Genomic DNA, 45,385 nt, shown 5'->3' on the forward strand with positions numbered 1-45,385 from the left:
TCCGCGTTCCCTCCGGGCCCCGCTTCGGCGTCGACGGTGCCTTCGAGGGGTACGTCCGGCTGCCGTTCACCGTCGGCGGACCGGTCGCCGAGGAGGCCGCCGTCCGGCTGGCCGCCGCGGCCCGGCTGGTCGAGTCCGGACTCGGCGGGGGAGCGGAGCCGCTCAGGACCTTCGTGGCCTGAGCGCGGCCGGAGCACGGGTCCGTCTCCACGCGCGCGTGGAGACGGACCCGGGCACGCGTGCGTGGAGACCGTCTTCGGGCACGCGCGCGTGGAGACGGCGAAGGCCGGTGCGGACCTGGGGTCCGTACCGGCCTTCGCCGTCTCCCGCTTCCGGCGGGGTCAGCCCTCCGCGGGGACCGGGGTGTGGCGGGGGAAGGGGCCGGGGTTCGGTTCGGCCGCCGCCTCCGGGACCTTCTCCAGGGCCACCGTGGCCGCCGCCCGCCGCTCCGGCAGCAGGTCGAGGACGGCCTGCCGGTCGGTGTCGCCGACGGCGTCGTCGTACGGGTCGGGCGTGGCCGGCACCTGGAGGCGGAGGACCGGGCCGGTGCCGAGGCGGGCGTAGCCGCGGCCCGGCGGGACCTGCGGGGTCGGCGTGGTGTGCGGCGCGGCGCCGAGCACCGAGGCGATCTGCTCGGGGGAGGCGGGGCCGAGGACCACGCGGGCGCGGGTGTGCGCGCGTACCCCCTCGTGGAGCGCGTCGGCGGTGTCGAACTGCTCCGCCACCACCACCGTCACCTGGGCCGCCCGCCCGTGCCGCAGCGGCACCTGGAGCAGTTCCTGGGGGTCGGGCCGGCCCTCGGTGGCGGCCAGATGGCCGAGGACGCCGGGGCGGTCGAGGAGGATCCACAGCGGGCGGCGGGTGTCCGCCGGGGCGGGGTGACCGGCCTGCCGGGCGCGGTTGGCCGAGATCAGCCGCCGCTCGGTCTCGTGGGAGGCCCATTCCAGGCTCTCCAGGGCGCCGGACAGCTCGCTCTCGACGCCGAGGACGCCGTCGCGGCCGACCAGGCAGGCGTACTCGCCGGCACCGGCCCCGTCCACGATCAGCACGTCACCGTGAGGGAGGGCCTGGAGCGCCAGGGAGCGCAGCAGGGAGGTGGTGCCGCTGCCGGGCTGGCCGACGGCGAGCAGGTGCGGTTCGGTGGAGCGCGGGCCGGTGCGCCAGACGACGGCCGGCGCGTCCTCGGAGCCGTCCGCCGAGACGACCGGCACGGTCCGCTGCACGGCGTCGGCGTCGGTGAAGCCGAGGACGGTCTCGCCGGGGGCGGTGACGAACCGCTGGGCGGCGATGGTGGTCGGGAGGGCGGACAGCACGTGCATGACGAGCCGGTTGCCCTCCTCGTCCCAGTCGAAGAGGTACTCGCGGCCGCGCCCCGACTTGGCGTGCAGGAGCTGCTCGATGCGGGCGCGCGAGGCGGCCTCGCCGTCGGTGAAGTACGGCGGGTAGGAGATCCGCAGCCGCGTCAGGCGGCCGCTGTCGTCGAAGGCGTGGTCGCCGAAGGCCCGGGCCCAGTCGCCGCCGTGGACGAAGAGCGGGTCGGGGTCCTCGGGGACGGAGAAGTACGGCACCAGGGCCTCGTAGAGCCCCTTCAGCCGGGCCGCCTCCGCCTCGTCGGGGCCGGTCTTCACGACCGGTTTCTCACGCCCCTTCCACGCGGCGGCGCCCATGAGCGCGACGAGCGCGAGCAGCGGCCCGTACGGCACGAGGGCGACGACCAGGACGCAGGCCGCGACCAGGAACAGCGTGGGACCGCGCCGTTCCTTGGGGGTCGCGGCCCACTTGGCGCGCGCGGTCGCGGCCAGTTTCCGCAGACCTCGGGAGACCGTGATCAGCGGGTGGAGCACGTCGGTGGCGCTGTCGGCGGCCGACCGCGCGATCTCTCGGCCGCGCGCGAGCTGCGCGCCGCCGTTGCTCAGAATGCGGGGGAGTGGTCGCCGGGACACGTCGTACTCCTGGAGTGGTGGAAGGGGGTGAGTGGCGTCAGAACTTGATTCCGCCCAGCAGGCCGGCCAGGCTCTGGCCGCCCGCGGTGATGCTCGGTGCGATGGCGGTGCCCGCCAGATAGAAGCCGAAGAGCGCGCAGACGAGGGCGTGCGAGGCCTTGAGGCCGTCCTTCTTGAAGAACAGGAAGCAGATGATGCCGAGCAGGACCACGCCTGAGATGGACAGGATCATTGGGTGTTCTCCTGGTTGAGGGGACAGTCACGATGAGTCCTTCCAGGTTCACGGCAAGTATCTATGTGACTAAAGGTGCATTCAGGTGAATGGCGGGCGTTTTCACTTGACCGGCGGACGGTGATCGCCGTCCCGGGTGGCGAAACCGTCGAAGTGGGGTAAGGGAGCGACGAGAGGCGGAGGTCACGGGGGGTGGACGCCGTGATCCTTGCCTCGGCCGGACGCGGTCATGTCACCGCGCGGGCAGTACCCTGTCGATTCACTCGTACGGCCGCGCTTGCCGTGCGCAGGTCAAGGGCAGGCGATACCGGGCGGCACGCGCGCGGTACGCGGTCGGAGCACGGAAGGCGGTTGTGAACATGAGCGAGACCCCGGACCCCGAGGTCGTCGAGCTGGCGTCGAAGGTCTTCGACCTGGCGCGCACCGGCGACGCGGCGGCCCTCGCCGCCTGCCTCGACGCGGGCGTCCCCGCGAACCTCACCAACGACCGGGGCGACACCCTCGTCATGCTCGCCGCCTACCACGGCCACGCCGACGCCGTCACGGCCCTCCTGGAGCGCGGAGCCGACGCCGACCGCGCCAACGACCGCGGCCAGACCCCGCTCGCCGGAGCCGTCTTCAAGGGCGCCGACGCCGTCATCCGCGCCCTCCTCGCCGGCGGCGCGAATCCGGAGTCCGGGACTCCGTCCGCCCTGGACACCGCACGCATGTTCGGCAAGACCGAACTCCTGGAGCTCTTCACCACCAGGTGAACGCGGCCTGAACCCCAGGTGGGAACGGGTCCGTAAATGTGGTCGCGACCGTGCGGACGGTCGGTCATCATGACGACAAGCCCGGCCGTCCGACCGGGCCACGGACGAGAGGCAGAGGAAGATGAGCAGCGCGCACAAGCGACGTACGACGGACGGCCCGACATGTTGTCCCACGGCCTACTAGGCCGGGCTCCGCGCGGACGGGCCCTGTGCCCGATCCCGGCCACCCCGGTCCACCCGTCGTGACGACAGCTTGATGTGAGGCGTCTTCCCATGTTCGAACCAGCCATAGCGCCGAGCGGCACCCTGCTCGGCCTGCTGCAGAGGGGCCGCGGCGACGGCACCCTGCACGCCCTCGCCGCACCACGCGCCGAGGCCCTCGCCGCCCTCGACCACTGCGTGCTCGCCGACCCGCGCCACGACTGGCGGGTCGAGAACCGCTCCCTCTACTACGCCCGGCTCTACCTCGACCTCCACGGAGGCCTGGAGGCCATCGAGGCGCACCTCTTCGCGCCCGAGGACCACCTCGACCCCGAGGAGCAGCGCACCGGCCTCGCCCTCGCCGTCCTCGGCCACCTGGCCTCCTACGGACGCCACGACGCCCTGCTGCTCCTCCGGCGCTACGCGGCCACCGGCGCCAACTGGGCCTGGGCCCTCGACGAGCTCGCCCTGCGCGACGACGACGCCGGACTGCGCTCGCTCGCCGAGCCCGTCCTCGCCCGCTTCCCGCAGGACGAGGCCGGCGACACCGCGCTCGCCGGCACCGTCCGCGACGCCTTCGAGCCCCGCCCCTGGCGCCTGTGGGCCGAGGACCAGCGCGACGCCGTCGGCGCCCGCGTCCGCGCCGCCCAGGAACACGGCTCCTTCGACCGCTGGCAGCGGCAGCTGCGCCCCACCGGGCCCCGCCCCGGCTGGAGCGTCCGCGCCGTCCTCGACTGGGCCCAGGAGGGGTACGAGCGCGGCGCCGACCTCGCCGGCCCCGCCGCCCGCTGCCTGTCCGCCGTGGCAGGCCCCGAGGACCGCCCCGAGCTGCTGGCCGCCGCCCGCTCGGGCGCCCCCGGCGCGCGCGCCGCCGCCCTGCACCACCTGGCCGCCACCCGGGACCCCGCCGTCCTCGACCTCGTCGAGGCCGCCGCCGACGCCGTACACCCCCTCGATACGGCCGCCGGCACCGCACCCGGACAGACCGGTCCCTACGCCGACGTGCCCGGAGCCGTCGACCGCGAGGCGCTGGCCGTCGCCCGGGCCGCCGTCACCGCCTACCTCCGCATGTGCGGCGAGGACGCGGTCGCCCGCGCCCGCGCCTGGATCCACCGCACCGACCCCCTCGGCGCCGCCGCCGGCGAGACCCTCGCCGCGCGCGGCGAGCCACGGGACGCCGGGCTCGTCCTCGGCGCCCTGCGCACCGCCATCCGCACCGGCGGGCCCGACGCGGCCGCCCTCGGCGTCCTCGTCGACGGCGCCGGCCGCCTCGGCATCGCCTGCGCGGCACCCGTGCTGCGCCACGTCTACCGGGAGACGGCCTCCTCCCAACTGCGCGGCCGCACGGCCCGCGCCCTCGCGGCCACCGACCCCTGCTTCGCCAGCGGCTTCGCCGTCGAGTGCCTCTGGGACTGCGAGGAGACCACCCGCGAGATCGCGGCCCAGCACGCGGAGACGGCCGACGCGCGCGTGGCCGAGCGATTGCGCCGCCTCGCCGCCGACCCGGCCGAAGAGGTCGAGGTCCAGACGGCGGTCCGCAACCGCATCGGCCCCGACCTCCAGGTCTAGGGCCTGTCCGGCGGATCACGGACGGGGCCGCGACGCCTGGCACGGCACCTCGCCGCGTTGCCGAGACGCCCCCATAGCTCTGCTATCGAGGTGCTCCGGTGCCTTGCGATGCACCGCCCCGGGGCGGCGCGGCCCCCGGCGAGACCCGCCGAGCGTGGCCCCGCCCCGGGGACGGAAGCCGTCGGGTACCCGTCCCGAGTGGCGTACGGCACCGGCATGCGGCAGTGCGTACGGCCCCGGGGCCCGCGGTCGCGCGGGCCGGGCGGGCCGGGCGGGAAAAGCTCACGGGACGTTCCCCCGGTGTCCAGATCCACGTCGGCGGGGACACGTCGGGCGCGACGAGAACACCCGTATGCGTGTCGTCATCGTCACCGAATCCTTCCCCCCTGACATCAACGGTGTGGCGCACTGCGCCCTGCAGACCGCGCGCCACCTCGTCCGCCGGGGCCACCAGCCCCTGGTGATCGCCCCCGCCGTCCCCGACCCCGCCGCCGACGCAGACGCGCCGTGCCCCGTGGTGCGCGTCCCCTCCCTGCCCCTGCCCGGCTACGCCCAGGTCCGCGTCGCCCTCCCCAGCCGCCGTGTCGCCGCCGCCCTCGCGGCCCACCGCGCCGACCTCGTCCACCTCGCCGGCCCCTTCGTCCTCGGCGTCCGCGCCATGGCCGCCGCCACCCGCCTCCGGGTGCCGTCCACGTCCACCTCGCCGACCCGACCTGGACCGAGGACCGGCGGCTGTGGAGCGCCGACCGGCTCCATCCGGGCGAGCGCGGCCACCGCGCGGTCGCCGGGGCCTTCCACCGGGTCCTGGCGGAGCGCGGGCTCGCCCGGGGGCCCGCGCCCTCGCCGGAGGCGTCCGAGCCGCCGCCCACCCGCGCCGCGACCGCCCGGTGGCTCGCCACGGCCGGGACGGGCTGGGTGCTGCGCCGCAGCCGCGACCTGCTGCCGCAGCTGCTGCTGCTCGCGGGCGAGGAACTGCCCCACCGGACGGACGGCGCCGGCGGCGGAGCCCTCGACGCGCGTGCCGCGACCGCCCTCGCCGAGGCACTCGCGGCCACAATGGGGGAATGAGCGGGCGCTGGGAGTTCTGGATCGACCGGGGCGGCACCTTCACCGACGTCGTGGGGCGGCGCCCCGACGGGCGCCTCGTCACCCGCAAGGTCCTCTCCCACGACCCGGCCCGCCGCCAGGACGCGGCCGTGGCCGGGATCCGGCTCCTCATGGGCCTCGCCCCCGGCGAACCCGTCCCCGCCGACCGCGTCGCCGTCGTCAAGATGGGCACCACCGTCGCCACCAACGCCCTCCTGGAGCGGCGCGGGGAGCCGACCCTGCTGCTCATCACGGAGGGCTTCCGCGACGCCCTGCGGATCGCCTACCAGAACCGGCCGCGGCTCTTCGACCGGCACATCGTGCTGCCCGAGGCGGTGTACGCGCGCGTGGCCGAGGTCCCCGAGCGGGTCGACGCCCACGGCACGGTCGTCCGCCCCCTCGACGAGGACGCCGTCGCCACCGCGCTCGACGCCGCCCACCGGGAGGGGATCCGCTCCGCCGCCGTCGTCCTGATGCACGGCTACCGCCACCCGGAGCACGAGCAGCGCGTGGCGGCCGCCGCCGAGGCCGCCGGGTTCACCCAGGTCAGCTGTTCGCACGAGGTCAGCCCGCTCATCAAGCTGATCCCGCGCGGCGACACCACCGTCGTCGACGCCTACCTCTCCCCGGTGCTGCGCCGCTACGTCGACGAGGTCGCCGCCGAACTCGCCGGGATCCGCCTGATGTTCATGCAGTCCAACGGCGGACTGCGGGAGGCCGCCCACTTCCGGGGCAAGGACGCCGTCCTGTCCGGACCGGCGGGCGGCGTCGTCGGCATGGCCCGTACCTCCGCCCAGGCCGGACACGAGCGGGTCATCGGCTTCGACATGGGCGGCACGTCCACGGACGTGTCGCACTACGCCGGGACCTTCGAGCGTGAACTCGGTTCACAGGTCGCCGGGGTGCGGATGCGCGCACCCATGATGAGCATCCACACCGTCGCCGCCGGCGGCGGCTCCGTCCTCCACTACGACGGGCGCCGCTACCGCGTCGGACCCGACTCGGCCGGCGCCGTCCCCGGACCCGTCTGCTACCGGCGCGGCGGCCCCCTCACCGTCACCGACGCCCAGGTGATGCTCGGCCGGATCCAGCCCGAGCACTTCCCGGCCGTCTTCGGCCCGGACGGCGACCGAACCCTCGACGCCGACGTCGTCCGCGAACGGTTCACCGCCCTCGCCGAGGAGGTCGGCGGAGACCGCACCCCCGAGGAGGTCGCGGCCGGCTTCCTGCGGATCGCCGTCCTCGACATGGCCAACGCCGTCAAGAAGATCTCCGTCCAGCGCGGCCACGACATCACCCGCTACGCCCTCACCTGCTTCGGCGGCGCCGGCGGCCAGCACGCCTGCGCCGTCGCCGACGCCCTCGGCGTCGACACCGTCCTCGTCCCCCCGCTCGCCGGCGTCCTCTCCGCGTACGGCATCGGCCTCGCCGACGCCACCGCCCTGCGCGAACGCTCCGTCGAGGCCCCGCTCGACGACCCCGGCACCCACGCGCGCGTGACGGACGTCGCCGCCGAACTCGCCGACCGCACCCGGGCCGAACTCCGCGCCGACGGCCTCCCCGACACCGCCATCACCACCCACGCGCGCGTACTCCTCCGCTACGCCGGCACCGACGCGTCCCTCCCCGTCGACCTCGGCCCCGCCGAGGAGATGGCCGCGGCCTTCGCCGCCGACCACCGCGCCCGCTACGCCTTCACCATGGACAAGCCGCTCGTCGCGGAGGCCGTCACCGTCGAGGCCGTCGGCACCGCCGGCCCGCACGGCCCCGTCCACGTCCCCGCCGGAGCCCGCACCGGCCCCCTCGCCCCCCGCGCCACCGTCCGCACCCACGACGGCGGCACCGCCTCCGACACCCCGCTCCACCGCCGTGAGGACCTGCGCCCCGGCGACACCGTCGACGGGCCCGCGATCCTCGCCGAGGACGACGCCACCACCGTCGTCGACCCCGGCTGGCGCGCCACCGTCGCCGACACCGGCCACCTGCTGCTCACCCGCGCCGTCCCGCGCCCCGCCCGCACCGCCGCCGGCACCGACGTCGACCCGGTCCTCCTGGAGGTCTTCCACAACCTCTTCATGGCCATCGCCGAGCAGATGGGCGTCCGACTGGAGAACACCGCCCACTCCGTCAACATCAAGGAACGGCTCGACTTCTCCTGCGCCCTCTTCGACGCCGAGGGCAACCTCGTCGCCAACGCCCCCCACATCCCCGTCCACCTCGGCTCCATGGGCGAGACCGTCAAGGAGGTCCTGCGCCGCCGCGCCGGCGACCTGCGCCCCGGCGACGTCTACGCCGTCAACGACCCGTACCACGGCGGCACCCACCTGCCCGACGTCACCGTCGTCACCCCCGTCTTCGACGACGCGGGAGAGGAGCTGCTCTTCCTCGTCGCCTCCCGCGGCCACCACGCCGAGATCGGCGGCATCACCCCCGGCTCCATGCCCGCCTTCAGCCGCACGATCGACGAGGAGGGCGTCCGCTTCGACGACTGGCTCCTCGTCCGCGACGGCAGGCTCCGCGAGACCGCGACCCGCGCCCTGCTCACCGGCGCCCCGTACCCCTCCCGCGACCCCGACACCAACCTCGCCGACCTGCGCGCCCAGATCGCCGCCAACGAGAAGGGCATCGAGGAACTCCGCAGGACCGTCGCCGAGTTCGGACTCGACGCCGTCCAGGCCTACATGGGCCACGTCCGCGCCAACGCCGAGGAGTCCGTCCGCCGCCTCGTCGCCCGCCTCCAGGACGGCACCCACCGGTACGAGACCGACTCCGGCGCCGTCATCCAGGTCGCCGTCCGCGTCGACCGCGAACGGCGCTCCGCCGTCCTCGACTTCACCGGCACCTCGCCGCAGCTCCCCGGCAACGCCAACGCCCCCACCGCCGTCGTCATGGCCGCCGTCCTCTACGTCTTCCGCACCCTCGTCGACGAGGCCATCCCCCTCAACAGCGGCTGCCTGGAACCCCTGGAGATCCGCGTCCCGCCCGGCTCCATGCTCGCCCCCGAACCGCCCGCCGCCACCGTCGCCGGGAACGTCGAGACCTCCCAGGCCGTCACCGGCGCCCTCTACGCGGCCCTCGGCGTCCAGGCCGAGGGCTCCGGCACCATGAACAACCTCACCTTCGGCGACGACCGCGTCCAGTACTACGAGACCCTCGCCAGCGGCTCCGGCGCGGGCGACGGCTTCGACGGCGCCGACGCCGTCCAGACCCACATGACCAACTCCCGCCTCACCGACCCCGAGATCCTGGAGTGGCGCCACCCCGTCCGCCTCGACGCCTTCGCCGTGCGCGAGGGCAGCGGCGGCCGGGGCCGGTGGCACGGTGGCGCCGGCGTGGAGCGGCGGCTGTGCTTCCTGGAGCCGATGACGGTCGCCCTCCTCACCGGACACCGGCGGGTGCCCCCGTACGGCATGGCGGGTGGCGAGCCCGGCGCGCTCGGCGAGAACCTCGTCGAGCGCGCCGACGGCACCGTCGAGCACCTCGACGGCGCCGCGACCACCGAGGTCGCCCCCGGCGACGTCCTGGTCGTCCGCACACCGGGCGGCGGGGGCTACGGCACCCCTCCGCCGGAGGACGCTCCTACCGGCTCGTGACGAACCGGACCCGGGTGCCCGGCACGGCCTGCGCGGCCGCTCCCAGGTCGGCCTCCCGCACCACCGCCACCACCGGATAGCCGCCGGTCGTCGGATGGTCGGCCAGGAACACCACCGGCCGTCCGTCCGGCGGCACCTGCACCGCCCCCAGGACCATGCCCTCGCTGGGCAGCTCCCCGGGACGGGCCCGTTCCAGGGCCGGCCCGTCGAGGCGGAGCCCGATCCGGTTGCTCGCCGAGGACACCAGGTACGCGCGCGTGGTGAGGGCTTCGCGCGCCGCACTGGTGAACCAGTCGTCGCGCGGCCCGAGCCGGACCCGCAGGACGAGTTCGTCCGGCGGGCCCGGCCAGGGGGGAGCGTCGACCGACCCCCGTACGGCCGCGGCCGCCCCCAGCGGCAGCACCGCCCCCTCGGCCAGCGGCGCCGGGCCGAGCCCGGACAGCAGGTCGGTGGAGCGGCTGCCGAGCACCGGTTCGACGGCGATCCCGCCGCCGAACGCCACGTACGAGCGCAGCCCGCGCACCGCGGGCCCGACCTCCAGGAGCGCCCCGGCCGGGACCCGTACCGCCGTGCCCCAGGGCAGCGGCCGGCCGTCCGCCCGGACCGGGCAGGGCGCCCCGCCCACCGCCACCGTCACCGCGCTCCGGGGCCGCAGCGCGCAGCCGGTGACGGTGGTCTCCAGGACGGCGGCGTCCTCGGCGTTGCCGACCAGCCGGTTCACCAGCCGGGCGGCGGCCGGGTCCAGGGCCCCCGACCGGGGCACGCCCAGGTGCGCGAAGCCCGGCCGCCCCAGGTCCTGCACGGTGGTCAGGGCGCCGGCCCCGACGACGGCGACGGCACGGTCGTTCACCGGCCGGCCCCCGTCCGGGGCGCCGGGACGAACCGTACGCGCGTGCCCGGCGAAAGCAGCGCCGCGGGCTCCCGCCCGGTGTCCCACAGGACCGCGTCCGTCGTCCCGATCAGCTGCCAGCCGCCCGGCGAGGAACGCGGGTACACGCCCGTGTACGGCCCCGCCAGCGCCACGGAACCGGCCGGCACCGCCGTCCGGGGCGTCGCCCGGCGCGGCACCTCGTACCGCGCCCCGAGCCCCGTCAGATAGCCGAAGCCCGGCGCGAAACCGCAGAAGGCGACCCGGAACTCGGCCGAGGAGTGGATCCGAACCGCCTCCCGCGGCGACACACCCCACCGGGCGGCCACCTCGGCCAGGTCCGGCCCGTCGTACCGGACCGGAACCTCCACGACCTCGCCCACGCGCGCGTGCCCCGGCCGCGGCTCCCAGCCGGGCAGCTCGGCCGCGAGCCGCGCGGGCTCGGCCACCCCGTCGAGCAGCACCGTCCGCGCCGCCGGCACGATCTCCCGTACGCCGGGCAGCGCGCCGGCCGCCCGGCGCCGCAGCAGCTCCGCGTGGAGGGCCTCGGCGGCGCCCGCGTCGGCCAGTTCGACCAGGAGGGCGTGCTCGCCCACCCGCAGCACCCTCACGCGAACGCCCCCACGGTGACCCCGGCCGACTCCAGGCCCACCCGGACGCGCCGGGCGAGATCCACCGCGCCCGGGGTGTCCCCGTGCAGGCAGAGCGAGTGCGCCCGCACGGCCACGGCCGTCCCGCAGTGCGCGGTGACCGTGCCCGCGCGGACCAGCGTCACCGACCGCTCGACCACCGCGTCCGGATCGTGCACCACGGCCCCCTCCTGCCCCCGTGGCAGCAGGGAACCGTCGGCCCGGTAGGCGCGGTCGCCGAAGGCCTCGGCGACGACCGGGAGGCCCGCCCGCTCCGCCGCCTCGTGCAGCCGCGAACCCGGCAGCCCGAGCACCGGCAGCGCGCCGCCCGCGAGCAGCACCCCGTCGACGACCGCGGCCGCCTGCTCCGCGTCCCGCACCACCCGGTTGTAGAGCGCCCCGTGCGGCTTCACGTACGCCACCCGGGAGCCGGCCGCGCGGGCGAAGACCTCCAGGGCGCCGATCTGGTACGCCACCTCGGCGGCCAGCTCGACCGCCGGCACCTCCATCGCCCGCCGCCCGAAACCGGCGAGATCCCGGTAGGACACCTGGGCCCCGATCCTCACCCCCCGCTCGGCGGCGAGCTCGCACACCCGCCGCATGGTGACCGCGTCCCCCGCGTGGAAGCCGCAGGCCACGTTGGCGCTGGTGACGACGGAGAGCAGCCGCTCGTCGTCGGTCAGCGTCCAGCGGCCGAAGCCCTCCCCGAGATCGGCGTTCAGGTCGATGGAGACCCCGCTCATGATGGTGCTGTTCCTTTCACCGGTGCTGTCGTGCTGTCGTACTGGGGTGGTGCTGTGATGCTGGGGTGGTGCTGTGATGCTGCTCCGGGGCTTCAGAAGCCCCGGAGGCCGATGCCGTTCACCCGAGCTCCTTCCCGCGCGTCTCCGGCAGGCCGAGCAGCGCGACGACCGCGATCCCGTACCCCACCGCGCCGAAGACCAGCGCCCCGCCGACGCCCCAGCTCTCCGAGAGGAATCCGACCAGGGTCGGGAAGACGGCGCCGATCGCGCGGCCGGTGTTGTACGTGAGTCCCTGGCCGGTGCCGCGCACCGGCGTCGGGTACAGCTCGGCGAGGAAGGAGCCGAAGCCGCTGAAGATGGCCGACATGCAGAAGCCGAGCGGGAAACCCAGCACCAGGAGGAGGGTGTTCGCGCCCGCCGGGATCTGGGTGTACGCGAGCACCGACGCCGCCGACAGGAGGGCGAAGAGCGCGATGTTCCGCTTGCGGCCGATCCGGTCCGTCAGATGGCCCCCCGTCAGGTAGCCGATGAACGCGCCGGAGATCAGCAGCGTCAGATAGCCGCCGGTGCCGACGACGGTCAGTCCGCGTTCGGTCTTGAGGAAGGTCGGCACCCAGGTGGCGAGCGTGTAGTAGCCGCCCTGCACGCCCGTGGAGAGCAGGATCGCGAAGAGCGTGGTGCGCAGCAGACCGGGCCGGAACACCGCCCGCAGGGAGCCCCGTTCAGGGCTCGCCACGCGCGCGGCGGCCGCCTGCGGGGCGTCCTCCACGTGCCGCCGCACCCAGAGCACGAGCAACGCGGGCAGGGCGCCGGTCCAGAACAGGATCCGCCAGGCGACGTCGGCGTCGAAGAACTGGAAGACCAGGGTGTAGACGATCACCGCGAGGGCCCAGCCGGCCGCCCACGCCGACTGCACGGCGCCGAGCGTACGGCCCCGGTGCCGGGCGGAGGCGTACTCGGCGACCAGGATCGCCCCGACCGCCCACTCGCCGCCGAAGCCGAGGCCCTGGAGCGCCCGGAAGACCAGCAGGGTCTCGTAGTTCGGCGCGAAGCCGCAGAGCACGGTGAAGAGCGCGTAGGTGATGACGGTGATCATCAGGGCCTTGACGCGGCCCACCCGGTCGGCGAGGACGCCCGCGAGCGCGCCGCCGACCGCCGAGACCACCAGGGTGACGGTGGTGAGGAGTCCGGTCTGGCCCTTGTCGAGGCCGAAGTAGGCGGCGATCGCCACCATCGACAGGGGGAGGGTGAAGAAGTCGTAGGAGTCGAGGGCGTAGCCGCCGAACGCGCCGCCGAAGGCACGCCGTCCGCGCGGGCCGAGGGCGCGCAGCCAGCCGAGGGCGCCTTCGGTGCCGGGACGGTCGGCAGGCCGCTCGTCGGGCAGGCCGTCGGGCAGGCCGTCGGGCCGGTCGTCCTCGGAGTGCCGGCGGGTCTGTGCCGTGCTCATCTGCACCTCGCAGTGGGGGGAGGCGTGCCTGAGAGACGTACGAGAGGGCCGTGCGGGGCGGTACGGGGCAGTGCGGGGCAGTGCGGGGATTGTGCGGGGCAGTGCGGTGGCGCCAAGGTAGGGGATTGTTCAACGATTCGACAAGGGGGCTGTTGTCCCGGATCCGTTTCTGCGGTTGACTCGGCGGCCGGACGACGACGGGGCCGACCGCCCCGTGAGGAAGGGGGACCGTGGACGCGAGCGGCACCGGCACGGCCGGGACGGCCGGGGGACTGGCGGACGACCGGGCGCTGCTCGGCCGCACCAGCACGGCGGAACGGGTCGCCGACATCCTGCGCACCCGCATCGCCGAGGGCTTCTTCCCGCCCGGCACCCGGCTCTCCGAGGAGAGCATCGGCGGCGCCCTGGGGGTCTCCCGCAACACCCTCCGCGAGGCCTTCCGGCTCCTCACCCACGAACGGCTGCTCGTCCACGAGCTCAACCGCGGGGTCTTCGTCCGCGTCCTCGCCGTGGACGACGTCGAGGACATCTACCGCACCCGCCGGCTCGTCGAATGCGCCGTCGTGCGGAGCCTCGGCGACCCGCCCTTCCCGGTGGCCGGCCTCGCCGCCGCCGTCGCCGAGGGCGAGGCCGCCGCGGAGGCCGGCGACTGGCGCGGGGTCTCCACCGCCAACATCCACTTCCACCGGGAACTCGTCGCCCTCGCCAGCAGCGCCCGCACCGACGAGCTCATGCGCGGCGTCCTCGCCGAACTCCGCCTCGCCTTCCACGTGGTGGACGACGCGCGTGCCCTCCACGAGCCCTACCTCGTCCGCAACAAGGAGATCCTGGAGGCCCTGGGCACGGGGGAGCGGGCCGATGCCGAACGCCTCCTCGCCCGCTACCTCGACGACTCCATCGAACGCGTCGCGGCCGCCTACGCCCGCGCCGTGGACGAGCCGGGGTCGTAGGGGAGGGGGGGGACCCAGCGCCCCGGGAGCCGGGGAGCGGGGGGCGGGGGGCGAGGCGCGGGGCGCCTTCCCGGCGCCGGGCGGAGGGTACCGCCCGGGGCGTGGCGGGGGCGGTGGTTTCTGCGTCGTTTCGACCCATGTCAGTGCGAGGACCTACTCTGTGCACCGTGACTTCGCCTGCCTCGACGGACCTCGCTCCGCCCCAGCTCAGCGCGGGGCCGCGCCCCGCGCAGGGGCCGGCCGCCGACGAAGGGCTCGCGCGGCGCCTGCGCGCGCTCGCCTGTACCGCGCCGCTGCACGACCTCGACGCGCGCAAGGCCAACCTCGCGGGCGAGTACACGGTCTACGCGATGGCCGAGGTCGCCCTCGCCGCGATCGACCTCGTCACGCTCCACATGGACTTCGACACCGGCGCCGACCACGACCAGGTCGTGGCCCGGCTGCTGCCCCGCGTCGCCGCCCAGGCCCCGGAGCGCCCCGCCGCCGAGCACGAGCGCGTGGCCCGCTGGGTCCTGGAGAACCTGATCAACGTCGGCAGCGTCGACCGCGGCTTCCGCGCCGTCTACGGCACCTTCGGCACCGACGGCGTGTACGTCCGCCGGGACTACGACTTCAAGCTCATCGAGGAGGTCCCGGGGTACGGCGGCGCCGTCTGCCTCCGGACCACCGACGAGGCCGTCAACGTGCTGGTCGGCGCGCTCGACACCGACGTCACCAGCGCCCAGATCGCCGCCGAGGTGAAGCTGGAGGTCCTCATCAGCCGGGGCCGCCTCGCCGACGCCCAGCTCGCCGCCGAGCAGGCCCGCTACCGCACCGTCCAGTACGCCGAGACCCTCCGCAGGACCCTGGAGGCCACCCGGCGCAACGTACGCGCGGTCGACTGGCTCAACAGCGTCCCGGACATGATCGCCGAGGCGCTCGACCACGTCGCCGACCGCTACCGCCACGAGAACGCGATCCTCACCAACATCCGCAAGGCCCGCGACGAGGCCGAGGAACCCGAGCACAAGCGCCGGGCCGCGGAGCTGGTCGACATCGTCAAGGACTGCATCCGCCGCCACACCCAGCTCCAGTCCCGGCTCCTGGAGGCGGGCCCGCTCTTCCGCGCCGAGCAGGACCGGCAGGCCTTCGCCTCCCCCACCCGGTACACCGGACTGGACCTGTACGGGCAGCTGGTCGCGCCCGTGCTGCCGCTCCCCGTCGAGCGGGCCACCCGCGTCACGGACGCCTTCTTCGCGCGCGGCACCGGCCTGCGCACCCCCTCCTCGGTCCGCCTCGGCGACCTCGTGGACCTGCTGCTCACCCCGCCCGTCGAGCGCGAGCACCTCGGCGCGGAGATGCCCGAGCCGGACCTGATCGCCACCCCCGACGACTCCCGCTTCAGCGAGCGCCAGCTCGCCGACGCGCTCGCTCTCCTCGACCTGGAGCACGACGCCCCGCGCCGCCTCTCCGGCCTGCTCGCCGACGCCCGCGCCACGGGCGGCGACGACCTCGCCTACCTGGTCGCGCTGCTCGCCGTCCACGCGGCCAGCCCGCCGGTCGGCACCGCCTACCGCCAGGGCGAGGAGCGCCTGCTCTTCGCGGTCGACGACGGCACCCCGCTCGACGACCCCGGTTTCGGCGGCGCCGACCTCATCGTCGGCACGGCGCTCCTGGACGCCGTGGGCATGGCCGCCGACCGCTCGGAGGCGACGTGACGTACGCCTCCGACACCGACCGTTCCCCCGAGCGCCCCCGCCTCCTCACCCGCGCCACGCGCGCGTGGCTCCCGAAACCGACGGCACCCGCGACGGCGCCCGAGCCCGACCCGGCGCCGGCCACGGCCGACCTCGTCGCGCCCTCGACGATCCCGACGGCACCTGCCGCGCCCACCGCGCAGCCGCCGGAGCCGACCGCCGGTCCGGCCGACCTCGTCGAGCCCGCAGCCGACCCGACGGCCCCGGCTCACCCGACGGCCCCGGCCGACCACCCCACCGAGCCCCACGAAGCCCCTGAAGCTCCCGAAGCCCCCGCCGAGCGCCCCCGAAGCGAAGCCAGCATCGGCCCCCGCCTCGTGCCCCCCTTCGTGGACGCGCCGTCCGTGCCCGCCACCCCGGCGACCCCGGGAGCCGACAGCACCCCCGGCGCCTCCGGCACCTCCGGCACAGAGCCGGCCTCGGCCCCCACCCTCCGCCCCCGCCTCGCCGCCGTCTCGCTGCCGGAGGCGCCGCGGGGCGCCGCGCGGCGCCGGGAGCTGCCGCGCGTGCGCGCCGTACGCCTCGGGGGCACCCCGCGGGAGCCGGAGCGGGAGCCCGCCTCCGCCGAGAGACGGCCCGCCTCCGACGGGAGGCCGCCCGCCGCCGTCACCCCCGTGCCGCTGCCCCTGCCGAGGGCCGCCGGCACCACCGCCGTACCGAACGAGAGCCGCACCGAGGAGCCCCAGCCGTGAGCGACAACCACGTCGAGTACGCCGAGTACCCGGACGCGTGGAGCGAGCAGGAGTCCCCCCGGCCCCAGGCCACGGCCCCCGCGCACGCCGCCGTCACCCCCGCGGACGCCGCCGACGCGGCGCGGCTCGTCTCCTTCGGGCTCCAGCCCAAGCTGCTGCCCGCCCGGGACGCCGAGTACGCCGAGCTGCTCCGCCGCTACCAGGAGGACCCGGCCTTCGCGCGGCTCGCCGACGCCGTCGCGACCGGTCTCGGCCTGATCGTCCTGGAGGTCTCCCCGCGCGCGGGGATGGCCGTCACCGCCGGCGAGGACTCCGTCTTCGCCGTCCGCATGGGCGACTACGCGCGCCGCGCCAACACCGACTCCGCCGACCGCTTCCTGCACGGCCTGGCCCACCTCGCCGTCGCCGCGATGGCCTTCCCGCGCCCCGAGGACCTCGCCGACGACGCGTACATCGGCCGCCTCACGGTCAACGGCGTGGACTCCTTCGTCCGCCAGGCCTGCCTCCGCCTGGAGCAGCGCGCCGAGGAGGAGGGCGAGAACACCGACCCCGCCACCGACGCCCCCGGCCTGGAGGCCGCCTGGCGCGTCTGGTCCCGCCGCTCCACCACCGGCGCCACCAAGGACGCCCGCCGCCTCGCGGGCTCCACCACCGGCATCGTCGCCAAGGCCGTCGCCTTCCTCACCGACTCCGGCTTCCTCCAGCGCACCGGCGACGAGAACGGCGGCTCGTACCGCACCACCGCCCGCTACCAGCTGCAGGTCCGCGACATGGCCGGTTCCGCCGCCCTCACCGAACTGCTCGACCTCGGGATCGTCCCGGTCAGCGACGGCACCGCCACCCTCGTCCCGCCGCCCGAGGGCGACGACCTGGACCTCGCGGCCGACGCCGGCCTCCCCTTCCACGCGTAACCCACCGCGCCGCACCTGCCGCAACCCGCAGATCCGCGATCCGCAACCCGTGAATCCGCCGTCCGCAACCCGCAGATCCGCGATCCGCGATCCGCACTCCGCCCCGCACCACCGAACTCCCCGAGCACGAGAGCACGAGAGTCCCTCGCCATGTACGAGCTGTCCCGGGTCCGCCTCTACTCCATCGGCCCCGCCGGCGCCCGCTACGCCGACACCGTCCTGGACCTGCGCGGCGTCGGCGCGCCCGTGCCGAACCCGGCGCCCACCCAGGCGGAGTTCTTCGAGGAGGAGCCCGTCGGCCCGCCGCGCCGCCCCGCCCCCGCGGGCGTGCTCTTCCTGGAGAACGGCGGCGGCAAGTCCGTCCTCCTCAAGCTGATCTTCTCGGTGATGCTCCCGGGCCACCGCAACACCCTCGGCGGCGCCAGCTCCGGCGTGCTCCGCAAGTTCCTGCTCGCCGACGACTGCGGCCACGTCGCCCTGGAGTGGCAGCACACCCTCACCGGCGAACTCGTCGTCGTCGGCAAGGTCAGCGAGTGGCGCGGCCGCCAGGTCTCCAACGACCCGCGGAAGTTCGCCGAGGCCTGGTACTCCTTCCGGCCCGGCCCGGGCCTCAGCCTGGACAACCTGCCGGTCGCCGAGGCGAACGCGGTCCGTCCCGCCGTCGAGGGCGCCTCCGCCGCCACCGGCCGCCGCCGCACCATGAAGGGCTTCCGCGACGCCCTCACCGAGGCCGGCAAGGCCTACCCGCACCTGGACGTGGTGTGGGAGGAGATCCACGACCGCTGGAACGAGCACCTCGGCGAGCTCGGCCTCGACCCCGAACTCTTCCGCTACCAGCGCGAGATGAACGCCGACGAGGGCGAGGCCGCCGGCCTCTTCGCGGTCAAGAAGGACTCCGACTTCACCGACCTCCTGCTCCGCGCCGTCACCGACACCCGGGACACCGACGGCCTCGCCGACCTCGTCGGCGGCTTCGGCAACAAGCTCGGCCGCCGCGCCGAACTCACCGCCGAACGCGACTTCACCGCAGGCTCCGTCGACCTCCTGGGCCGTATCGTCGACGCCGCCGTCACCCGGTCCCACGCGCGCGAGGTGCACGCCGGAGCCGAGCGCCGCACCCGTACCCTCGCCCGCCGCCTCTCCGGCCGCGCCGCCGGGGAGCGGGCGCGCGCCGCCGAGCTGGCCGAGCGGGTCACCGACGCCGGCCACGCCGTCGCCGAGGCCGAGACGGCCCGCGAGCGCAGCGCCCTCATCGCCGCCGAACTCGCCTACCGGCACGCCTCCCTGGCGCTCGCCGCCGCCGAGAAGGGCGCCGCCTCCCAGCGCCGCGAGCTGATCGAGGCCCGCACCCTGCACTCCGCCTGGCAGGCCGCCGAGTCGGTGCTCCGCCACCGCGCCGCCAGCGACCGCTCCGCGCGCGTGGCCGCCGCCATCCGCGAGGCCGAGCGCGACGCCGCCCCGGCCCTCGCCGCCCGCGCCGAGGCCGCCGCCGACCTCGTACGGGCCCTGGCCTCCGCCGCCGAGGAGGGCGAGCGGCACGCCGCCGAGGAGGAGGAGCGGTCCACCGCCCTCCAGGAGGCCGGCGAGGCCGCCCACCGGGACGCCACCGCCGCCGCCACCGAGGCCCAGCGGGCCCGCAGCGAGGCCGGCCACCTGCGCCAGCGGCTCGCCGAGGTCGAGCAGGAGACCGCCGAGGCCGTCCGGGCCGGCTGGCTCGACGACTCCGCGCCCGACGCCGACCCGGCCCGCGCCGCGCTCGCCGCCGCCGACGCCGAGAAGACCGCCGTCGCCGCCTGGGACGCGGCCCGCGAGGCGGCCCGCACCGCGAGCGAGCGGGCCCGCGAGACGGCCGCCGCCGAGTCCCGCGCCGAACTCGCCGCCGCCCGCGCAGCCGACGCCGCCGAGGCCGCCGGCAACGCCTACGACGCCGAGCGCCGCGCCGCCGAGGCCCTGGCCGCCGAGGAGCGCCTCGCCGAACTCCTCGGCCTGCCCGCCTCCGGCACCCCGCTCCCCGGCCAGCGCGCCGCCGTCCCCACCGACGGCACCGCCGAGGCCCTTGAGCCGTCCGAGACGATCGACGGCCGGTCCCCGCTCTCCGTCACCGACTTCGACCGCTACGCCGAGGAGCTGCGCCGGCTGCTCGACGAGGCCGTCTCCTCCGCCGAGCGCCGCCTCTTCGACCTGCGCACCGCCGCCGCCGACGACTCCCGCATCCTCGGCGCCCTCGGCGACGGCGGCCTGCTGCCGCCCGGCCCGGACGTCCTCGCCACCGTCGAGTTCCTCGGCGAGCACGGCATCCCCGCGCTCCCCGGCTGGCGCTACCTCGCCCAGTCCGTCGACCCCGCCGACCACGCGCGCGTGCTCGCCGCCCGCCCCGAGCTCGTCGACGGCGTCGTCATCACCGACCCCGTCTCGTACGGCCGCGCCCGCGAGGCCCTCGGCTCGGCCGCCCTGCTGCCCCGCTCCGCCGTCGCCGTCGGCACCGCCGCCGCCCTCCTCGCCCCCGTACCGGCACAGGACGCGGGCGACGACACGGGCGTCTTCCTGGTGCCGCCGAACCCGGCCATGCACGACGAGCACGCCGCCGACGAGGAGCGGCAGGCGCTCCGCGCGCGTGCCGCCGCCCGCGACGAGGAGATCCGCGCCCTCGCCACCCGGCTCGCCGGCGACCGCGCCCTCGCGGCCCGGATCGGCGCCTGGCGCGCCGACTGCCCGCCCGGCATGCTCGCCGAGCTCGCGGCCGTCGCCGCCACCGCCCGCGAGACCGCCGAGACGGCCGCCCGCGCCCTCGACGAGGCCCGCGCCCTGCGCGCCGAGGCCGAGGAGACCGCCGCCGAGGCCCTGGCCGTCCGCGACGACCGCCAGGAGGCCGCCCAGCGCGCCCGCCGCGCCGCCGACGCCCTCGCCGGACTCGCGTACCGGCTCCGCGAGCGCTCCGCCTGGCAGGCCAAGCTCCGCGAACTCGCCGACGACGCCGCCGAGTCCGAGGCCCGCGCCCAGACCTGCCTGGAACGCGCGCGTGCCGCCGACGAGGACCGCAGGGCCGCCCAGCGCGCCGCCGACGACGCCCACCGCACCGCCCGCGCGCTGCGCGCCGAGCGCGCCGAGATCGCCGGCGCCCCCGAGCAGCTGCCGGAGGAGACCCCGGGCGCCCCCCGCGCCGCGCTCCCCACCCTCCGCGAGGCCTACCGGGCCGCCTCCCAGGTGTACGAGAAGGTCGGCGTCGGCGCCGACCTGCGCGCCGAGCAGGCCCGCGCCGAGAGCGACGAGTCCGCCGCCCTCGCCGAACTGGACCGGCTCACCAACAAGGTCCGCACCCGCGCCGAGCAGCTCCTGGAGTCCACCGACGGCGCCGACGGCCCGTCCCGGCAGGCCGCCGCGGCCCGCGCCGAGTCCCTCGTGCAGATGCTGGAGTCCCGCGCCTCCGAGGCGAGCGAGAAGCTCGGCCGGCTCCGCGGCGAGTCCGAGCGGCTCGCGCCCGAGGACGGCGAGGCCCACACCGAGCTGCCGGAGGAGCTGGTCCCGGCCGACGCCGACCGCGCCCAGACCCTGCTGCGTACCGCGAGCGGTGAACTCGCCGCCCGCAGCGACGCGCTGGACGCGGCCCGCGCCGCCCACGCCGGGCTGCTGCGCGACCACCGGGCCGCCGAGGACGCCGCCGGCGGCTTCGACGAGACCGCCGCCCTCCTGCGGGACCTGCTGCGCGACCACGCGGAGGAGGAGCAGGAGGAGCCGGAGCCGTACGCCGGCTCCCTGGAGGAGGCCAGGAACGCGGCCGGCGAGGCCCGGCGGGCGCTGCGCGCCTGCACCGCTGAACTGTCCGCCGCCGACGCCGCCGTCCGCGAGGCGAGCGACATCCTCGTCCGGCACGCCAACTCCACCCGCTACGAGCAGGTCCGCACCCCGGCCCGCCAGCAGATCCGCGAACTGCCCGCCTCCGCCCTTCCCGAGCACGCCGCCAAGTGGGCCGAGGCGTTCGCGCCCCGACTGCGCGTCCTCACCGACGAACTGGCCCAGCTGGAGCGCAACCGCGAGTCGATCGTGGACCGGCTGCGCGGCCTCGTGGAGACCTCGCTCGCCACCCTCCGCTCCGCCCAGCGGCTCTCCCGGCTCCCCGAGGGCCTCGGCGAGTGGTCGGGCCAGGAGTTCCTGCGGATCCGCTTCGAGGAGCCCGACCAGGCCACCCTCACCGAGCGGCTCGGCGAGGTCGTCGACGAGGCGACCCGGGCCGCCGTGAAGAAGAACTCCGACCTGCGCCGCGACGGCATGTCGCTGCTGCTGCGCGGAGTGCAGGCGGCGCTCGAACCCAAGGGCGTCGCCGTCGAGATCCTCAAGCCGGACGCGGTGCTCCGTGCCGAGCGGGTGCCCGTCGGGCAGATGGGCGACGTCTTCTCCGGCGGCCAGTTGCTCACCGCGGCCATCGCGCTCTACTGCACGATGGCGGCGCTCCGCTCCAACGACCGGGGCCGCGACAAGCACCGGCACGCGGGCACGCTGTTCCTGGACAACCCGATCGGCCGCGCCAACGCCACGTACCTGCTCGAACTCCAGCGTGCCGTGTCGGACGCGCTCGGCGTCCAGCTGCTGTACACCACGGGCCTGTTCGACACGACCGCGCTCGCCGAGTTCCCGCTGGTGATCCGGCTGCGCAACGACGCGGACCTGCGCGCGGGACTGAAGTACATCAGCGTCGAGGAGCACCTGCGGCCGGGCCTGCCGCAGCTGGCCGGCGAGGGCGAGACGATCCACGGGGAGATCACGGCGACCCGGATGTTCCGCCGCCACCAGGACGACCGCCAGAACGACCAGCAGACCGGGGAGCCCCCGGCCGCGCCGTAGACACGACAGACGCGACAGACACGAAAGGCACGACAGGCACGACAGACACGACGAAGGCCCGGCACCCCCCTGGGTGCCGGGCCTCCGCCCCGTCCGCGTTCAGGCCACCCGCTCCTCCACGACCCGCTCCCGCCGCGAAGCGGGATACGCGCTGCTGCTCGGCTCGGAAACCACGCCGTTGCGCTGCCGCCAGACCTGGCGGGTGATCCAGATGTCCAGCACGCTCCAGGTGGCCACGACGGTCGCGACGACCGCAGCCATCGTCATCGGAAAGGCCAGCCAGGAGCTCGTCACGGAGGTCAGGAAGGCGACCACGGCGAGGATGAGGGTCACCGACATGATCATCACCGCCCGCACCGCCGCGTTCCGCACCGGATCCGGCATCCTCCGCAGTCCGCGCTCGTCGTCCACCCACAACTGACGCGCGGTCCGCGTCTCGTCTTCCATCTGTCCTGTCACTCCCCACCGCACGACGCTCTCAGGGGTGGCTGCCCGGTTCCGACCGCTTTACACGGCGCGCACGGCCGGCGACCCCCGGCGCACGGCGGCCCGTCCTCGGACAGGGCGTTCCCCCGTACTTCATGACGCTCCGGACAGGTAAAAGGTTTCCCCGACTCACCCGTGACGCCCCCGACACGCGAGCGGAACGAATGATTCCAGCCATTGCGCCGCAGGCGGAAAAGAGCGCATCGCGAGGTGTCCTGCACCACAGTGCCTCGGTCGAACTCCTGGAATACCCGGACATCTCATGATCAACACTCACTCGACAGGCTGAAAATCGCCCAGACATACCTTCGAGAAGGTCGTGATGCAGTAGTAGGCTCGCGCCGCCGTTTGTTGAAACCGAAGGTTGACGCGCCGTGTTGACGCGGCGACGCCGTTCGAGAGACCTCCGTGGCCGCGGGGGCCGTACTGGGGGAGGCCATGCGCTTTCGCGGGAAGTCCATCCGCCGGAAGATCGTGGCGCTGCTCCTCGTACCGCTCGTCTCCCTCACCGGCCTCTGGGTCTTCGCCACCGTCCTCACCGGACGCGAGGCCGACCAGCTCCTCGACGTCGGCTACGTCGTCGAGAAGGTCGGCTACCCCATCGAGGACACCGCCCGGGTCATCCAGCTCGAACGCCGCCAGTCCCTCGTCTACCTCGCCGACCCGCGCGGCTCCGAGGCGCTCCCGCAGCTCCGCGCCGCCCGCCTCGCCACCGACCGGCAGATCGCCCGCATCCGCGCCAACGCCCAGGACCCCGGCGTCCGCGAGGAGATGCGCCCGGTCGCCACCCAGCGCCTCAACTCCCTGCTCACGGCCTTCGAGGAGATCACCTCGCTGCGCCGCTCGGTCGAGAAGCGCAGCATCGGCCGCCTGCAGGCCCTGGAGTTCTACAACCGCCTGGTCGACCCCTGCTACAGCTTCCTCGTCACCCTCCACGCCCTGGAGAACGTGGAGATGGACAAGCAGGGCCGCGCCCTCGTCGGCGTCACCCGGGCCCGTGAACTCCTCTCCCGCGAGGACGCCCTCGTCCTCTCCGCCCTCGTCGCCGACCGGGTCACCGCCCAGGAGATCCGCGCCGTCTCCGACCTGGTCGCGGGGCGCAAGCAGCACTACGAGGTCAATCTCGAACTCCTCCCCGCCGCCGAGCGGCAGCGCTACGAGCAGTACTGGCGCAGCCCCGAGACCGCGGCCCTGCGCACCGCCGAGGAGGCGTTCATCAAGGCCGGTCCGACGGAACGGCCGAAAAGCGTCACCCCCGCCTACTGGCAGGACGAGGCCAGCCCCGTCCTCGACGAGCTCGCCCGCGCCAACACCGCCGCCGGCGACCGCTACCAGGAGCGCGTCCAGCCCGCCGCGTACAGCGTCCTGCTGAAGGCGGGCGTCGCCGGCGTCCTCGGCTTCCTCGCCCTCCTCGCCTCCGTCGGCATCTCGGTCCGGATCGGCCGCTCCCTCGTGCGCGACCTGCGCCGCCTCCAGAAGGAGTCCCAGGAGGTCTCCGGCGTCCGCCTGCCGAGCGTCATGCGCCGCCTCGCCGCCGGCGAGCACGTCGACGTCGAGACCGAGGTGCCCCACCTGCGGTACGGCGAGGACGAGGTCGGCCAGGTCGGCCAGGCCCTCAACACCCTGCAGCGCGCCGCCGTCGAGGCCGCCGTCAAGCAGGCCGACATGCGCCGCGGCGTCGCCGAGGTCTTCGTCAACCTCGCCCGCCGCAACCAGGTCCTGCTCCACCGCCAGCTCACCCTGCTCGACACCATGGAGCGGCGCACCGAGGACACCGAGGAGCTCGCGGACCTCTTCCGCCTCGACCACCTCACCACCCGCATGCGCCGCCACGCCGAGGGCCTGGTGATCCTCTCCGGCGCCGCCCCCTCCCGCCAGTGGCGCAAGCCCGTGCAGCTCATGGACGTGGTCCGGGCCGCCGTCGCCGAGGTCGAGGACTACGAGCGGGTCGAGGTCCGCCGGCTGCCCCGGCTCGGCGTCGGCGGACCCGCCGTCGCCGACCTCACCCACCTCATCGCCGAACTCCTCGAGAACGCCACCGTGTTCTCGCCCCCGCACACCGCCGTCCAGGTCCTCGGCGAGCGCGTCGCCAACGGCTTCACCCTGGAGATCCACGACCGCGGCCTCGGCATGAGCCCCGAGGTCCTCCTCGACGCCAACCTGCGGCTCGCGGAGACCCCCGAGTTCGAGCTCTCCGACACCGACCGCCTCGGCCTCTTCGTCGTCAGCCGGCTCGCCCAGCGCCAGAACGTCCGCGTCTCGCTCCAGACCTCCCCGTACGGCGGCACCACCGCGGTCGTCTTCATCCCGGCCGCGCTGCTCACCGACGCCCCCGAGACCCAGGGCGCGGGCTTCCGCCTCGACCGCACCTCCCCCGACCCCCGCACCGCGGACGTCGCCCCGCACCAGGCCTCCGGCGGATCCTCTACGACCTCCGGGGCGCCCGCCGGCGTGCTCGGCGACGGACTCCTCCCGCAGCGCCGGCCGGCTCTCGCCCGGGTCCCCGACCTCGCCGACGAGACGGGCCCGGCGGCAGCCGCGGGCGGGCCGCCCGCGCGCCCCCTGGACGGACCCGTCGAGCTGGAACCGCCGCTCGGCCCCGACGACCTGGACGCGCTCCTCGACCGCTCCGCCGACCTCCTGGACAGTGACAGCGAGCGCGGCGGCCTCTTCCGGCCGCAGCGCCGCAGGGGCGGGCTCGTCCAGGCCGCCGAACAGCACCAGCAGGCCCCCGACCAGACCTCAGGCCGCGGCGGGGAGGCCCCGGCGGGCGAGGACGGCGCCCCGGGCGCCCACGGCGCCCTGCCGCTGCCGCGCCGCCGCCCGCCGACGCTCGTCGTCGACCACGGACGCAGGCTCGACGAGCCCGGCCGCGCCCACCCGGCCCCGGGCCGGCGCGGCGCCGAGGACCGCCCGGTGCCGCCGCGCCCGGCCGGGCCCACGCTCGTCCCCGTACGCCCGGAGGGCACCGAGCCGCGCACGGCACCGGCGCCCGCGCCCGCGCCGCGCGCGGAGGCCCCGGAGGCGCTCGACGGGCTCCCGCGCCGGGTCCGGCAGGCCAGCCTCGTACCGCAACTGCGCGAGCCCGACCAGCCGGCCGCAGTGGCGACGGCGGCCGACGACCGGCCCGCCGAGGGCGGCCGGGCCGAGGACGACTTCGAGCGCGACGCCGAGGAGGTGCGGGCCCGCATGGCCGCCATGCAGCGCGGCTGGCAGCGCGGCCGCCGGCACGGCTCGGGCCCGGACGACAGCACAGCACACGGAACGACACCCGAGGGGGACGGTCGATGACCGCACCGAACGCCGCAGCAGACACCAGCAGCATCCAGGGCAACGGCGAGCTCAACTGGCTCCTCGACGAGCTGGTCCAGCGCGTCGCCGCCATCCGCAAGGCCCTGGTGCTCTCCAGCGACGGCCTGCCCACCGGCGCGTCGAAGGACCTGAGCCGCGAGGACGGCGAGCACCTCGCCGCCGTCGCCTCCGGCTTCCACAGCCTCGCCAAGGGCGTCGGCCGCCACTTCGAGGCGGGCAGGGTCCGCCAGACGGTGGTCGAGCTGGAGGACGCCTTCCTCTTCGTCACCGCGGCCGGCGACGGCAGCTGCCTCGCCGTCCTCGCCGACGCGGACTCCGACGTCGGCCAGGTCGCCTACGAGATGACCCTGATGGTCAAGCGGGTCGGCACCCATCTCGGCACGGCCCCCCGGACCGGTCTGACGACGGGAGGGTGAGCCGCCCCGCATGAGCGACGCAGCCGAGCGCAATCAGCCCGACGGGGACGCCCCGGACCGGCGGACCGCCGTCCCCCACCACTGGTACGACGACGAGGCCGGCCCGGTCGTCCGCCCGTACGCGATGACCCGTGGCCGGACCAGCGCCGCGGGCCGGCACCGGCTCGACCTCATCGCCCTGGTGGTGCCCGAGCCGGCCGCCGACGACCCCGGCCGTGACCAGTCGCTCTCCCCGGAACACGTGGAGATCGTCGAACGCTGCTCCGAGCAGCCCCAGTCGATCGCCGAGCTCGCCGCCGGACTCGACCTCCCCGTCGGGGTGGTCCGGGTCCTGGTCGGCGACCTCGTCGACGAGGAACTCGTGCACGTGACCCGCCCCGTTCCGCCGGCCCAGCTGCCGGACGTGAGCATCCTCCGCGAGGTGATCAATGGCCTTCGGGCGCTCTAGCCGCAAGAAGACCCCCGTCGAGCCGGTGACCTTGAAGATCCTGGTCGCGGGCGGCTTCGGGGTCGGCAAGACGACACTGGTCGGCGCGGTCAGCGAGATCCGGCCGCTGCGGACCGAGGAGGTCCTCACCGAGGCCGGCCGCCCCGTGGACGACCTGCACGGCGTCGAGTCCAAGACGACCACCACGGTCGCCATGGACTTCGGCCGGATCACGCTCCGCGAGGACCTCGTCCTGTACCTGTTCGGCACCCCGGGCCAGGACCGCTTCTGGTTCCTCTGGGACGAGCTGGCGCAGGGCGCGCTGGGCGCGGTCGTGCTCGCCGACACCCGCCGCCTGGAGGACAGCTTCGCCGCCATCGACTACTTCGAGCGGCGCGGCATCCCCTTCACGGTGGCCGTCAACTGCTTCGAGGGCGCCCGCCGGTACCCGGCGGAGACCGTGCGGGCCGCGCTCGACCTCGACCCCGAGGTCGAGCTGGTGCTGTGCGACGCCCGCGACCGCGAGTCGGTCAAGGCCGTCCTCGTCGCCGTCGTCGAACACGCCCTCGTCCTCGCGGACCGGGGACAGCAGCCGGTCGCGACCTGAGCCGTACGGCCTCAGCGGACCGCCACCACCGCCGACCCGTGCCCGAACAGGCCCTGGTTGGCGGTGATCCCGGCCCGCGCCCCCGGCACCTGCCGGTCTCCGGCCGTGCCCCGCAGCTGCCAGGTCAGCTCGCAGACCTGGGCGATCGCCTGCGCGGGCACGGCCTCCCCGAAGGAGGCGAGCCCGCCGCTGGTGTTGACCGGCAGCGCGCCGCCGATCCGGGTCACCCCGTCCCGGAGCAGCTTGGCGCCCTCCCCGGGCCCGCACAGGCCCAGGTCCTCGTACCACTCCAGCTCCAGGGCCGTCGACAGGTCGTACACCTCGGCCAGCGACAGCTCCCCGGGCCCGACCCCCGCCTCCTCGTACGCCGCCCGCGCGAGCGAGGCCTTGAAGCCGTGCGGCGAGGGGGCGAGCGCGGTGGTCGAGTCGGTGGCGATGTCGGGCAGGTCGAGGACGGCCTTGGGGTAGGTGGGGGAGACCGTCGACACGGCCCGGATCCGCACCGGATCGGCGTGCCCGTGCCGCCGCGCGAAGTCCAGGCTGGACAGCACCAGCGCCGCCCCGCCGTCGGAGGTGGCGCAGATGTCGAGCAGCCGCAGCGGATCGGCGACCACGGCGGAGGCGGCGACCTCCTCGGCGGTGACCGTCTTCCGGTAGCGGGCCAGCGGGTTGAGCGCCCCGGCCGCCGCGTTCTTCACCTTGACCTGCGCGAAGTCCTCGACGGTGTCCCCGTACAGCGCCATCCGGCGGCGGGCGTAGAGCGCGAAGTACGCCGGATTGGTGGCGCCGAGCACCCGGAACCGCAGCCAGTCCGGATCCCCGGGCCGCTCCCCGCCGGCCGGTGCGAAGAACCCCTTCGGAGTCGAGTCGGCGCCGACGACGAGCACCGCGTCGGCGAGCCCCGCGAGGATCTGCGCCCGGGCCGCGCCGATGGCCTGGGCCCCCGAGGCGCACGCCGCGTACACGCTGGTCACCCGCGCGCCCTGCCACCCGAGGGCCTGCGCGAAGGTCGCCCCGGCCACGTATCCCGGATATCCGCACCGCATGGTGTCGGCCCCGACGATGGATCCGATATCCGACCACTGCACGCCCGCGTCGGCGAGCGCGGCGCGGGCGGCGGCGGTCCCGTACGAGACGAAGCTCCGCCCCCACTTGCCCCAGGGGTGCATCCCGGCCCCGATGACGGCGATGTCGTTCACGCACGCTCCTCCGTCCCCACGGGCCGCCACCGCCAGGTGGTCCAGACGTGCTCGGCGTCCTCGTTCAGCACCCCGGGCACCACCTCGACCTCCATGCCCACCGCGAGGTCCGCGGTCCGCACGCCTGGCACGGCCTGCCCGAGCACCACCATCCCCTCGGCGGCGAGCTCGACCGCGACGAGGACGTACGGCTCCCAGGGCTCCTCCGGGTCGGAGACGTACGGGGCGGGGGGCCGGTAGCGCCCGTCGGTGTACGACCACACCCGCCCGCGCGGCGAGAGCGGCGTCTCGTCGAGCGCGCCCCCGCCCGCGCAGCCCGGATTGCGGCAGGCGTCGTCCTCGCGCGGGAAGTACACCGCCGCGCACGCCGAACACCGCGTGCCGAGCAGCCGGAACTCCCCGTCCGGAACGGTGTCGTCGGTGAACCAGCCGCCCACGACCGGCCTGCGCGTCCGTGCCATCCCCGGCCCTCCCGCCCAGATCTGACGATACGTCAGAAGTCTGCGGCCGAGTCTGGCACGGCGGCGTCGGCGGCGGAAGACGTCAGTGCCCGGCCACCGACCTCCGGGCCACCGGGAAGTCGAAGTACGTCGACGGGAACGGCTCCGGCTTGAACGTGAAGTGCCACCACTCCTCCGGCAGGTTCACGAACCCCTCCGCCTCGAGGAGACCCTTCAACAGCTGCCGATGGGCCCGCTGGACACCCGTGATCCGCGGGTCCTCGGTGTGCGAGAGCGTGTCGAAGCAGTCGTACCCGGTCCCCATGTCCACCGAACTGTCCGGGAACCGCTCCGCGTACGGCCCGAAGCACGGCGTCAGGGGCTCACCCGGCACGTACGCGCGCGTGCGAGCCGCCGGCAGCCGCACCACGGTCAGGTCCACGGTCGACCCCCGGCTGTGGCCGGACCTCTCCGCGATGTACCCGTCCGCGAAGAGCCGGTCCTTCGCCACCGCCGGATAGAACTCCGCCTTCATCCGCTCGTCCGCCAGGTCCTCCGCCCAGCGCACGAAGTGGTCCACCGCCCGCTGCGGCCGGTAGCAGTCGTACACCTTGAGCGTGTACCCCCGCGCCAGCAGCCGCGTCTGCGCCCGGTGCAGCGCCTCCGCCGCCGGCCGCGTCAGCACGCACACCGGCTGCCGGTACCCGTCGACCGGCTCGCCCACGAAGTTGTGCGCCGTCGTGTACCGCATCTCCTGAAGGATCGTCCGGTCCACCGAGTCCAGCGCCACGAACTCCCGCGGCGCCTTCGGCTCGGGCGCGCCGACCGCGGGGGAACCGGCGGCCGGGGAGCCGACGCCCCCCACGCAGACGAGCAGCACCGCCGCACCCAGGGAACGCATCACCACACCAAGTCGAGTCATGCGCACCGGGTCTACCAGTTCCGTCCCCACCGGGAAACCCCCTCGCGTACGGTCGACGCCGTGACCACCCCCGTACCCCACTCCCACTGCTCGGCCTGCGGAGCCCCGTACCCCGCCACCACCACCTGGCCCCGCACCTGCCCCTCCTGCGGCACCACCGCCTACCGCAACCCCCTCCCGGTGGCCGTGGCCCTCCTCCCGGTCACGGCCCCGGCGGGCACCGGCCTCCTCGCCATCACCCGCGCCATCCACCCCGGCCACGGCGGCACCGCCCTCCCCGGCGGCTTCATCGACCACGGCGAGGACTGGCGCACCGCCGTGACCCGCGAACTCCGCGAAGAGACCGGCATCGTGGCCCCCGCCGAGGACGTCCGCCTCGCCGACGTCCTCTCCTCCGCCGACCACCTCCTCGTCTTCGGCCTCCTCCCACCCGTCGAGGCGGCCGCCCTCCCCGCCTTCACCCCGACCCCGGAGACCTCCGCCCGGCTCGTCCTGCCGGAACCCCGCGAACTGGTCTTCCCCCTCCACACGGAGGCCGCCGGGAAGTGGTTCGCGGGCGCGTACGGCTGAGGTGGATCCCGGATCCGACATCCCGGATCCGACATCCCGGATCCGACATCCCGGATCCAACATCCAAAATCCGTGATCCGTGATCCGTGATCCGGGATCCGTGATCCAAGATCCGATATCCCGGATCCGGTCAGGAGCCAGCCGTGTGGGCGTCGGTGGCCACGTCGGTACGGGTTACACCCCCCCGCACCCGCACCGGCAGCCCCGCCTCCACGTTCCCCTCCTCCGTCACCCGCTCCACCACGACCCGCCCGTCCACGAGCCGCGACTGGTACCGCTCGATCTCCGCCGGCTCCCAGCCGTCGCCGTTGTCACGGACGACGAGCCCGCCGCCCGTGCGGCCGGGCGCGGGCGCCCACACCTCCAGCGTCAGCTCGCCGTCCTCGCCCCGCACCGGAAGGACCGCCCCCGCGCGCGCGAGGACCGGCACGCGCGCGAGGGGCGCGTCGAGCAGCACCTGCCCGGGGCCCTCGTACGCCTCGCCGGTCGCCGTGTCGTACCAGCGGCCGCGCGGCAGCCGCACCGCCCGCCGGTCCTGGCCCCGGTGCAGGACAGGGGCGACCAGCAGCCCGTCGCCCAGCAGGAAGGCGTCCTCGCACTCCCGCAGCAGCCGGTCCTCCGGCGTCCCCCACCACACCGGCCGCACATAAGGCGCGCCCGTCATCCGCGCGAGCCGGGACAGGGTCACGAAGTACGGCTGGAGCCGCTCGCGTTCGGCCAGCGCCACGCGCGCGTGCTCCAGCACCTCCGCGCCGAACTCCCACGGCTCCCGCCGCCCCGCGTCCAGCGCCGCGTGCGTCCGGAACAGCGGCAGCCACGCCCCCAGCTGGTACCAGCGCAGGAACAGCTCCGGCGACGGGCTCCCGTCGAAGCCGCCGACGTCGGGACCCGAGTACGGCACCCCGCACAGCCCGAGCCCGAGGACCAGCGCGAGCGAGGCCCGCAGCCCCGGCCAGCCGGTCGCCACGTCGCCGGACCAGGTGCCCCCGTACCGCTGCATCCCCGCCCACCCCGCGCGCGTGAACAGGAACGGCCGCTCCCCGGGCCGCAGCCGCCGCAGCCCCTCGTAGCCGGCCCGGGCCATCAGCAGCCCGTACACGTTGTGCCCCTCCCGGTGGTCCCCGCCCCGCCCGTCCAGGTGGTGCCGGGCCGACCGGGGGAGCGTCGGATCACCGAAGGCCGCGAACGACACCGGCTCGTTCATGTCGTGCCACACCCCGGAGAAGCCCTGCCGCAGCCGCTCCTCGTACAGCCCGCCCCACCACTCCCGCACCGCGGGATCCGTGAAGTCGGGGAAGGCGCACTCCCCGGGCCACACCACCCCCCGAACCTCCTCGCCCCGCGCGTCCCGCACGAACGCCCCGGCCGCCCGCCCCGCCTCGTACAGCGCGTTCCCCGGCTCCGCGGCGACCGCGGGATCCACGATCGACACCAGCCGCACCCCCTGCCCCCGCAGCTCCTCCGCGAGCCCCGGAAGGTCCGGGAACCGCTCCCGGTCCACCGTGAACACCCGGTGCCCGTCGTAGTGGTCGATGTCCAGATGGACCGCCGACAGCGGCAGCCCCCGCTCCCGGTACCCCGCCACCACCCGCCGCACCTCCGCCGCGCTCCCGAACCCCCAGCGCGCGTGCTGCGGCCCCAGCGCCCACGCCGGAGGCAGCGCCGGCGCGCCCGTCAGCGCCGCCCAGTTGTGCAGCACGCGCGCGGGGGTCCCGACGACCACCCAGCACCGCAGCGGACCGCCCTCCATCCGCACCTCGCTCGTGCCCGGCCGGTCGTGCCCCGACCCCGCCCCCTCCTCGCCCTCCGCGAGGGTCACCCGCCCGTCCCACGTGTTGTCGTGGAACGCCAGATGCGTCCCCGCGTCCGCGACCACGAACTGCACCGGCATCGTGATGTACAGCGGATCGTCCCCCGGCTCGAACCGCCCCTTCGGGTCCGTGTTCCACAGCCGGTACGCCCCGTCCCGCAGCCGCGGCCCCGCCGACCGCCCGCCCAGCCCGAAGAACCGCGCGTCCGCCGGCACCTCCGCCCGCTGCGCCCACCGCGCGGCACCCCCGCCCACCGGCTCCCACCACCGCGGCGGCAGGTCCCGCCGCAGCATCACCCCGCCCGGCGTGCGGATCTCCACCGCCCCGTGCCGCGAGACCGCCACCGTCACCCGCTCCGACACCACCCGCCAGCCGCCGTCCGTGTCCGGCTCCAGGACCGCCCGCGCATCCGGCTCGGGCGCCGCCCCCGCCAGCGCGTACGAGGGCTCCGGCGCCGCCCCGTCCCACCCCCAGAACACCGTGCCGCCCGCCGACACGCACACCCGCAGCGACGACCGGGCGAACCGCACCGTCCCCCCGCCCGGCAGCGGCTCCGCGCCCTCCGCGAGCCCCGGCACCCGGGCCCGCTCCGCCCCTCGCGGCGCCAGCCCCGCCGCGTCCGCCCGCCGCTGCCGCCACGCCGCCCGTACCGTCCTGAGCCCCCGCACCGAACCGAACACCCTCACCGAACGCACCAGTCCACGACCGTCCATGAGGGCCACCCTGCCACCCACCAGCGGCGATACGAGCCTCGTTCAGCTGCCGTTCACCCGTGGTGGGAGCACATGTTCAACTCACCGACCATGTGCGGGCGGCCCTGGTGCGAACGCCGCTCCCATGGCATCGTCCTGTCAGCCGCGTCACGCGCACACCCCCGCACGTGCGCGCGACACACGCCGACCCGCGTACAGCCAGGGAGCCACCCGATGACAACTGCGCCGACCGAGCCGACCGAGCCGCTCTGGCAGCCGGACGAGGAGCGCATCGCCCACGCCGCCGTCACCCGTTTCCAGGCGTGGGCCGCCGAACACCACGGCGCCCCCGCCGACGGCGGCTACGCGGCCCTGCACCGCTGGTCCGTCGACGAGCTGGAGACCTTCTGGGCGGCCGTCGCCGCATGGTTCGACGTCCGCTTCTCCACCCCGTACGCGCGCGTGCTCGGCGACCGCTCCATGCCCGGCGCCGACTGGTTCCCCGGAGCCACGCTCAACTACGCCGAGCACGCCCTGCGCGCCGCCGCCGACCGCCCCCACGACACGGCCCTCCTCCACGTGGACGAGACCCACGAGCCGACCCCGATCACCTGGGCCGAACTCCGCCGCCAGGTCGGCTCGCTCGCCGCCGAGCTGCGCGCCCTCGGCGTCCGCCCCGGCGACCGCGTCAGCGGCTACCTGCCGAACGTCCCCCAGGCCGTCGTCGCCCTCCTCGCCACCGCCGCCGTCGGCGGCGTCTGGACCTCCTGCGCCCCCGACTTCGGCGCCCGTTCCGTCCTCGACCGCTTCCAGCAGGTCGAGCCGGTCGTCCTCTTCACCGTCGACGGCTACCGCTACGGCGGCAAGCAGCACGACCGCCGCGACACCGTCGCCGAGCTCCGCGCCGAGCTCCCCACGCTCCGCGCCGTCGTCCACATCCCGCTCCTCGGCACGCCGGCCCCCGAGGGCGCCCTCGACTGGGCCGACCTCGTCGCCGCCGACACGGAGCCCGTCTTCGAGCAGGTCCCGTTCGCCCACCCCCTGTGGGTCCTGTACTCCTCCGGCACCACCGGCCTGCCGAAGGCGATCGTCCAGTCCCAGGGCGGCATCCTGATCGAGCACCTCAAGCAGCTCGGCCTCCACTGCGACCTGGGCCCCGAGGACGTCTTCTTCTGGTACACGTCCACGGGCTGGATGATGTGGAACTTCCTCGTCTCCGGCCTCCTCACCGGCACCACCGTCGTCCTGTACGACGGCAGCCCCGGCTACCCGGACACCGGCGCCCAGTGGCGCGTCGCCGAACGCACCGGCGCCACCCTGTACGGCACCTCCGCCGCCTATGTGATGGCCTGCGCCAAGGCCGACGTGCACCCCGGCCGCGATTTCGACCTCTCCGCCGTGAAGTGCGTCGCCACCACGGGCTCCCCGCTGCCGCCCGACGGCTTCCGCTGGTTGCACGACGAGGTCCGCGAGGACCTGTGGATCGCCAGCGTCAGCGGCGGCACGGACGTCTGCTCCTGCTTCGCAGGAGCCGTCCCCACGCTCCCCGTGCACATCGGCGAGCTCCAGGCCGCGGGCCTCGGCACCGACCTCCAGGCCTGGGACCCGTCCGGCAAGCCCGTCATCGGGGAGGTCGGCGAACTCGTCGTCACCAACCCCATGCCGTCCATGCCGATCCACTTCTGGAACGACCCCGACGGCAGCCGCTACCACGACAGCTACTTCGAGATGTTCCCCGGCGTGTGGCGCCACGGCGACTGGATCACGATCACCGACCACGGCTCGGTCGTCATCCACGGCCGCTCCGACTCCACCCTCAACCGCCAGGGCGTCCGCATGGGCAGCGCCGACATCTACGAGGCGGTCGAGCGCCTCCCCGAGATCCGCGAATCCCTCGTCATCGGCCTGGAGGAACCGGACGGTGGATACTGGATGCCACTCTTCGTCCACCTCGCCGAAGGCGCCACCCTCGACGACGGCCTGATCGCCCGCATCAAGCAGACGATCCGCACCGAACTCTCGCCGCGCCACGTCCCCGACGAGATCATCGAGGTCCCGGGCGTCCCGCACACCCTCACCGGCAAGCGCATCGAGGTCCCCGTCAAGCGCCTCCTCCAGGGCACCCCCCTGGAGAAGGCCGTCAATGCGGGCTCCGTCGACAACCTCGACCTCCTGCGCTTCTACGCGTCCCTCGCGGCCACCCGCCGCGCCTGACACGCCGGAGGGGCGCCCCGCACGGGGCGCCCCTCCGGTCCCCGACATCAGCCCGGCAGCTGCCCGACCCGCGCCACCGCCGCCTTCTTCAGGACGGCCGTCTCGCTCAGCACCGTCCCGGCCGCACCGGCCGGCGAGGCCGCGACGAGCACGGTCTGCTCCCCGAGAAAGGCCGAGGTCGACCGGTCGAAGACCCACTGGGTCCGCTCCGCCCCGGAGGTACGGGCCACGGCCACGCCCTCCCGGCCGGCCGCGTCCCGCGCCGACGGCACCACCACGACACCGGGGATCCGCCCGGCCGCCTCGAACAGCGCGGCCGTCACCGCCGGCGGCGCCCAGGTCTCGGCGAGCAGCGTCCCGATCGCGGCGAACGCCCGCTGGTCCGCGTCCCCGCCACCGGTACGGGTCTGCTCCCGCACCAGCCGGAGCAGCGCCTCCGGATCGGTCGGCAGCCCCGCCACGAACGCGTGCGTCGGATCGGTCACCGACGCCTCGCCCGGCTCCAGGTACGTCCGCCGGGGCTCGGCACCGGGCCGGTCCAGCTCGTACACGGGCAGCCGGGGCGACAGCTCGGAGTCCGCGGCCCCCTCCTCCCGCAGCAGCCCGGCCCGGCTCCCGTCCGCCGACAGCCACACCTGCCGCCGGTGTACGGGTTCCACCACGGCCGCCCCGCCGTCGGCCGGAAGCCCGGCCCTGGACACCAGGCTCTCCACGTAGACGAACTCCTCCGGCCGCGCGTCCGGCGCGGGCGCCGATGCGGCGGCGAGCGCGGCCCGCGACAGCACTTCGGACGCGCCGCCGTCCGCCCGCACCGCGGGACGAGGCGCGGGCGGCTCCGGGGGAGCGGCGACCAGCACCGCACCCGCCGCGACGCCGCACAGCACCGCCGGCACGGCGAACCGCACGGCCCTCCGCGTCCACCACCCCGCCGGCCGCGAGGACCGCACCGAGGCCAGCAGCTCCCGCCGCACCTCCCGCTGCCGCTCCGGCGCGAACTCCGGCACGGCGGGCGGAGGCAGCAGCTCGCTCAGCTCACCGAGCAACGGATCCCGGGCGGAACGGGACAGGGAACGGGGATCGATGTCGTTCATACCGGCTTCTCCGGGGAGTTTCGGGAGACGAGGACGGCACGGCCGTCTCTCACGGAAAGGAAGGACTCACTGGCACCGACACCGACACCGACACCGACACCGGCGCCGGACCCGGCACGGCGCCGACCGGCGCGCAGTTCGGCCTCGGCGAGCGCCCGCAGCCGCTCCCGGGCCCGCGACAGCCGGGAGCGCACCGTGCCGACGGGAATGCCCAACGCCTCGCCCGCCGTCGCGTAGTCGAGTCCCGCCCACACGACGAGCCCGAACACCTCCCGCTCACGGCGCCGGAGTTTGCCGAGAGCCACCCGCGCGGCCCGCAGCCGCTCCTCGTCGGCGAGCCGGGAGTCCACGGCGTCGCTGAAGTCCGGCAACACCCCCCGGTCCGGCATCCGCGCCAGCGCCGCGTCCCGGCGCCGCGCCTCCCGCGCGGCCCCGCGCAGCACATTCGTCGCGATCCCCAGCAGCCACGGCCGCAGACTCCCGCCCTCGGCATGGACCTTCCCCCGGCACCGCCATGCCTCCAGCAAGGTCGCGGACACGACGTCCTCGGCCGCGGCCCGGTCCCCGCACATCCGGTACGCGTACTGGAACAGCACCCGTGCGTGCTCGTCGTACGCCTCACCGAGCGCCGCGGGATCCCCGGCCCGGAAACGTTCTCTCATCTCTGGTTCCACACTGAGTACTGCTCACCGGTTCACCCGGGTTCCCGTGACCCGCACCACACTCCCCGCCCCCTGCAGCCCCATGTGGCCCAGGTCACGGGAACTCCCGCCCCGTGGCGCCCAGTTCCCTGCATGAACAAGACACCGACGCAGCGCCTCATGCCCCAGAACCCTGGATCCAACATCCAGAACATCGGATCCAGCACGCAGAACATCGGATCCAGCACACAGAACTTTGGATCCGATACCCAGGACATTGGATCCAGTGTTCGGGATCTTGGATCCAAGATCCCGAACACACCCTCCGGCATCCGCCCCGGGAAGGGATCCAGGATCCGCCCCGCCCTTCCCGCCCTCGCTCTCGCCGCCGCCCTCACCGCCACCGCCTTCACGGCCCCGCCCGCCGCCCCGCACTCCCTCGCCCAGAGCGAGACGTTCACCCTGACCCTCCGCCATCTCGACCGTGAGGGCGCCCCGACCGACGCCTACTCGACCCGCGTCGTCGGCATCTCCGGCGCGGCCGAGGCGGTCAAGGAGAGCCCCCACGACGCCTCCGGCACCGTCACGCTCCGGCTTCCCAAGGGCCGTTACCTCCTCGACTCGGAGTTGTCCTCCCCGACCAAGGGGTCGGGCACCGACTGGCTCGTCCAGCCCCGCCTCGATCTCGACCACGACACGACCGTCACGCTCGATGCCCGCACCACGTCGCCGGTCGACGTGCGCCCGCCCGAGCCGGGCGCCCGTCCCGAGCACGCGATGTCGTTCGTCGAGGTCCGCCACGACGGGCGGACCCGCTACGCGAACCTGATGTCCTCGGCGGTCGGTCTGCGCGTGGCCCACCTCGGTCCGGCCGCGGAACCAGGCTCCGTGACGGCCTCGTTCGACGCCTACTGGGCCGGCGAGCGGGCCGACTACGGCCTGGGCTACCGCTTCACGTCCGGCCGCGCCCTGGCCGGCTTCGTCCGCAGGCCCGCCGCCGGCGATCTGGCCACGCTCAAGGTCCGCGCGGCCGACCGGGACGGCACCGGCGGCGTCGGCTCCGCGGCGATCCAGCCGTCCGAGGGCACCACCCTCGGCCTCGGCGCCGAACTCGTCCGCCCCGGCACCGCGACCTTCCACGTCACCCCCGAGCGCGGCGCCTGGGACCTGTCGTACACCACGCCCGGCACGCCCGAGGCGCCGCCCAACCTGTACGAGGCGCCGGACCTGCCGGTCCGCGCCGGCGCGACCACCACCCACACCTTCGACAACGCCGTCCTCGGCCCCGCCCTCGATCCGACTCCGGGCGCGACGCCCGCCGGCGTCCGCGACGGCGACCGGCTCGCCCTGGACGTGCCGCTGCTCGCCGACGGCGAGGGGCACACCCCCTCCGACCCGGCAGTCCGTTCGGCCACCACGACCCTCCACCGCGACGGCGTCCTCGTCGGCACCCACCGCGGCGACCCGGGCCGCGCCTCCTTCACCCTCGGTACCCCCGCACAGGCCCGCTACCGGCTCACCGCCACCGCCCTCCACGGCACCGGCACGCGCGCGGGGCGCACGACCGCCGTCTGGAGCTTCGACTCCGCGGCGACCACCACCCCGACCGCCCTCCCGCTGAGCGTCGTCCGCTTCACCCCGCCGCTCGACCTCGGCGGCACCGCCCCCGCAGGCACCGAACTCCGCGTCCCGGTGACCGTCCAGGGCCCGGCCGCCGGCGCGGGCACGCGCGCGCTGCGGGTCCGGACCTCCGTCGACGGCGGTGGCACCTGGACCGACGCGCCCGTCGTGAACGGCGCCGTCGTGGTCCGCAACCCCGCCGCCGGGGGCACGGTCTCGTTCCGCGCCACGCTCACCGACGTCCGGGGCAACACCCTGGACCAGATCCTCGGCAACGCCTACCGCACCCGCTGACCACCCGCCACGCGCGCGTGAGCCCGCCGCCCGGCCGTCTTCCGGCCCGGACGGCGGGCTCACGCCGTGTCAGCCCCCGTACGTCGCCTGGGTGTCCCCGAGCACCCGCGCGAAGTCCGCCGCCAGCCGCTCGGCGGCCTCCGGCAGCAGCACGGAGGCGGTGATCCGTACGGCGGGCGGCGTGGCGATCCGGAACCGGGCGCCCGCCGCCACCCACCACCCGTACGTCCGCAGTCCGTTGACGACGGCCGACTCGTCCCGCACCGGCACCCACACGTTCAGCCCGGCGGCCCCGACCGCGTGGATGCCACGGGCGCCGAGGGCGTCGACCAGCGCCCGCCGCCGCTCGGCGTACGCGGCCTCCCCGCGCGAGACGAGCCGCGCCACCTCCGGGTCGGAGAAGAGCCCGACGACGGTCTCCTGGAGCACATGGCTGACCCACCCGGAGGTCATCAGCATCCGGCCGTCGTGCCGGGCGAGCGTCACCGCGTCCCCCGTCACCCCGGCCCACCGCAGATCCACGCCCAGCCGCTTCGAGACCGTGCGCACCTGCGCCCACCGGGCGGGCCCCAGCGCGCTCACCGTCGGCGCGGCGGGCCCGTCGAGCTCGGCCAGGTAGTCGTCCTCGATCACCAGGACCTCGGGGAACTCCCGGAACAGCGCCCCCAGTTCGTCCCGCCGCGCGGGGGAGAGGGACGCCCCGGTGGGGCACTGCGCGCGCGGGCTGAGGACGACGGCCCGCACCCCGGCCCGCAGCGCCGTCCGCAGCGCGCCGGGCGCGAGCCCCTCGCCGTCGACGGCCACCGGCACGATCCGAAGTCCCAGCGCGGGCACCAGGTCGAGGAGGTGGTGGAAGCCGGGGTCCTCGACGGCTACCGCGTCCCCGGGTCGGAGCTCCACCGAGAGCAGCCGGGCGACGCAGTCGAGCGCCCCGTGCGCGAAGGTCACCCGCTCCGCGGGCACCCCGTCCCGCCGGAACCACGCCCGGGTCAGCTCCTCCAGCACGGCGAGCCGCGGCGCCGCCCGGTGCGAGCCGTAGACGGGCCGTACGTCGCCGGGCGGGTGGAGCACCGGCAGGAAGGCGGGGTCGGGTAGCCCGCTCGCGAGGTCCGTCAGCCCCTCCGGCATGCGCGGCGGCCGCCGGGACGCCACCGACGGCGCCTCCGCCACGACCGTGCCGCCCCGCCCGCGGGTCACCACGAGCCCCCGTCCGCGCAGTTCCTTGTACGCGGTCGCCACCGTGCCCGGGCTGACTCCCAGGTCGTCCGCGAGCGTCCGTACGGGAGGCAGCGCGTCGCCCGGGGCGAGTTCCCCTTCGGACACGCCGCGTTCGACGGACGCGGCGATCCCCTTGGCCGTCGTCCCCTGAATCGAATATTGTGTCACCACATTCAAAATTATGTACCAATACATAATTCGCGTCAAGGGGGGACCACGTGAGTCGGCCGTCGTCATGGCACCGCACCGCGCTCGACCGCATCCCGGGAGGCCGCGACGGCCGCCGCATGCTCGTCGTCAGCATCGTCGACAAGTCGGGCACCGGCCTCTGGGCCGGCTGCACCGCCCTCTACTTCACCTACGTCTCAGGGCTGAGCCTCGGCCAGGTCGGCCTGCTCATGACCGTCTCCGGCGGCGTCGGCATAGCCGGAGCGCCACTCGCCGGCGTCCTCGCCGACCGCTTCCCCCTCGTCCGCGTCATCGCCGCCACCCAACTCATGCGCGGAGCCACCCTCCTCGCCCTCCTCACCACCGACCACTTCCTCCTCCTCACCCTCTACTCCGCCCTCGGCGCGCTCCCCGACCGCGCTGGCAGCGTCCTCATCAAGCTGTACGCGGCCCGCCAGGCCGGCCCCGAACGCGCCCGCTACCAGGCCATCCAGCGCACCACCGTCAACATCGGCTGGTCCATCGGCGGCCTCGGCGCCGCCGGCGCTCTCGCCACCGGATCCACCCAGGCCTACACCTGGCTCCTCGTCGGCAACGTCCTCAGCTACCTCGCCATCACGGTCCTCACCCTCCGCTGCGCCGAACCGCCCACCCCCACCCCCACCCCCACCCCCGCCCCCACCCCCACCGCCGTCGGCGGCCGCACCCCACGCGACACCGTCCAGGACAAGCCCGCCGGCCCCTGGCGCGACCGCACCTTCCTCGGCTACACCGCCACCGACGCCGCCCTCTTCCTCGACGACACGATCCTCCAGGTCGCCGTCCCCCTCTGGATCGTCCACGCCACGGAGGCCCCCGTCGGCCTCGTCCCGCTCCTCCTCGTCCTCAACACCGTCCTCGTCGTCCTCTTCCAGGTCCCCCTTGCCCGCTTCGGCGCCACCCCCGCGGCCGCCCGCCTCCTCCTCGTCCCCCTCTCCGGACTCTTCGTCGTCGGCACCCTCGCCCTCGCCGCCTCCGCCGCCGGCGGCCGCACCCTCGCCGTCGCCGCGCTCGTCGTGGCCGTCGTCGCCCTCACGTTCGCCGAAATCGTCCACGCCACCGCCTCGTGGGAACTCTCCGTCACCCTGGCCTCCGCCGACGCCCAGGGCGCCTACCTCGGCGTCCACGGCCTCGCCCAGTCGAGCCAGCGCTTCGCCGGCCCGCTCCTCGTCACCGCCGTCATGACCGCCGGCCCCCTCGCCTGGCCCTTCCTCGGCCTCGCCCTCGCCGGTGCGGGCGCCGCCCAGCACCGCCTCGTCCGCGCCCGCGTCACCCACCCCACCAAACCGTCACTGTCAGTGCCGACGGTTACGGTGAGTGAGCACTGATCGACGTGATCAGACCGCCACATACGAGGGGGACCCATGACGACCACGACCACCACCCCGACCCGCCTCCGCCGCGCCCTGCGCCGCGAGATCCCCAGCACCGTCGGACTCCTCGCCGACGAGCAGGACTTCGCCGCCATGCGCCGCTACCGCACCTTCGCCTTCGACGACCACGGCACCTACCTCAAGGAGATCGAAGCCCTCCTCAAATCCCTCGCCCGCCAGGGCACCCACACCACGGTGGCCCTCTTCGACCCCGACGAATACGTCTCCTACTGCGCCGAGACCGGCCTCGACCCCGACCACCCCACCAGCCGCAGCCGCTTCACCGACCACCTGGCCACGACCGGCGCCCGCGTCACCTACACCGGACAACCCCTCACCACCCTCCTCCCCGAGCTCGTCGACACCGCCGTCCGCCGCGCCACCTGGGAGTACGCCACCACCGTCCTCGCCACCGCCGGAGACTGCGCCGACTGCGGCCTCGACCTCGGCCGCGACGCCTTCGACCGCGCCACCCGCCTGCTCCTCGCCCTCCTCGACGGCGCGGGACCCGGCACCCACCACCTCGTCTGCAGCGTCCCCGCCGCCGACGACCACCTGCTCGCCGTCCTCCACACCGCCCGCGACGACCACGGCACCAACCACCACGACCCCACCTCCGCCACCGAGTTCACCGCCGTCCTCGCCGCCGGCATCACCCTCGCCGCAGCGGGCGGCCTCGTCCTGCGCGCCACCCGACCCGGGCTCCCCGACCGCCTCCACGGCTGGCGCCTCGCCGACGGCACCCTCGCCCCGCTCACCGAGGCCGAGGTCTTCGCCGCCTACTGCACCGACGCCCGCACCGGCGAACCCCTTCCGCCGGAGCACGGCGTCGACCACCGCGCCGGCTTCCCCCTCGCCCCCGACCCCGACACCCACCACCACCCCTGACCCCGGACACGACGAAGGGGCTCCCCGCCACCAGGTGACGGGAAGCCCCTCCGAACCACGCGCTACGACTCCGGGATCACTCCCCGGACAGCACCGCCTGCGCGGCCAGCCGCGCCTCGTGCGCCGTGTCCGCGGCCCGAGCCGCGGCCGCCGCCCGCTCGCACTGCGCGAGCGTGTACTTCGCCAGCGTCGCCCGCACGTACGGGATCGACGCCGCGCCCATCGACAGGGAGGTGACACCCAGACCGGTCAGCACACACGCGAGCAGCGGATCCGAGGCGGCCTCGCCACAGACACCACAGCTCTTGCCCTCGGCCTTGGCCGCCTCGGCGGACATCGCCACCAGGTCGAGCAGCGCCGGCTGCCACGGGTCCTGCAGCCGGGACACCGCACCCACCTGACGGTCGGCGGCGAAGGTGTACTGGGCCAGGTCGTTGGTGCCCAGCGACAGGAACTCGACCTCCTGCAGGATCGAGCGGGCCCGGAGCGCGGCGGACGGAATCTCCACCATCGCGCCGAACTTCGCCCGGAGCCCCGCCTCGCGGCACGCGTCGGCGAAGGCCTTCGCGTCCGTCCGGTCGGCCACCATCGGCGCCATGACCTCCAGGTACACGGGCAGACCCTCGGAGGCCTTCGCCAGCGCGGTCAGCTGCGTCCGCAGCACCTCCGGGTGGTCGAGCAGCGACCGCAGCCCGCGCACGCCGAGCGCCGGGTTCGGCTCGTCGACCGGCGTCAGGAAGTCGAGCGGCTTGTCGGCGCCGGCGTCCAGCACCCGCACGACCACACGGCCCTCGGGGAAGGCCTCCAGGACCTTCCGGTACGCCTCGATCTGCTTCTCCTCGGACGGGGCCTTCTGGCTGTCGTCCAGGAAGAGGAACTCGGTACGGAACAGACCGACGCCCTCGGCGCCCGCCTCCACCGCGGCCGGCACGTCCGCCGGGCCACCGACGTTGGCGAGCAGCGGCACCTTGTGCCCGTCCGAGGTGGCACCCGGGCCACTGGACGCGGACAGCGCCGCCTTCCGCTCCTCGGCGGCCCTGGTCAGCGCCGCCTTCTTCTCCTCGCTCGGGTCCACGAAGATCTCACCGGTGGAACCGTCCACCGCGATCTCCGTGCCCTCCGACAGCTCACCGGCACCGGGCAGAGCCACCACGGCCGGCACACCCAGGGCACGCGCCAGGATGGCGCTGTGGCTGGTCGGCCCGCCCTCCTCGGTCACGAATCCGAGCACGAGCGCCGGGTCGAGCAGCGCGGTGTCGGCCGGCGCCAGGTCCCGCGCGATGAGCACGTACGGCTCGTCGCTGTCCGGAACACCCGGCATCGGCACCCCGAGCAGCCGCGCCACGATCCGGTTCCGTACGTCGTCCAGGTCGGCGACCCGGCCCGCCATGTACTCACCGGCACCCGCGAGCAGCTCGCGGTAGTGCGAGAAGGCGTCGTAGATACCGCGCTCGGCCGTGCTCCCGACCGCGATCCTGCGGTCGACATCGGCGATGAGCTCCGGGTCCTGGGCGATCATCGCCTGGGCCTCGAGGACCGCCTGGGCCTCGCCGCCGGCCAGATTGCCGCGCGCGATCAGGTCCGCGGCCACGGCCTCCACCGCCTGGCGGGCGCGCCCCTGTTCGCGCTCCGCGTCCTCGGCGGGAATCTGCTTGGCGGGCGGTTCGAGAACCGCCGTACCCATGTGCCGTACCTGGCCGATCGCCACTCCGTGGCTGACCCCGACGCCTCGCAGCGTTGTCTCCATCTCACCCGTCTCCGATTGAGCGGCGGCCGAAGCCACCGCGTTGAATGTCGTACTCGCGGCCGTCCGGACGACGGACCGGACTCAGCTCCAGTCGAAGAGCTGGTCGCCGGCCTTCACGTCGCCGTCCTCACGGACGTTGGACAGCGAGTCGGCCGTGGCCTCAAGGGCGACGACGGGACAGATGGGGGACTTGCCGGCGGCCTCGACGTCGGCGGGGTTCCACCGCACGACGGCCTGGCCGCACTCCACGGTGTCCCCCTTGTTCACGAGCAGCTCGAAACCCTCGCCGTTGAGCTGGACGGTGTCGATGCCGAGGTGCGTCAGCACCCCGTGCCCCTCGCCGTCCACGACGACGAAGGCGTGCGGGTGCATGGAGACGACGACCCCGTCGATGGGGGAGACCGCCTCGGAGGGCTCACGTACGGGATCGATGGCGGTGCCGGGCCCGACCATGGCACCGGAGAAGACCGGGTCGGGAACGTTGGCGAGACCGATGGCGCGTCCAGCGAGTGGCGACGTCACGGTTGACATGGGAAGCCTCCCAGGGGCGGAGATCGTGTGGCGCCGCCACACCTGTCCTGGGCGGCGCGTACTGTTCAGAAGCGTAAGTCATAAGAAGTCCCGGTTCCGCACGAGACGTACCAGTTGGCGGACCTAGGGACTACCGGAAACGATTTGCCTCTACTGACGGTGGGATGTACTGTCGTACTCCTGCCTGACCCCAACGCGGCTTTGAGTCGCGGTCGGCAGCACCAATCAAGCCAGATCCTAACCCCAGTGGTCTACACCTCTGCCTGCTCCGGTTCATCCGGTGAACGCGGAGGGGTGGTCAGGGGGACGGAGAAAGCCTGGTAATGTTTGACCCCGCCGGAAGGCCCCGGGAAATTCAATTTCGGGACCGGAAAGCACCGAGGAAATCGGATCGGAAAGATCTGATAGAGTCGGAAACGAAGGAAGCGCCCGGAGGGCCTGGAAACAGGAACGAAGGAAGCGTCCGCACCTTGAGAACTCAACAGCGT

General features: G+C 75.0%; 35 protein-coding genes and 1 pseudogene (1 of these 36 cut by a window edge). 20 read left to right on the forward strand and 16 right to left on the reverse strand.

What is annotated here, in order from left to right; genetic code table 11:
* Positions 1–182, forward strand: the final stretch of a protein-coding gene (locus HHL19_RS26215) for a PLP-dependent aminotransferase family protein (protein ID WP_169092795.1). 1,318 nt of this gene lie to the left of the window's left edge; only the last 182 of its 1,500 coding nucleotides appear in the window; its start codon lies off the left edge, out of view; the stop codon is at positions 180–182.
* A 159-nt stretch (positions 183–341) separates the two neighbouring features.
* On the opposite strand, the gene HHL19_RS26220 is transcribed toward HHL19_RS26215, so the two are convergent.
* Both HHL19_RS26220 and HHL19_RS26225 read right to left on the reverse strand, forming a co-directional pair.
* The gene (locus HHL19_RS26220) at positions 342–1,943 is read right to left on the reverse strand and encodes a hypothetical protein (RefSeq protein WP_169092796.1); all 1,602 of its coding nucleotides are present in this window, start codon (positions 1,941–1,943) and stop codon (positions 342–344) included.
* Between the two features lie 37 nt (positions 1,944–1,980).
* Positions 1,981–2,175 (reverse strand): hypothetical protein, encoded by a 195-nt coding sequence (locus HHL19_RS26225; protein WP_030493667.1) that lies wholly within the window; start codon positions 2,173–2,175, stop codon positions 1,981–1,983.
* Positions 2,176–2,534: 359 nt separating this feature from the next.
* Here HHL19_RS26225 and HHL19_RS26230 point away from each other — a divergent pair, with 359 nt between their 5' ends.
* The 5 genes and pseudogenes from HHL19_RS26230 to HHL19_RS26250 all read left to right on the forward strand — a co-directional run bounded on the left by HHL19_RS26230 (position 2,535) and on the right by HHL19_RS26250 (position 9,376).
* Positions 2,535–2,927: an ankyrin repeat domain-containing protein gene (locus HHL19_RS26230; protein WP_169092797.1), complete on the forward strand. Its 393-nt coding sequence runs from the start codon at positions 2,535–2,537 to the stop codon at positions 2,925–2,927.
* A gap of 273 nt (positions 2,928–3,200) precedes the next feature.
* Positions 3,201–4,697, forward strand: coding sequence for a HEAT repeat domain-containing protein (locus HHL19_RS26235; protein WP_169092798.1), 1,497 nt, complete (start codon positions 3,201–3,203; stop codon positions 4,695–4,697).
* A gap of 352 nt (positions 4,698–5,049) precedes the next feature.
* Positions 5,050–5,394, forward strand: a pseudogene (locus HHL19_RS26240) (glycosyltransferase); the annotation flags it as partial.
* A 218-nt stretch (positions 5,395–5,612) separates the two neighbouring features.
* Positions 5,613–5,765, forward strand: a complete 153-nt coding sequence (locus HHL19_RS38590) for a hypothetical protein (protein WP_346768599.1) — start codon at positions 5,613–5,615, stop codon at positions 5,763–5,765.
* Positions 5,762–9,376 carry a hydantoinase B/oxoprolinase family protein gene (locus HHL19_RS26250; protein WP_169092799.1) on the forward strand — a complete coding sequence of 1,205 codons (3,615 nt, stop codon included), beginning with the start codon at positions 5,762–5,764 and terminating at the stop codon, positions 9,374–9,376. The genes HHL19_RS38590 and HHL19_RS26250 overlap by 4 nt, the downstream gene beginning before the upstream one ends.
* On the opposite strand, the gene HHL19_RS26255 is transcribed toward HHL19_RS26250, so the two are convergent.
* The 4 genes from HHL19_RS26255 to HHL19_RS26270 form a co-directional block, all read right to left on the reverse strand.
* Complete coding sequence (locus HHL19_RS26255) at positions 9,363–10,226, reverse strand: biotin-dependent carboxyltransferase family protein (protein ID WP_169092800.1); 864 nt, start codon at positions 10,224–10,226, stop codon at positions 9,363–9,365. The two genes, HHL19_RS26250 and HHL19_RS26255, sit on opposite strands and share 14 nt — an antisense overlap.
* Complete coding sequence (pxpB, locus tag HHL19_RS26260) at positions 10,223–10,855, reverse strand: 5-oxoprolinase subunit PxpB (RefSeq protein WP_169092801.1); 633 nt, start codon at positions 10,853–10,855, stop codon at positions 10,223–10,225. Before pxpB ends, HHL19_RS26255 begins: the two co-directional genes overlap by 4 nt.
* Positions 10,852–11,616: a 5-oxoprolinase subunit PxpA gene (locus HHL19_RS26265; protein ID WP_169092802.1), complete on the reverse strand. Its 765-nt coding sequence runs from the start codon at positions 11,614–11,616 to the stop codon at positions 10,852–10,854. The genes pxpB and HHL19_RS26265 overlap by 4 nt, the downstream gene beginning before the upstream one ends.
* A 118-nt stretch (positions 11,617–11,734) precedes the next feature.
* Complete coding sequence (locus tag HHL19_RS26270; protein ID WP_169092803.1) at positions 11,735–13,063, reverse strand: MFS transporter; 1,329 nt, start codon at positions 13,061–13,063, stop codon at positions 11,735–11,737.
* Positions 13,064–13,293: 230 nt separating this feature from the next.
* Here HHL19_RS26270 and HHL19_RS26275 point away from each other — a divergent pair, with 230 nt between their 5' ends.
* From HHL19_RS26275 to HHL19_RS26295, 5 genes are all read left to right on the forward strand, one after another.
* A complete protein-coding gene (locus HHL19_RS26275) occupies positions 13,294–14,013 on the forward strand; it encodes a GntR family transcriptional regulator (protein WP_346768600.1) in 720 nt (239 codons plus the stop codon).
* A gap of 167 nt (positions 14,014–14,180) precedes the next feature.
* Positions 14,181–15,710 carry a hypothetical protein gene (locus HHL19_RS26280; RefSeq protein WP_169092804.1) on the forward strand — a complete coding sequence of 510 codons (1,530 nt, stop codon included), beginning with the start codon at positions 14,181–14,183 and terminating at the stop codon, positions 15,708–15,710.
* Positions 15,707–16,441, forward strand: coding sequence for a hypothetical protein (locus tag HHL19_RS26285; protein WP_169092805.1), 735 nt, complete (start codon positions 15,707–15,709; stop codon positions 16,439–16,441). Before HHL19_RS26280 ends, HHL19_RS26285 begins: the two co-directional genes overlap by 4 nt.
* Positions 16,438–17,352, forward strand: coding sequence for a hypothetical protein (locus HHL19_RS26290; RefSeq protein ID WP_169092806.1), 915 nt, complete (start codon positions 16,438–16,440; stop codon positions 17,350–17,352). Before HHL19_RS26285 ends, HHL19_RS26290 begins: the two co-directional genes overlap by 4 nt.
* A gap of 150 nt (positions 17,353–17,502) precedes the next feature.
* Positions 17,503–22,191: a hypothetical protein gene (locus HHL19_RS26295; RefSeq protein WP_169092807.1), complete on the forward strand. Its 4,689-nt coding sequence runs from the start codon at positions 17,503–17,505 to the stop codon at positions 22,189–22,191.
* 99 nt (positions 22,192–22,290) lie between these two features.
* On the opposite strand, the gene HHL19_RS26300 is transcribed toward HHL19_RS26295, so the two are convergent.
* Positions 22,291–22,638, reverse strand: a complete 348-nt coding sequence (locus HHL19_RS26300; protein ID WP_169092808.1) for a hypothetical protein — start codon at positions 22,636–22,638, stop codon at positions 22,291–22,293.
* 477 nt (positions 22,639–23,115) lie between these two features.
* On the opposite strand from HHL19_RS26300, the gene HHL19_RS26305 reads away from it, so the two are divergent.
* The 4 genes from HHL19_RS26305 to HHL19_RS26320 are packed head-to-tail and all read left to right on the forward strand — an operon-like array spanning position 23,116 to position 27,439.
* A complete protein-coding gene (locus tag HHL19_RS26305) occupies positions 23,116–25,968 on the forward strand; it encodes a nitrate- and nitrite sensing domain-containing protein (RefSeq protein ID WP_169092809.1) in 2,853 nt (950 codons plus the stop codon).
* Positions 25,965–26,405 carry a roadblock/LC7 domain-containing protein gene (locus HHL19_RS26310; RefSeq protein ID WP_169092810.1) on the forward strand — a complete coding sequence of 147 codons (441 nt, stop codon included), beginning with the start codon at positions 25,965–25,967 and terminating at the stop codon, positions 26,403–26,405. The genes HHL19_RS26305 and HHL19_RS26310 overlap by 4 nt, the downstream gene beginning before the upstream one ends.
* 10 nt (positions 26,406–26,415) lie before the next feature.
* Entirely contained in the window at positions 26,416–26,853 is a 438-nt protein-coding gene (locus tag HHL19_RS26315; RefSeq protein ID WP_169092811.1) for a DUF742 domain-containing protein, read from the forward strand.
* Complete coding sequence (locus tag HHL19_RS26320; protein ID WP_169092812.1) at positions 26,834–27,439, forward strand: ATP/GTP-binding protein; 606 nt, start codon at positions 26,834–26,836, stop codon at positions 27,437–27,439. The genes HHL19_RS26315 and HHL19_RS26320 overlap by 20 nt, the downstream gene beginning before the upstream one ends.
* 11 nt (positions 27,440–27,450) lie before the next feature.
* On the opposite strand, the gene HHL19_RS26325 is transcribed toward HHL19_RS26320, so the two are convergent.
* The 3 genes from HHL19_RS26325 to HHL19_RS26335 form a co-directional block, all read right to left on the reverse strand.
* Complete coding sequence (locus HHL19_RS26325) at positions 27,451–28,638, reverse strand: lipid-transfer protein (protein ID WP_346768601.1); 1,188 nt, start codon at positions 28,636–28,638, stop codon at positions 27,451–27,453.
* Positions 28,635–29,099, reverse strand: a complete 465-nt coding sequence (locus tag HHL19_RS26330) for a zinc ribbon domain-containing protein (RefSeq protein ID WP_169092813.1) — start codon at positions 29,097–29,099, stop codon at positions 28,635–28,637. The genes HHL19_RS26325 and HHL19_RS26330 overlap by 4 nt, the downstream gene beginning before the upstream one ends.
* An 82-nt stretch (positions 29,100–29,181) precedes the next feature.
* Complete coding sequence (locus HHL19_RS26335; RefSeq protein ID WP_169092814.1) at positions 29,182–30,000, reverse strand: M15 family metallopeptidase; 819 nt, start codon at positions 29,998–30,000, stop codon at positions 29,182–29,184.
* Positions 30,001–30,060: 60 nt separating this feature from the next.
* Here HHL19_RS26335 and HHL19_RS26340 point away from each other — a divergent pair, with 60 nt between their 5' ends.
* Positions 30,061–30,570: an NUDIX domain-containing protein gene (locus HHL19_RS26340; protein WP_169092815.1), complete on the forward strand. Its 510-nt coding sequence runs from the start codon at positions 30,061–30,063 to the stop codon at positions 30,568–30,570.
* 130 nt (positions 30,571–30,700) lie between these two features.
* Here the strand turns inward: HHL19_RS26340 and HHL19_RS26345 are convergent, their stop codons facing one another.
* Complete coding sequence (locus HHL19_RS26345; RefSeq protein WP_169092816.1) at positions 30,701–33,094, reverse strand: TIM-barrel domain-containing protein; 2,394 nt, start codon at positions 33,092–33,094, stop codon at positions 30,701–30,703.
* Between the two features lie 213 nt (positions 33,095–33,307).
* On the opposite strand from HHL19_RS26345, the gene HHL19_RS26350 reads away from it, so the two are divergent.
* Entirely contained in the window at positions 33,308–35,287 is a 1,980-nt protein-coding gene (locus HHL19_RS26350) for an acetoacetate--CoA ligase (protein WP_169092817.1), read from the forward strand.
* Positions 35,288–35,334: 47 nt separating this feature from the next.
* On the opposite strand, the gene HHL19_RS26355 is transcribed toward HHL19_RS26350, so the two are convergent.
* Both HHL19_RS26355 and HHL19_RS26360 read right to left on the reverse strand, forming a co-directional pair.
* Entirely contained in the window at positions 35,335–36,378 is a 1,044-nt protein-coding gene (locus HHL19_RS26355) for a CU044_5270 family protein (protein WP_169092818.1), read from the reverse strand.
* Positions 36,375–37,040, reverse strand: coding sequence for an RNA polymerase sigma factor (locus tag HHL19_RS26360; protein ID WP_169092819.1), 666 nt, complete (start codon positions 37,038–37,040; stop codon positions 36,375–36,377). The genes HHL19_RS26355 and HHL19_RS26360 overlap by 4 nt, the downstream gene beginning before the upstream one ends.
* Before the next feature lie 132 nt (positions 37,041–37,172).
* On the opposite strand from HHL19_RS26360, the gene HHL19_RS26365 reads away from it, so the two are divergent.
* Entirely contained in the window at positions 37,173–38,933 is a 1,761-nt protein-coding gene (locus tag HHL19_RS26365; protein WP_206325933.1) for a serine protease, read from the forward strand.
* Between the two features lie 69 nt (positions 38,934–39,002).
* On the opposite strand, the gene HHL19_RS26370 is transcribed toward HHL19_RS26365, so the two are convergent.
* Positions 39,003–40,322, reverse strand: coding sequence for an aminotransferase class I/II-fold pyridoxal phosphate-dependent enzyme (locus HHL19_RS26370; RefSeq protein ID WP_169092820.1), 1,320 nt, complete (start codon positions 40,320–40,322; stop codon positions 39,003–39,005).
* Positions 40,323–40,369: 47 nt separating this feature from the next.
* On the opposite strand from HHL19_RS26370, the gene HHL19_RS26375 reads away from it, so the two are divergent.
* Positions 40,370–41,686, forward strand: a complete 1,317-nt coding sequence (locus tag HHL19_RS26375; protein WP_346768602.1) for an MFS transporter — start codon at positions 40,370–40,372, stop codon at positions 41,684–41,686.
* 36 nt (positions 41,687–41,722) lie between these two features.
* Entirely contained in the window at positions 41,723–42,619 is an 897-nt protein-coding gene (locus tag HHL19_RS26380) for a hypothetical protein (protein ID WP_169092821.1), read from the forward strand.
* 76 nt (positions 42,620–42,695) lie between these two features.
* Here the strand turns inward: HHL19_RS26380 and ptsP are convergent, their stop codons facing one another.
* Together ptsP and HHL19_RS26390 are read right to left on the reverse strand one after the other, a co-directional pair.
* Positions 42,696–44,366, reverse strand: a complete 1,671-nt coding sequence (ptsP, locus tag HHL19_RS26385; protein ID WP_169092822.1) for a phosphoenolpyruvate--protein phosphotransferase — start codon at positions 44,364–44,366, stop codon at positions 42,696–42,698.
* A gap of 81 nt (positions 44,367–44,447) precedes the next feature.
* On the reverse strand, positions 44,448–44,897 hold the full coding sequence (locus tag HHL19_RS26390; RefSeq protein ID WP_169092823.1) for a PTS glucose transporter subunit IIA: 450 nt from the start codon (positions 44,895–44,897) through the stop codon (positions 44,448–44,450).
* Positions 44,898–45,385: the final 488 nt, after the last annotated feature.

Origin of the sequence: Streptomyces sp. R302, assembly GCF_012927245.1 — a bacterium.
In the GTDB taxonomy this organism is placed as follows: domain Bacteria; phylum Actinomycetota; class Actinomycetes; order Streptomycetales; family Streptomycetaceae; genus Streptomyces.

Excerpts from the sequence above, each read along its gene's own strand:
- HHL19_RS26225 (WP_030493667.1), bottom strand. The coding sequence starts at position 2,175 with ATGATCCTGTCCATCTCAGGCGTGGTCCTGCTCGGCATCATCTGCTTC.
- HHL19_RS26230 (WP_169092797.1), top strand. The coding sequence starts at position 2,535 with ATGAGCGAGACCCCGGACCCCGAGGTCGTCGAGCTGGCGTCGAAGGTC.
- HHL19_RS26235 (WP_169092798.1), top strand. The coding sequence starts at position 3,201 with ATGTTCGAACCAGCCATAGCGCCGAGCGGCACCCTGCTCGGCCTGCTG.
- HHL19_RS26250 (WP_169092799.1), top strand. The coding sequence starts at position 5,762 with ATGAGCGGGCGCTGGGAGTTCTGGATCGACCGGGGCGGCACCTTCACC.
- HHL19_RS26265 (WP_169092802.1), bottom strand. The coding sequence starts at position 11,616 with ATGAGCGGGGTCTCCATCGACCTGAACGCCGATCTCGGGGAGGGCTTC.
- HHL19_RS26270 (WP_169092803.1), bottom strand. The coding sequence starts at position 13,063 with ATGAGCACGGCACAGACCCGCCGGCACTCCGAGGACGACCGGCCCGAC.
- HHL19_RS26295 (WP_169092807.1), top strand. The coding sequence starts at position 17,503 with ATGTACGAGCTGTCCCGGGTCCGCCTCTACTCCATCGGCCCCGCCGGC.
- HHL19_RS26300 (WP_169092808.1), bottom strand. The coding sequence starts at position 22,638 with ATGGAAGACGAGACGCGGACCGCGCGTCAGTTGTGGGTGGACGACGAG.
- HHL19_RS26305 (WP_169092809.1), top strand. The coding sequence starts at position 23,116 with ATGCGCTTTCGCGGGAAGTCCATCCGCCGGAAGATCGTGGCGCTGCTC.
- HHL19_RS26310 (WP_169092810.1), top strand. The coding sequence starts at position 25,965 with ATGACCGCACCGAACGCCGCAGCAGACACCAGCAGCATCCAGGGCAAC.
- HHL19_RS26315 (WP_169092811.1), top strand. The coding sequence starts at position 26,416 with ATGAGCGACGCAGCCGAGCGCAATCAGCCCGACGGGGACGCCCCGGAC.
- HHL19_RS26320 (WP_169092812.1), top strand. The coding sequence starts at position 26,834 with ATGGCCTTCGGGCGCTCTAGCCGCAAGAAGACCCCCGTCGAGCCGGTG.
- HHL19_RS26330 (WP_169092813.1), bottom strand. The coding sequence starts at position 29,099 with ATGGCACGGACGCGCAGGCCGGTCGTGGGCGGCTGGTTCACCGACGAC.
- HHL19_RS26335 (WP_169092814.1), bottom strand. The coding sequence starts at position 30,000 with ATGACTCGACTTGGTGTGGTGATGCGTTCCCTGGGTGCGGCGGTGCTG.
- HHL19_RS26345 (WP_169092816.1), bottom strand. The coding sequence starts at position 33,094 with ATGGACGGTCGTGGACTGGTGCGTTCGGTGAGGGTGTTCGGTTCGGTG.
- HHL19_RS26350 (WP_169092817.1), top strand. The coding sequence starts at position 33,308 with ATGACAACTGCGCCGACCGAGCCGACCGAGCCGCTCTGGCAGCCGGAC.
- HHL19_RS26355 (WP_169092818.1), bottom strand. The coding sequence starts at position 36,378 with ATGAACGACATCGATCCCCGTTCCCTGTCCCGTTCCGCCCGGGATCCG.
- HHL19_RS26360 (WP_169092819.1), bottom strand. The coding sequence starts at position 37,040 with ATGAGAGAACGTTTCCGGGCCGGGGATCCCGCGGCGCTCGGTGAGGCG.
- HHL19_RS26365 (WP_206325933.1), top strand. The coding sequence starts at position 37,173 with ATGAACAAGACACCGACGCAGCGCCTCATGCCCCAGAACCCTGGATCC.
- HHL19_RS26380 (WP_169092821.1), top strand. The coding sequence starts at position 41,723 with ATGACGACCACGACCACCACCCCGACCCGCCTCCGCCGCGCCCTGCGC.
- ptsP (WP_169092822.1), bottom strand. The coding sequence starts at position 44,366 with ATGGAGACAACGCTGCGAGGCGTCGGGGTCAGCCACGGAGTGGCGATC.
- HHL19_RS26390 (WP_169092823.1), bottom strand. The coding sequence starts at position 44,897 with ATGTCAACCGTGACGTCGCCACTCGCTGGACGCGCCATCGGTCTCGCC.